Here is a 52,729-nt window from a genome sequence, read left to right as displayed (position 1 = left end):
CACGGCGCGGGCCAGGACCCGGCGCTCGATGTCGCGGCCCTTGCGGATCAGGTCGCGCGGCGTGTCGCGGTGGCTGATGCGCTCCACGTCCTGTTCGATGATCGGCCCCTCGTCGAGGTCGGCGGTGACGTAGTGGGCCGTGGCGCCGATCACCTTGACCCCCCGCTGGTGGGCCTGGTGATAGGGCCGCGCGCCCTTGAAGCCTGGCAGGAAGGAGTGGTGGATGTTGATGCAGCGGCCCTCCAGCTTAGTGGCCAGGCCGTCGGACAGCACCTGCATGTAGCGGGCGAGCACGACCAGCTCGGTGTCGGTGTCCTGGATCAGCCGCCACAGGGCCGCTTCCTGCTCCATCTTGGTGTCGCGCGTCACGGGCAAGTGGTGGAAGGGCACGCCGGACAGATCCAGGTGGGCATAGGTGTCGGCGGCGTGGTTGGAGACCACGGCGGAGAGTGTCATGGGCAGCTCGCCGCGCCGCCAGCGGTACAGCAGGTCGGCCAGGCAGTGATCCTGTTGCGAGGCCAGGATCATCACCCGCTTCTTCACCTTCGAATCGCGCAGGGTCCAGTCCATGCCGAATTCCTCGGCGTGGGGGCCGAAGGCCTCCCGCAGCGGCTCGGCGGCCTCGTCGCTGGCGAACACCACGCGCATGAAGAAGCGGCCGGTCTCCTCGTCGTCGAACTGCTGGGCGTCGAGGATGTTACAGCCGCGCTCGAACAGGAAGGCTGAGACGCGGGCGACGATGCCGGGGCGGTCGGGGCAGGCGAGGGTCAGGATCATGCCCTGCCTAAGGCTTGATCAGAACGCGGACGTCAAGGCGGCCAGATGAAGCCCTGGGACAGAGCCGAGGCTGCCAGAGAGGAGAGCCGCAAACAGGAAGCGCTTTTCAGCCCGCCTGTGGGTATGTGCCGGCAAGCTTAAGTTGGTAGATGAGGACCCAGGCGGACTTGGCCCCAAACGACAAGAGGCAGGGCTCATGCCCGCTATCAGCACGGCGCACCCGACGTTTGGAAGCGCCAATGAGGAGCTAAACCTAGGTATGGATGACCATAAGAAGGAACGCAGCTTGGCCCTTCAACCGCCCGCCGTGCTCTCTAACCGCTTCTTCATCGTGGCCACTGGAGGCCAAGTACGTATCGCTTTCGGCGAAGTTGGCCCCGAGGGGCCCATCTACAAACTGGCCACGGTCGTTTCCCGCGCCAACGCTCAGGAACTTGCAAACCTGCTGAACACCCTGCTGAAGGGTCAGGAAAACCCTCAGTCTGAGGCGGGAGTGGGGGGCGCGAGCTATCACTAAAGCGCCAGGCGCTCCTGGCCCGTCGGGCGCCGGTTTAGCCCAACGCGGTTAGTCGTTCGGCGGAACAAATCCCGCGAAATAGAAGTCGACGTCGACCTCTTGTATTTCGGCCAGTTGGTAAAGCAGCGGCGCCGACACTCGGTTCTGACCAGGCTCGTAATTTTGGATTTGCTGGTAGGACCGGCCCAATTTCGCAGCCAAGACCGACTGCGTCTGTCCCAGGGCCGCCCGACGTGCGCGAATGGCCAAGCCGACGTGAGTGTCGATTGCTGATTCCAGCTCGGTTTTAACGACCTTTACCATCGTCTGATTATCGCACTTCAGGCGCGGGCCCCGAGCAGGGCTGCAGGCGCCCTAGGAAACGACCCGAATTTCGCACGTATAAACCTTCCAGATCGGGTCTCGACCGGGATCGGTTTTCCAGAGCAATTCTGCCGCATGCCTTGCCTCGGCCTCGCTTGAGAATCGAGCTGTCGAGGCGCCGAATTTGTCGTGGGGGCCGTAGGGCCGAGGCGCGCCGGCGACGCGCGCCAGCCACATCATTTGGCCGGTCGGCAGGAGAGCGCCAGCGACATATTCTTCGTATTGATGGCTCAAGACCCACTCTCCAGTCTCTGGGCTAGCCGTGATGGCGACGGCTTTCAAGGATTGTCTGGGCCTTGTTAAGCCTCGAGTTCGGCGGCGGTAAGTTCGCAGCCTTCGAGATTGGCGCCGGCGAGATCAGCTTCCAGAAAACGCGCTCTATTGGCGTTGGCCTTCGACAGGTTCGCGTGGCGCAGATTTGCGCGGCTAAGGTCGGTGCGCAGGACGCGCCCTTCGCCCACGGCGAGGGGGCTAAGATCGGCGCCCCGCAGATCGGCGCTGGTGAGTTGCGCGTCTATGAGTTTTGCGCCTCGCAGATCAGCGCCGCGCAGATTGGCGCCTCGCAGATCGCAGCGAGAAAGGTCGGCGGCCTGAAAATGAGCGCCTTCCATATCGAGGCCGAAGAAGACGCTACCCGGCGCAGCGAGCGCGCTCAGACGCCGGCCCTTTAGGCTTCCCAGGGCACGGAAGTCGACCTTTGCAAGCCGTGCAGGCGTCCCTGAACCGCCTTGGGTTTTACAGAAGGCTTCATGGCCCGCGACGACCTGATCTAGGGGCACGTCGTCAAGATAGACCATCACGGGCGGCGGGATCAGCGCATCGGTTAGGTCGGCGCCTGCAAGGGTGGCGAAGGCCATGTCCGTCCGAGTGAGGTTGGCCCGCTTGAGGGAGGCGCCTGAGAGGTCGGCGCCTGCCAGGTTGGCGCCTGTGAGGTTTGCGCGATCGAGCTTGGCCTTCCGAAGCTTGGCGCCGCCCAGGGTGACCCCGGAGAGGTTGGCGCCGGTGAAGTCTGTCGAGCTGGCTGAAACCCCGCTCATTTGGCTTCCGGTTAGGTTGGCGCCTGTCAGCACCGCAAAGTCGAGCTCGCCGACCTTGGTCTGATGCACCAAGAGTTTGTAACCGGCCTGATCGTCATGAAGAGCCGTCTGCCCTTCGCGAAAGTCACAAGAGACCAGGATGGCGCTGGCCAGGTTGGCGCCCCTTAGACAGGCCCCTCGTAAATCAGCCTTGGTCAGATCGGCCTCGCGCAAATCCGCGCCGCGGAGATCTGCGCCATAGAGGATGGCGCCCTGCAGCTTGGCGCGGGCCAGAAAGGCCGCATTGAGCCGGGCGCCGGTAAGGTCGGCTTCTCGAAGATCAGCATTGTCGAGCTGGAGGCCCGAGAGGTCGACATAGGCAAAGCTTGCGCGCTGGCCGCCTGGCCGGCCGGCCAGGAAGCGCGCATGGAGATCCAGGGCCTTACGGACCTCCGCCGAGCCGATGCGCTTTAACATTGTCACTGCTTGGGACATCTGCGCCGCCTCAAGATGGATGACTGCGGCTCGTGGTCGAGGCACGCGCCGTGTCAAAAGGTCGCAAATCACCGTTAAGAAAGTGGGTCTACTTATGCGTGAGTGGACATGGGGCATGCCGATGCATCTTGAAGATGGAGACGTCGAGATTCTGATGGAGGGGCGTCGCTATCGCGGGCTTTGGCGTGTGGAAGCCGGCGCGATGACGGTGCGATTGGGGGCGTTGTCGAAGAGCGTGACCATTCGAGGGATGGAGAACTATCCCGACACTCTTGCGCGCTGGCTTGTCGTGCAGCTTGTGCCCGACTTGGTCTCTGGGAAAATCTCCGCCTAAGCCTCCGTCCACACGCCCGCATGTGGACGTGTCACCAAGATAGCTTGCCGTTGATCATGCCGCTGACCGTCTCGATATCCAAGCTCTGCAGGAAAGGGTGATGCGTCACCGGGGCTAGGAAGCCCATGAGGTTAGCTTTTCGGCGCCACACCGGGATCAGGACGCCCACAAAGCCCGCGGCGCGCGCCTTGGCCTCAAAAACCTCCGCGACGCTCGCCTTGGCGGCGCTGCTCATGCTTTCAAAATTATCGTCGAGCGGCACGATGAGGAGGTTTTGACCGTCACGATCGATATGGGCGCAAGGGTAGGTGGGCATGCGTTGCTCAGCATCTGTTTGAGCAGGGATATAATCCTGAAGGGTTGATTGCCGATTGCCGATTGCCTGGCTTCGCAAAGCTTGAGCTTGCTTCCAAATCCTTAGGCTTGCGCGCGCAAACTGGCGCCTGTTCGAGCTTGTCGGCGAGTCATTCTGTGGTGCGAGAAAACGCCGCAACTTCAAGACCTAAGCTTGTTTCACACCCCGTCGCGGCTTAGTCGTAGCCGGCGCGGGGGCGTAGAGTGTGGTTGCGATGTATAGGCCGTTCCCTGAAGCGTCTGACCTGTCGTCTGAGCCCAACGCCTTTCAGAACGCCGACGCGCGCGGCGCGACCGTCTCCGGCAAAGAGAGCCTCACCGTATCTGAAGCCGCCTTCCGCCTGGTGGGTGGCGAGCCTGGCTGGTCCCACGCGCTAGGGGTCGGGTTCACGGTGACCTACGGCTTCCGTGCAAATGCGCCTGCCAGCATGCCGGATGACACCGGCGGATTTAGCCGGTTCAACGCCAACCAGATATCTACGACTGAGCTCGCGCTGCTGGGCTGGTCGGATGTCGCAAACATCAGGTTTGAGCGAGTTGGCGCGGGGGCCAGCGGTGAAGGGGCTTTCACCAACGCCGCCAGCATCCTGTTTGGGAACTATTCCACTGGGGCGGAGGGCGCGTCAGCTCTTGCGTTCTACCCCGGATCGACAGCTTTCGGCTCGGTCGCGGGTGACGTTTGGACCAACAGCACGCGAAGCTACAACGTTGCGCCCTCTATTGGAGGCTACGGTGGCTTGGTCTTGGTGCACGAGATCGGTCATGCCATCGGATTGGCCCATCCCAGCGACTACGACGCCAGTGATGTGACATCGCCGACCTATGCCAATAGCGCTGGCTATGCCGAGGACAGTCGGCAGTACACGGTGATGAGCTATTTCAGCGAGACCAACACCGGCGGCGCCTTCGGCGGGACCTATTCCGCCGCCCCCATGCTCGATGACATCGCCGCGGCCCAGCTGGAATACGGCCCCAACACCACCACCCGGCTGACCGACACCACCTATGGGTTCAACGCCAACGCTGGCCGCCCCTGGTTTGAGGCCGCGACCTCGACCGCCAAGCTGGTGTTTGCGGTGTGGGATGCTGGGGGCGTCGATACCTTCGACTTCTCCGGCTTCAGCCAGAACCAGATCATCGATCTGCGCCCAGGCTTCTTCTCCAGCGTGGGCGGCCTAAGTGGCAATGTGGCGGTCGCGATCGGGGCCGTCATCGAGAACGCGATCGGCGGATCCGGCTCGGATCAAATCTACGGCAATAGCGCGACGAACCGCCTCTCAGGGGGACCTGGCGATGATGTCCTGGATGGGGGCGAGGGGGTCGACACTGCGATTTTCTCAGCCGCCCAGGCGAACTATCGCTGGGCGACCGATGCGAGCGGCTGGCGGGTGACCGATCTGAGGACCGGGGTTTCCGAAGGTGTCGACACCCTGCGCAGTATTGAGTTTTTGAAGTTCTCCGACACGACAGTTCGGCTTGTTAGCGCGGCCCTTGTGCTGGAGCCGTCGGTGTTGGTCGCCATCACCTACCTGTTGCGGGTGAGCGTCGGCGACTCGCGGGTCCAAAATCTCACCAATGAGTTGGCGCAGCGGGTGGGAGAGGGAAGCCTCACTGACGCGGCGGCGATTTCGAGCATTGTGAAAGCCGCTGGCGCGACAACGTCGGTCGCGACTATGAGTTATGAGTTCTTCACAGGTAAAATACCCACGCAGTCGGGCATTGATTACTTGGTTTCACCAACCGGGCCTAATATCAATAATCTGAACTCCACCTACTATCAGAACTTCAATCTTGAAAACCGCTACATCAACTTTGCTGTCAATCTGGGAAAATTCGGGGAGGGCAGGGATGCCTTCGCTGCGGCCTATGGCGCTCTGAATCTGTTTGACGCCACCCGCCAAGCCTATGCCACGATTTTTGGCGCAGCCCCGACAGACGCCAAGCTTCATGCGCTGTTGGATCCCAGCTTTGTCCTCAACAACGTGACGATGACACGCGCCGACTATTTCGCCTTCTATGGCCAGGATGGCGCTGACGGCTTGGGCGCAAAGGCCGCGATGGTCGGGTGGCTGCTGGCTGAGGGGCAGAAGGCCGATGTCGGAATCTATGCGCGGGCCAATAGCGCCTTTCTGGAGGATCTGGCCGATGGGGCGGCCTTCGCCGTCGATCTGATCGGCGTCTATGGCAAGCCCGATTACATCTACACCGGCTAAGGTGTCAGGCTAAGCCTCACCCCACCCAGGAGCCCAGATGCCGCTCGCAGAAGATGTCGCCCGCCATCTTGAGTACGCCGCCGAGGCGCGCAGGCTGGCGCAAGAAGCTCAGAGCCAAATTCAGAGCCAGGCATTTCTAGAGTTGGCCGACATGTGGGCCACGAGGGCGCAACAACTGGCGATGCTGGCGCAGCCCGCCGCCTCAGAACCCGATTAAGGATCGTCGCACTATCGCATGCCGGGAATTCCACGGCGTCTTAAGGCGATACTAACCAAGCTCCAAGTACCACAGTTATCTGGGTGTGGGGTGGGGCCATGGGCTGGCATCAGATTGAACTGATGATCGAGAACCAGGCCTATAAGGCGCAGTTCCGGCAAGTCGGGTCGCTGGTTGAGGTCGACTGGAACGGCGCCAAGCGCGCCTATTCCGTGGGAGCGGTCAGGATTGAGGTCGCCGCGGCCAACGGCCTTAGAAGGATGATTGCCAGTAAGCCCAGCCTGTAGGACGACAAGGTCCGGAGCTGCTGCTCTTGCGATTAAAGCGAAAAGACCCGCGCCTGAAATGCGCCGTCGTCCACCGACTGGGTCAGCATAAATCCAGTTTTGGCGGCCAGCTGTTCGGGGGCGTTTCCGAGCGGGAAGAACACGTGAAAACGGGTGAAGGCGTAGGACCATTCGTAGCAAGGCGAGGCATGCACCATGCGTCCGTCGTCTTTGAGCAGATCGCGAAATTCGATGAATTGCGCCTGCGGCGAGAACAGGTGCTCGATAACATTGTTTGAGAAAATGCCATCGAAACGCGCACTGACCTCCTCGCGGCGTTTCACCACAAACGGGCTGTCGATCAAGGCGTTAGGTTCGTAACCCCAGACGTCGTAGCCGCGCTCGCGCAAAATCTCGACCGACCTCGACCAGGCCCCGCTTCCCCAGTTCAGGTAGAGACCGCCAGGCTTTGGATCCAGGAGTTCAAAGGCTCTCAGCTCCTCCTCTGTGGAGTCTCCCTCGCTGTAGAAGGAGTAGAGCAGGCTGTAGTCGGCTGAGACGATTTCAGATGGCGTCTGCAGGTACTTCATTGGGCCAAAGACGCATCCGCAGTCAGGACACTCCAGGCGCTCAAGCCGACCGCCCCCAAACATGCAGTGGTCTACCCGCATGGCGTAGCTGGACGGCGGACCAGAAAGCCCACAGGCCAGACAGGCGACAACGGTTTCATCGGCCGTTCGGGCGTCGAGCCGATCTAAGGCGTTCCAGAACGCGGGGATCACAAACTCGCGGAGCCGTTCATTTTGGCTCTCAAGACGGGCCAACCGGCGCTCAAGGTCTTCAAGGGCCTTTGATTGGGTCTGATCCATCCAGTCCTCTTGGAGCTCTACACCGGTGTGGCCGCTCGGCGCGGCGACGAGGCGATTATGGGACCTGATGGATCAGGGTTGGGCTTAAGCCTTGTTCGGAAAACCAGGTGATTAATTCGGAAACCAAATCGAGCTCGACAATGAAGGCTTCGCCATAGGCTGCAGGGATCTCCAGCGCCACCTTCACCAGCTGTTCCATGCCGGCTGGGGTGTCTGTCGGTGCGATGGGGAAGCGGGCGGCTTCTGACCGCTGCGTTCCATCGGCCTGAACGACGGTCGCTGCGAGATTGACGGCCCCGGCGGCGGCGCCTGAAGCCAGCCACAGGCCATTGCCGGTATTCTTCACGCTCACCTCCGCCGACAGCACGCGGCTGGCCGGGTCGAAGTTGTGGGCCTTTACGGTGACCTTTGCGCCCAGGCGCTCAGGGAAGCGGCTATCGGCATCGGTTTCACCGGCCTTGCGCATGACAAACACGCGCTTTTCGTAGCCCTGAGCCATCAACGCCTTGCCCATCTGGTGATAGAAGCCAAGGCCGCCGCGCCGCTCCACGCCCCGCAGATAGGTTTTCATATCCAGCAGGATCGGCGTGTCAGTGAAGGCCGCGAGCCGCAGATCCTGGAAGCCGATGGCTTGGGCGATCTGCGCAATATCCTCGATGACGATGTCGTTCTCGATCACCGCGAAGTTGGCCATCTCCTCCTGGGAGGCCTTGCTGGCTGAATGCCGCGGCCCGGGCTCATGAAAGACAGCCAAGCCGCCGGGCTTGAGGATGCGATGAAACTCCTTGAGGTAGGTGGCTTGATCGGAGACGTGGTGGAAGCTGTCAAAGCAGATGATCCGGTCGACCGAGGCGTCTTCCAGACCGATCATTGTCTCGCCAATGACGTCAAAGGCGATGTCGAGCGTGCGCAGCAGGGGATGCTCGTCGACCGCTGAGCGCGCGATGTTGAGGGCCTCTTGCGAGACGTCGAGCCCGATGGGGGTGCAGCGCATCAGGGCAAGCGCCATCGAGAGCCAGCCCGTGCCGCAACCAAAGTCTACCACGCGATGGCCGGCGCGCAGTTTGGCCACGTCTAAGACGGCGGCGAACCCCGCCAAGGTCGCGCGACTATCTTGGAACTCATGGAAGGGTTTGCGGAGCTGGTGCACCCAAGGATTTTCGATGCTCTTGAAGTAGTCGTCGGCGCGTTGGACGTGCTCGTCGAACGAATAGGCGGCGATCAGCTTCTTGACGTCGATGAAGCCGGTCTGATCCTGATACTGGTCTGATCGATCAAGCGGTTGCATCCAGAGGCTCCGAAAGCGGCGGCGGGAAGGAACTGGGCGCCCTCAAGGGGCAACCCCAGCACGGCCTAGCCGTGAGGGTGCAGCATGTGCTCGACGGCTTGCGACGGGCTCTCCCAACCGACGATGCGCCCACCTTCGAGGTGGAGGATCTTGTTGCACAGCGAATTGATCAGGCTTGGGTCGTGGCTGGCGATCACCAGGATACTGGCCCGATCGACCAGGGACACCAACCTTTGCTGAGCGGCGTCCCGGAACTCGGCGTCGCCAACCGCGATCCACTCATCCATCAGCAGAATATCGGCCTCGATGGCGGTCGCCGCGGCGAAGGCCAGTCTGGCCTGCATGCCCGCAGAATAGGCTTTTAGGGGCATTCTGAGGAAGTCGCCCAGGCCACTGAAGGCGGCGATTTCATCGACCTTGGCGTCGACCTCCTGACGGCTGAGGCCGTTCAAGAGGCCACGCATATAGATGTTCTCGTAGCCTGTCGCAGAGGCGTCTAGGCCCATCCCGACGTCCAGCAGGGCCGACACCTTGCCGGTAATTTCAACCCGACCCGTATCTGGCACATAGGCGCCGGCCAGGACGCGCAGAAGCGTTGTCTTCCCCGAACCATTGCCGCCCACCAGTCCGAGCCGGTCGCCGGCCTCAAGACGGAAGTTCACGTCTTCCAGCGCCTGGACGACGGTATGGCCCGTCGCGCTCTTGCCCATACGGCCGCCGACCGTACGCGCCAGCTCCTTTTTCAGGGAGCGGAACTCGACCCCGTAGACCGGGAACCGAACCGACAGGTTCTCGACATCAATGCGCGCCATGCAGGGCCCCAGAAGATCTAGAGATAGTGGACGACGCGGCGCCGATGGGCGGCGAAGAGGGGGAACATCACCAACCAGCCGAGCAGGGCCATGAGGACGACAACGGCCCAGGCGTCAGTGTTGGTTGCGCCACCCACGAGCGGCGCCCGGATCACCTCGAGCAGATAGTAGAAGGGATTGAGCCAGAGGATGGCGGGGCGCCCAGTGAGCTGCTCGGTGTGCCAGAAGACCGGGGTTAGGAAGAGCGCGATCTGCAGGATAGAGGCGACGATCTGAGGCACATCGCGAAAGCGCGCTGAGGCCAGGGCGATGAGGGCCACGATCCAGGAGAGATTGGCCAGGACGGCGGCCAGTCCGAGGAGAACCTCGAAGGGCCTAATGTCCTTCCAAAAGCCAAAAATGACCGCGACAACGGCGACAATTACAACGTTGTGCCCAAACACCATGAGATTGCGGGTCAGGGTTCGCAGCACGAACGTGAAGATGGGGGTGGCGCTCTGCCGGATAATTGGGCCGCCGCCGATAAAGGCGTCGCAACCCTCCGTCAGGGTGCTGGTGATCAGTCCCCAGACAACGATGCCGCACGCCAACCAAGGCACGTAAGCCTTGAGTTCCAGGTTCATGAGACTGGCGTATAGAACGCTCATCCCAGCAATCAAGAAGCCCATGGACAGCGTAATCCACCACGGCCCAAGTATTGATCCCCGATAGCGCATGCGGATGTCATGCAGCGCCATAGTTATCCAGATATGATGTTGCGAAAACGCTGCGACAATATCTTTTGCTCCATCTGCGAGGAGCTGAGATTTTCTGGTCGTCGCGCTGTAGACGGCTGTCTTTTCGGGGGTCATGTCGGATTTACTTTTTGCGCGCGCCGCCGCGCAGCTCTATCAGAGGGACGCATGGCGGACAAGCGGTCGAAGGGCGGCGTTTTACAGACGCGTCCACACGTGGACACCTGGGCGTGCGGACTAGGGCGGGGTGAGCAACGCGGCGGCCTTGCGCCCCTCGCGCACGGCGTAGTTGGTGCCGCGATCTTCGGGATAGATTTGCGCCATGCTGAACAGGGTCACCCCCTTGATGGGCGTGACATGTGACGGGATCATCTTCGAATAGTTACGGGTCGTGACGGGCTGGGCGTGATCAGCCTTCCAGACGTGAGCGGCGTGTATCCAGCTCTCGTCAAAGTCAGGGAACATGCGCTTAATATAGGGCAGAGCGTACGCAACATACAGGTCATCGGATATCGTATAGAGCGGATCTGAGTCCGGCATGTACCTAGAGAGGTATACGATATGCTTTCCGCCATATGTCTCTGGCGGCTCAAAATTTGTATGCTCGATAACGCCGACGAAGGGAAAGCCGGGCTCGTTGACATTGATCCAATAGGTTGTCGAGAGGCTGCGATCGAGCTCCAGAACGATACAGCGGTTGGCGAGGTACTGGACCTTTCTCAGGGCCTGTAGCCAATCGCTCGGCGCCGATTGCGCCAGCAGGTCGGCGGCGATCGGGAGGGCTGTGGTCAACAAGATCTGGTCGGCGGGGACCTGCTCGCCAGACGCCAATCGCACCCCGGTCGCTTGGCCCTCGTGAACATCAATCTGGGAAACCGTCTGACCCAATCGCACTTCACCGCCGGCCGCGACAATGGCGTTGCGTAGCTGCTGGGCGAGGGCGGCGAAGCCGCCTTTGTAGTAGGCCAGGATTTCGGAGCCGTTTTTGCCGCGGCTGCCGCCGCGCAGCTGAAGCTTGAGCAGAAACCAGGTGGCCGAGATTTCATCCTTATAGGTGGAGAACTTTGCGTCGAGCAGCGGCGCCCAGACGAGGTCGTAGACGCGCCGGCCACAAAGTCCCACGAGCCATTCTTCAACGCTGAGGTGCTCGATGCTCCGCCAGTCCTTGATCATCCGGACCTGCAGAACAAGAAAGCCCAGCCGAAGGCGATCAAGGAAGGGAAGGGCGGTAAACTTTAGAACATCAACAGGCGAGGAGAGGCGAAATAGTCTGTTGTTATAATACAGTCCGGTCTGGGACTGCCGATGCAGGATGTTGTTCTGCAAGCCGAGGTCGGCGATCAGATCCATGATGTGTCGATCGCTGACAAACCAGTGATGGTAGAATTTTTCCAACAAGGTTGAGCTGCCGATTGGAAACCCGCCAGCCAGGCCGCCTGGCTCGCCATCGCTGTCGAAAACGATGACCTTCCGCCCCGCCTTAGCCAGGTCGTAGGCGGCTGAAAGGCCTGTAAAGCCGGCGCCGACAATCGCGATCGTCAAACTTGCTCTCCCTGAATTCGTCGCGTTTTGGCCGCGCCTATAGCGGATTGCAGGCCGCGAGCGCCCAGCCAGGCCACCCCAGCGCCGGTTACGAGAAGCCAGAGGGCGCCATGGACCACGATGGCGGCGATGGTGGCGTTGCCCAGTGAGACCCCCAGCAGCTGAGCAGCTTGTTGGACGGCCAGATGAAAGGTGCCGATGTAGCCGGGGCTGGAGGGAATGATTGTGGCCAGCGAGGCTGTGCAGGTGACGAAGAGAGCGCCCAAGGGCATGAGGCTCGCGCCGACGGCCTGGAACGCGGCATAAAACACCAGGCCTTCCAGGATCCATGCTGCGATTGTCGACATTCCCAGGCCGAAGAGAATCCCAGGCCGGCGCAACTCGCCCATGGCGTCGAAGAAGGCGACAATGGCCTCCATCACGCGTCCGGGCGTGGGCTTTTGGAAGTAGGCGAGCCTTCGCAAACGCGCCAGCAGGTGAGGGCCCAGTACAATGACCAGTCCGATCGCAAGCAGGGCTCCACCGCCGATCACCCCGGCGGTCAGCGCCACAATACTCGAGCCTTGCCCCTGGTAGGCCAGGAGACCGATGCTGGCGCCGAGCAGCAGGGCCAGGAGGTCGGCGCAGCGCTCCACCACCATAGTTCCGGTCGCAAAGCTGGTGCTGACGCCCAGCGGAGCTGAAAACGCCGTTGCGCGAGCCACATCCCCAAGCCGCAGCGGCAGGAGGTTGTTAAGCGCCATGCTTCCCAAAAGGGGCCCTGCGCATTTCCAGTAGGGGAGATCTGGGTTGCGCACCCGCAGCATTAGGCGCCAGCGCAAGATGCGGACGCCGTAGTCGCAAGCCACGGCGAGACCTGCGACAGCAAGCCAGCCAACCCTGATCTTTTCCAGAACTCCCCAAAGCTCGCTGAGGCGCACGCCTCGAAACAGCAAGATCAGGGCGAGCCCAGAAAGCAGGAGCCCGGCAAGGAACTTCAGGCGGCCGGTTCCCGCGCGTTGTGGGCGACGGGTCATGTCTGCAAGTCGCCCCCTAGCCACCAGGTTCCCCCTGGGGGGCATAGACAATCTGCGCCGCCTCAATGCCAAGGCCTAGGCGTCGCTGATCGGGCCCAAGGCCGAGCTCTGCGGGCGAGATCGCATCTGGCACGCGCACATTCAAGGTGATTTCCCTCGAACCGAGAGGGTGGCCAGGTACGTCCAATTCGAAGAGATGCGCCGGGTGAGCGCTGTCGAAGGTGAAGGCCTGGGCCCGCCCGCCCGCGACAGAGATTTCCGCCTTGAGCGTGGAGGTTGGGGTCGGCAGGAAGCCGAACGCCTGAATCCGCACCTGGACGGGGCGCAGACGCGGTTCGTCGAGCGGTAAGACGACTTGAGCCACCTTGGCGTCTGACCAAGCGCCGCCGAGCTCCGGGGCGCTCCAGCCTGCCTTAAGGTAGGCGCCGCCCGTCTCGCCGGCCTTGAAGAAGACGCGGGTCCCCAGAACCAGCCCCTTTCGGGCATAGGCCTGGGTGGAAAGGCATCGACCGGAGAGGAGCACCAGGTGCTCGCGGTTAGGGCCTTGGCGACACGGGCGCGCGTCGTAGCGCGGGTCCCCATGCTCTGTGAGCACCTCGGGCACATCGAGCAGCGCGGTCGCCGGATGGGTCTGCAGGATGGTCAGGGCCAAGGCGTCACGCGGCGTCTGCAGGACCGCGACCGTGGCCATGTAGTTGACGATTGCGGGGTGTTGATCGGAGACGAAATAGGTCAGCGGAGGCTCCGATAGGCGACCTGCGTCGACGACGGCCTCCACTCGGGCGAGAAGCCCGGCGGTAGCGTCCACGTCGAGCTTGGATGTCGCGCCATAGAGGCCCAGCAGAACCAGGAGATGGGCCGTCACCAGAAGGACGCCATTGACCTGCCACCCCCATGACTGGGCTGTGGATCTAGGCCCCGCGGAGAAGAGCACCGCAGGAATGATGAAGACCAGGAGCGTGATGACGCCAAAGGCGTGCTTCAGGACGGCATATTCTGATCCCGCCCCGAAGCTCCAGGCGAGCGATTGCAGAAGCGCTGCGATCGCTGTGGCCGCGCCAATCATCGCCAGTAGGCCCGCTGAGCCGGCATGCTTGGACGCCTTGCGCCAGTCTGAGACGAAAAGGCTTAGGCTGAGCGCCAGGAGCAGAGCGGCGGCGGTTCCGATCAGCGCCGGGGGGATGGAGACCCCAAACTCGACGCTGCCGTTGTTGCCCGCAATCCTGGCCATCGCCAGAAAGTGGGGGTTGGCCACCACCATAAGCGGGGCTGACACCAGGGTTATGAGGTAGGGCGCTGCGATTTGGCGCGTCTCCTGCCAGGCCCGCCAAGCGTAGGCTGCGGCCACGAGGGCTAGGGCCAGAGCGAGTTTCAACGCTCCCAGCTGATGAACCTCACCGCAGATGAACACCGCGGCCGGCGCAAATAGGGCAAAGGCGACCGGCGCGCGGGTGACAAGTTTGACCCCAATAACGTAAGAAACAACAAAGAGGGCCTCTGCGACAAGTTGTGCGTAGAAGAAATTTCCCACAACTTCCTGGCCAAGAAGCATTTGTCCCCGGTGCATAAGCAGCAACCCCAGCGCCAGACTGGCCAGCATGGCTTTTAAGGAGATGCGGCGGGCGATCTCGATCAGACAGAGCCATATGAGACCGGCGGCGGCGTAGGCTGTCACGCCCAGGGCGTTGAGGCTGTTTGATCCCAACCCGACCCACAAGGCCGCCAGCCGGTGAGCCAGGTTTGGATAGACGTACATCTCGCTGAGATAGGCCGCGCTTGAGGCTGGCAAGGCTCCACCGGCCTTGAGCGCCTCAACGAGCTGCAGATGGTGCGCCAGATCGACAGAGTTGCTGAGCAGCTTGTCGTGGAAGACGATGGCGCTAAGCGCACAGACATAGATCACCGCCACCAGGGGAGGGGCGATCGCCACCATCGCCTTACCAACCGTGCTGCGCTGCATGCGAGGCTCCCAACCGCTGCGGTCTTACAAGAGGCCACAGGGGGCGGCCAGCCGGATACAGGAGCCTGTCGACCGGCGCGCGACGCGCGCGACGCTATGGTAGACGAGACCTATGCTGTCTTCGCCGCCCATCCGTTCCATATCCTCGCGCCGGCGCAGGAAACCCGCCGCTTCGCGTCAGCCTAATCTGTCGCCTCCAAGGCCGCGGCTCAGCGTCCTTGCCCCTTGTTATAATGAAGCGGGTTCCCTGCCAGACTTCGCTGCGCGCATGACCATGGCTTGCCAAGCCGTGGTGGGGAGCGACTACGAACTCGTGCTGGTCAATGACGGCTCGCGGGACGAAACCTGGAGCCTCATCCAATCCCTGGCCGCTCAAACCCCGCAGGTCGTGGGCGTCAATCTGGCTCGGAACCATGGGCATCAGCTGGCCGTCACCGCCGGTCTGAGCCTGACGAGAGGCGAGAGGGTTCTGATTATCGACGCCGACTTGCAGGACCCGCCGGAACTTCTGGCGGCGATGATGGCGCGGATGGATGAGGGGTTTGACGTTGTCTTTGGCCGCCGCAGGACCCGGGCGAATGAGACGCGGTTCAAGCTTTGGTCGGCGGCGCTATTTTACCGCTTCCTGCGCGCGGTCTCTAACGTCGAGATCCCGGCCGACACGGGTGACTTCCGCCTGGTGTCACGCCGCATCGTAGAGCGCCTCAAGGCGATGCCTGAGCATGACCGCTTCCTTCGCGGAATGGTCGCCTGGCTGGGCGGACGCCAGAGCGAGCTGCTTTACGATCGCGACGCCAGGCTGGCAGGGGAAACCGGCTACACACTTCGGAAGATGGTTCGGTTGGCGATGGACGCCCTGGTGGGCTTTTCCAACGCGCCGCTGCGTCTTGCCAGCCTTCTGGCGCTGCTTGGCGTAGGCTTCGCCATAGCCATGATCGCCTATGTCTTCCTGGCGTTCTTCCTCAGTCCCATTCGGGCGCCTGGCTATACGAGCCTAGCCTTGCTGGTGATTCTATTTTCGACAGCTCAGCTGACCTGCCTGGCTATCCTGGGGGAGTATGTCGGGCGGGCCTATATGCAGACCAAGGGCCGGCCGCTATTCCTGATTGAGGAGGTCGTCAGTCTTCAGGTACTGGAGGCGCACAAGGTGCGGTCATTCCCTACAATCACAGCCTTAAGCCAGCGTGAAGCGTGAGGATGTCGAGTGCCCTAGCTTGGTAAGTTGCTCAGTTTTGAGCTGTGATGGAATCGCACCGTTCTTGGACTACTCGTTCGATCCTTGGCGGCCCCTCCCCGCTCTATCATACGACCTGATCGATCCCCTCGATTTTTAGGAATGGACTTAAGTGGCGCGCGCCCAAATCTCTCTCAGCATCAAGAACGCCGTGTCAGCTAGCGCGGAGAGCGGTCCTCCGTCCCATGCGTCTGATCAGCCTCCAACCGAGAGGCTGGAAGCCGCTGTGGCTTCATCGGCCAATCTGCGGCCATTAACTTTGCGCGGCCGCCTTTTTGGCCGCTTGGCTGACTATGCCCGACGTTACCTCACCGCTTCGGTTGAACACCGCCTGACACACGTCCTGACGGTTCAGGGCGCTCTGCAGGATCGCCTTGAGGCCATGAGCGCGCAAAATGAACGGCTTGAGTTCATGGTGCATCGACTCACAAGCCTAGCAGAGGCCACTCAAGGCGCGCTTGGAAACGCCCTCGTCAGCGTGGACGCATCAGTCGCAAGCGTTAGTCGTGAGGTCAGCAACTTGCCTGGCCTGATGGGGCCACGGTTTGACGAGCTGGACATTAAGGTCAGGCCGCTGATCGCTTTCGATGAGACCTCCTATGCCGTCAGATTGCGTGATGGCTACGCAATGATCCCGCGCCAGGAGCCGATATTCGCAGTGATGGTCGCCAACGCCTCGTCGGGAGGCTTGGAGCCGGGGACGCGACGGGTTCTTAACGCGCTCATCCAGCCCGGCATGGGGGTGGCCGATGTGGGCGCCAATGTCGGCCTGCTCACCCTATCCTGCGCGGTCGCCACGGGGCCTTCAGGTAAGGTCTTCGCCTTCGAGCCTGAGGCCGGTCCGAGAGCTCAGCTTGAGAAGACGTTGAAACTCAATGGCCTAAGGTGGGTTGAGGTCTTCGACCAGGCTGCGGGCGCGCTCACCGAGGAGCGGATGTTCCATATCAGTCCGGTGATTGGCCACAGCTCCCTTTATGCCTTGCCACAGGAGGACGGCGATGGCCGCGACGTTACGGTCCAGGTCAGCCGGCTGGACGATATAATCGGACCAGATCAGCGCCTGGACGTGGTCAAGATCGACGTTGAGGGTGCGGAGCTAGACGTCTTATCGGGCATGGACCGGCTCTTGAGTGAAAATCCAGATCTGGCGATCGTGGCCGAGTACGGCCCCTCCCATCTTGCTCGCATTGGGCTGACGCCGAAGTCGTGGTTCGACGCCTTTAAGAAGGCCGGTTTTCAGGCCTACGCGATTGAAGAGCCGACCGGGGTGTGTCGGCGGGTTTCGCCGGCTGATCTCGTCGATGTGGTCTCGATCAATCTGGCCTTCGTTCGGCCAAAGGGCGCGGCCAAGACCCGCCTTCCTCTATGAGGATCGCCTGGGCCTCCCCGATCAGTCAGCGGTCCGCCATCGGGCGCGACGGCGCCGATGTAAGTCGTGCGCTTTTAGCGCGAGGCCACACTGTAAAGATCATCGCTACAGATATTGAGAGTACGGACGACGTACACGATACCGACGCCGAGATCATTCACTGGAAGAACATATCGTCAGAACAGATAGCGCGGGATTTTGATGTCCTCGTTGTTAACGTCGGGGACAATTATATGTTTCACGGCGGCGCTTTTACTCTTTTCGGAGGGGCGCCATCCGTCGGAATCTTCCACGACTTCTATCTCTACAACCTATTCAGCGGATGGCTTTGGCAAGGCGGCGCGCGCCCTGATGACGAGCGCGGTTGGCTGCACGACCAGCAAGTCGCCCAGACCTATGGCTCGCAGGCGAGACCCGACGCCCTAGCGGCCCGGTCAGGGGCCCTATCTCTTGCTGACATCGCTCAGCGCCTGCCCATGACGGAGTGGATAGCGGCGCGTTGCGAGGGGGCTCTAGCCCATTCCGCGTTCTATCTGGACCGCTTGCGCGCCAGTTGCCCTGGCCCGGTCCAGACGGCCGCCATGCCCGTCACAGGCCGCGGCATTCCAGCCTTAGGGCCACGGGGTTCGTCGCGGTTATCTGTGCTCACCGTCGGGGTCATGAACCCAAATAAGTGCGCTGATAAGGTCATTGCAGCCATCGCGGCCTCCCCTGCCCTCGCCGCGGCGCTCGATTACCACCTGGTTGGCCCCATCGAGCCCTCCGAGCGCCAGCGCCTGGAGGAGCTCGCGGCAGATTTGGGCTACCTCCACCTGACGATTCACGGATCGGTGGATGACGAGGTGCTGAACGCGCATCTCACCGCCGCCGATGTCATCTGCTGCTTACGCAACCCGGTGCTTGAAGGCGCCTCGGGTTCGGCCATCGAGGGTCTGCTGGCCGGTCGGCCCCTGATTGTGGCCGACGCGGGCTTCTATTCTGACCTGCCGGGTGACCTCGTGTTCAAGGTCCCTGCGGATATCGACCTGACGAGCCTGACCGCCCAGCTTGAACGCCTGGCCCGCGACGAAGGCTTGCGCATGCAAACTGGCGCCGCGGCAAGGCTATGGGCGGAGAGCCATTTCAATCTGGAGGCCTACGTTCTGGCGCTCGAAGGGCTGATACACGATACGATTTCGGCCAACGCCGTGCTCAGCATAGGCAAGACCTTAGGCGGTGAACTGCGAAGCCTGGGCCTGACCGCCGAAGATCCGGCGGTCGAGCGCATCTCGGCGGTTCTCTGCGAGATCTTCCCGACCTAGCGCTCTCCCATCGGGTGCCGCCCGGCCTGTCGCAAGACCGCGTCTAGCCCCTCCCCTATCAAGGCCTGCACGGTGACGTCGCGTTCCACGGCAAGGATTTTTATTGCGCGTGCCAGTTCGGGGGAAAAGTATCCCGCGATCATGGTCTTTCCGGTACGCGCTTTCGCGGAAGGCCGGGTGGCTTCGGCAGGAAATTCCGGGGCCTGAGGCTGCCCAGCAGCGGCGGCCAGGCGGGCTGAAAGTGAGGGACGGCTCATGCGTGGGCCTTCTTCGACTGCGCAACAGGTGGACGTTCGGACATGTGGAGTTGTCCACACATCCACTTGTACAGGTTTTGGACCTCGGTTGCAGCCTTGCTATCGCTATCGAATTCGCTGGCCGTTTGCCCATTCAAAACCGCATGACGGAAGGCCGCCCGCTCCACCAGGCATAGGGGCACCAAGGAAAGGCCCAGACTGTAGATCACTGTCGCCACCTCTTCGATCAGGGCGGTGGCGCGCGGGGGTACGGCATTCAGGAGGGCGAAGCCGGGCTTGCTTGCGACCTTCACAAGGTCCGCCGTGGTCCTGATCGCATGAAGGTCAAAGGCTGAGGCGCGGGTCGGGATAATGACAAGGTCGGCAGCCTTAGCCGCCGCCACAGCTGCAGAATCGGCCGCTGGGGGGCTGTCGATGATGACCAAGTCCACACCGCTCTCCGCGGCCTCTTTAAGGGTGGGCGTAAGTCGGGCGTGGGGTGCGGCGACGACGGCGGGGTTTTCCCCGCCCCGCCAGTCTGACCACTGCGCGGCCGTCGCCTGCGGATCGAGGTCGACGAGCGCGACGGTGTAGCCAGCTTGAACAGCGGCGACGGCGAGATGAACGGCGATGGTGGTTTTCCCCACTCCGCCCTTTTGACTGATGATCGCAACGACCTTCATCCCGCTCCCCCGCAAAGGATGTCCACACGTAGACGGCTCCACATAGCAAATCCTCCGCAGGACCGCACGTAGATTCGCGGACGCGTGGGCGCGCGGACACCACACGTGGACACGTCGGCATGCGGGCTCGTGGACGCGAGGACCTTTTCGCCGGCGGGCGCCTATTTCTGACTGGGTTCCTCCGCCCAGGCCCTCAAGCGGCCTCGTCAGCGAGCTCATCTAGCGCATGCAGACTCAAGGCGGTGAGCGCCTTAGCGCCAAGAGACACCCAAGTCCACGCGCCGACACTCTGACGTGTCCACGTGCGGACTCGCACGCGGAGCTCTTAGGGATTAGCGTTGGGTCTCGGCATTTTTCCCCATACGAGGCGCAGGTTGGACGACGAAGCCGCAGCGCTGCGGCTGGTTGGTCTTCCGGACCGCCTCGCGGCACCTTTCCAGCGCCTTGCGGTTCGCCGCTGCAAAATCCGAGGCGTCCGCCAAGGCCCCCCAACCTTGGGGGCTCGCGCTCTCCATAAGCCGGCCGCCAGCCTCCCAGCGATCCAGGCCCAAGGTTGCGGCAGCCATCCTTTCCGGCGCTCGCCAACTGGCAGGAAGCGAGCGCGCGACCGGGCCCGAAAAACAAACCCATATGACCACACCCACGACAGCGCCTACGGCCGTCATGATCACAACTTGGCGGACTTGCTCGCGGCCCGTGCGCCATCCCGCGGCCAGATCCTCAAGACCGGCGCCGGCCGTAACAACGCGCTGCACGGCGTTTGAGAGTTCGCGGCGGCCTTGTTGGGCGGAAAGCTCGTTTGCCTCCCGAAGGCGGTACGCGAAGGTCTCTGGGGTGATCTGCAGGGCAGGGTGACCTTCAACCGCGGCAAGGCTCTTGGCGATGGCGCCGAGCGTCGGCGTATAGTCGGGAGACGCCTGCCCTTGGAAGGCCGCAGACAAGCCCTCCACGCCGGCGCGCAGTTGGATCACCTCGGCCCTGAGCGCCTCGAAGGCCTCGGCCGCCGCGTCTTCGGGCTCATCGTGCGCCATGGGCCGTTCCTGTGGCTAAGCCCTCGCCCGACACCAAGCGACCGCGCCAAATCTTGGACAGGTGCGCCGGGGGAGGGGAGGGCACGACAGCGTTCGATATTGGTAGCGGACACCGTCGCGCACGTACGGCGATGTTAGCCTACGTAACGCGCAAGATTGGAGCGTTACGCCCGTCCTCAAGGGAGCGAACCAAGAGGGCGGGCGCCGCGTCAGGCCACGATCTGGAGAGATCTCTGCCCTAGAGGGGCCGTATATCAAACGGCGACCGCTGAGAAGCTCTGCGTGTAGCTAAAGGGCACGGCTCGCCTCGAACCCCGGCGGCGCCTTTCAAGTCACGCCGCGTGACGGGAAGGGGGCATCAAGTCGGGGCTGCTAAACAGGCCAATGCACCTGATCAATAACGGAAGCGGTACCTACAAGACTGATCGTACTCCCATCTTCAAACCTGAACGTTACACTGTCGAAGTTCAGATCAGGCGCAAATGGATTAAGTACATTTCGATCATACAAAACTATCTGCTTAGCCTGGACAATAATATCTACATTTTTCACTTGGGCATGGAAGCGCGCAATCGCTGCGTCTATACTAGAGTCAAATTCCGCAAAGACAGGCAGAATCGGTATAGAAGATTCACTCGTTACTGGAGAGGGCGCGCTCGGATCAATGTATTGACCGCCTTGCACCAATGTCGGACCTAACTGCGGCCTGACTTCTGACCCCTGAATAGGAAAATTTGTAATGCCGACCTGGTCGCCCCGGTTAATGAGCGCAATTATACTTTCTGGAAGCTTATCGACCTGAGGCGGGGTCATAGCGAGCAGTCCTGCTAAAGCCTGACTCGCAGCAATGATCGCAAGAGCTTCGCCCGCTGAGAGCGGCGCCGCCGCAGGCTTCAGGATAAATATGGTCTTGCTCGAACCCTCGTCCAAGGACGAAGCTGCAGGCGGAGACGGTGCGACAAAGGCGATTTCCGTACGCGCGTCGGCGCTACCGACGATCGGCGAATAATCCGGATCGTTCCCTGTTCGCAAAGCCTCGAGCCAGGGCTGAGGGTCGCGTGTCGCTACCCTCCAATCCGCCACTGGTTGAGCTTCAACAGCAGCCTGCGAAACCGACACTTCCGGCGCAGCCGCAGGATTGACCGGCTCGGCAACCGAGACCATCGCCCCGCCCAGGCTGACATGCTGCCAGTCGAGATCGACCGCGAGGGACCCAAAATGGGCCGCCTCGCTCACCAGGAATATCCTCTCTTCACGTAGAATAAGTACAGCGCTCAAAACCACGGCGGAAAACTGGCGAGCATCCATCTCTCCATGCCCCGGGGCGCTGGAGAGCGGCAAGCCCGACGGCTGCGCAATCGTCAGGAGGGCTGAATGGCGGCGCGGTTCGGCCTTACCATCTTGACCGTCATGCGTTTCCGTAGCCTTGGCTTCGCTGGTCTGGAAAAAGGCCGCGCCTACAAGCGCGATCAGCAGCGCCGCTGGGTGAACAAAGACGTTGGAATTCGTCTGTTGCCGAGCCTTCGCCAGAGGATATCGTGCAATAAGGGCGCGAACCAATGCTGCGAATTCAGAGCCTCGCGCCGGCTCCTCGAATGAGGCCCCATCAACGACATAGAGACCGTCGATCCGAGCGAAGTGAATAAAAACGTCGCCTGTATCTGCCCGGCAAAAGATAAACCACGGGTCACCCTCATCGGATACGCCGCGGTCGCTTTCCAACTGAACGCCCGCTTGTACGAGCGCACTTTCGACACGATAGAACTCAGCAATCTCCTGCGGCGCCCAGTCGCGCACCAACGGCGCGGGTCGCTGAAAGAAGGAGAGGATCTGAGCGGCCATGGCGCTATTGGTTCCCGTTAGGCCAGCAGGCCAAATCTACTCCTGAAAGAGAATAGCGTGAGTTATTGGGTCATAGAACCTCAAAATTTCACGCACAAATTCCTTATCGTTAACACCGAGAGCTCGAGCCCAATCGCTATATCTGTCTGGGGGTATGCGACCGCGGCCCGTTTCGAGCTGGGAAATGAAGGTATAGTAATCCGCGCCGACACTCGCTGCCAACTGACGCTGCGACAAGCCAGCAGCATCCCGGAGCTCCTTTAGCCAGCGGCCGCCTTCGCGGCGCAGACCTTGCACCTCAACGGCGCTGCGTTTCTGCGGATTTCCGTACATTTTCTCAATCCATGCGCACTCAGGGGCAGGGCGCTCACGCCTGCCTGACTATCGTAATAGCATATATTTAATTCGCTGTATGCCGCAAAAACGGAGCCGCCTCGGGCCTAGACGTCAGGCGGCCACAGCTGCCTATGGCGGCGAGAGGAGAGCCTCATTGGGCTGCCTTGCCAAAATCTCCAGCACGGAAGTCATCGGCTTCTCAGGCTCAGGCTCGGGCTCCATTGGCGAGCCCTGCAGCTCCACTCCCGCGATGCTCGTCGAGCGCGGCTTGCCCGTCACGGGTCCCCCAATCGCGTCTAGAACGCGCACTGGAAGCTCCAAGGGCGTAGCGCCCACATTTTTTACCCGCAGGAAATTCTTTGTTGGATCGTAAGCGTTAATGTTCGCCGACAAGATCTGTGGCGTTAATGTCCCCGTAACAGCTAACAGCTGGCCGCGACTAACATATTCGGCCGCATACGCTCGAGTAAGATTTTGTTGGGAAATATTAAGCTCGGAGGCTGCATTTAGAATCTCTATATTGCTTCTGAGCGCAAAACGCTCCTCTGCTCTTACGCCTAGAAAAGCCGTTTCATTTGACTTTACTTCTTCCTTCAGGGTTTCCAGCTGCTTTCTGAGCGCAACTACCCTCTCCCATGCGCCCGTAACATTCTGAATAACTTGCAGGCGCGTCTCGTCGATATTTAATCGGTCGCGATTGTTTATTTCTGTGGTTGATCGTATTTCAGACTGTATCTGTCCCGCCGCGAATAACGTTTGATTTAACACCACAGAAACAGCGCGACTACTGTCGTAAGGACTTGATTGATAGGGTTGAAATGGTGCGCGCTGCACATCGAAGCGAGCGGTGATACTCGGCCTACGGGCTGCCTTTGCCGCCGCTATACGTAGTCGAGACGACTGTTCCGTGTACTTTGCATTTAGTAACTGTGGATTTCTGCCTTCAGCAGCATCAAACGCTTGATCTATAGTATCAAATGGCTGCTGTAGCTCGGGGGGCGGCTCCAACTGGCCTGGATTTTGACCCACCACGCCGAGAAATTGAGCTCGGCTGCCGGCCAACTGTTCTTGCGCGCCGATCAATTGCGTCCGCGCCTGGGACAGACGCGCCCTTGATTGGGCAAGGTCGGTGATTGTCACGGTGCGCACATCAAATTTGGCCTGCGTATCGCTCAGTTCTTGCCGCAAGATCGCAACCGTTTCCTGGGCGATTTTCAGAAGTTGCTCATCTCGGCGGACGCCCACGTAGGCAGAGATGACCCGCAACAAGAGGTCCTGCTCAAAGCGTCTCAGTTGCTCGCGACCAGCTCGAATTTGTGCTTCCGCTTCCATTACCCGGGCGTGGACACGTCCACCTGTGTACACAGGCTGGGTGATCGAGAGGCTTACGTTGTTGGTGACGGCATCTGCGTTATTGCCACCGCGATCCAGCTCGTAGGACCGCTCGCCCGCAGAGACGCTCGCGCTTAGACCATATCCAGCTCGGGCCTGGACGTAATTTTCGTCAGCGGCACGAACCGCAGCCCTCTGAGCCTGGAGGCCAGGGTTCGTCTCGTAGGCGTAGGCGACGACGTCTGCGAGGGTCTCAGCTCGAGCAATCGGCGCGCCAAAGCCTAGACAAAAGACGGAACCGGCCGCCAGTAAGCGATGTAGGGTCATCATCAGGATGCCAATCAAGCCCCAGTGGGCGCGAATGAAGTGGAAGAAGGTGGAAGAAGGTTTGGCTGGTTAGGAGAGCAGCCGGCAGATCGTCTTCTCCCACGTCAGCTCTCGTGCGGCCCACCCCGCCTTGGCGGCTTGGCCCATACGCCTAGTTTGCCCAGGCGCCGATATTAGCCGGGCCAGACCTGCGGCGATAGAATCTACGTCTGGCTCAACGACCAAACCGGTCGTTTCGTCGATAAGCTCCAACAAACCGCCTGCGTCGGTTGTCGTCAGCACGGCCTTACCAGCGGCGAAGGCCTCCATTGTGACATAACCAAGAGAATCTTCATCGTAGGGTAAATACGCGCAGGCCAAGGCGCCGTTCACCCATGCGGCGATGTCCTTGCGAGGGTGGAAGCCAAAGCGAAGTTCGACCCGATCTTCTAAACCAAGCTCTTCCACCAGGCGCTGGAGTTGCTGTGCGTAGGCCTCACTGTCGGGGGGGCCCGCCACCAGAAGACGCGGCGAGGAGGATGGCAGCTGCGCCATCGCCTCGACCAGCAGATGCTGGCGCTTGCCGGGGCCAACACGGCCGCCTGCGAAAACGTAGTCACCAGCTTCGCCGCCCGTGAACAGAGCTTCGTCATTGAGGGGGGGATAAAGCACTTGGCTTGCAACGCCGTTGTAGCGTTCCAAGCGGTCTTGGGTGGTGGGGGAATTGACGTAAATCGCGCGGCATTGCGCAAAGCACTGCGCATCGGCGGTGCGGATCGCCTGCTTGATAACGCCTTCCCGCCCTGCGTCGCTCAAACCTTGGCCGGCGTCCCCCAGGTCATAGGCTTGGCGAAACTGGTGCAGGAGCCAGAGCGTCTTGTGCTCGTGGGGAACGAGGTAGGCCGGAAATTTCAGTGCGATGACCCGGTCTGCATTGTAGAGCCGCAGGCTGCGGTGCAGCACGATCTCATCGATCAGGCGCTCAGACGGCGCCCACTGGAAGGGCAACCGCAAGAGCTCGCTCTCCACGCCTGCTGTGGCGTTCAATTGGCGCACGAGGTTGTCTGCAAGCTCTTCGGCGCCTCCTCGAATGAAGGGCTCGGCGTTGTTGACGACGAGGACCTTCATGCGGTGAGCGCGTCCACCACATGATTCCAGTCGATGTTCAGCTCGGCGAGCCGATGGAAATTGGCCTTCCCCATCCGTTCGGCGAGATGACGGTCTTGGTAAAGTCGGTCCATGGCCTCAGCCAAGGCTGCGGGCTCTGGCGGCGTCACCAGCCCGTTTCGGCCATCTTCGACAAGCTCCAGAACCCCTCCGGAATCATGCGTGGTGATCACGCATTTCTGGGCGTGGGCGGCCTCCAGTGAGGGATAGCCATAGGAGTCCTCGTCATGAGGCAGGTAGGCGGCGGCCAAGGCGCCTGCCAGCAGGTCGGCCTTCTCGTCCTCGGAGATCCACCGGTCTTCAAATGTCACCCGATCGGCCACGCCGGACGCGGCGATCTGGTCTTCGATGACCTTGGCGTAGGCAGGGCTGCTGCACCGACCACAGAGCCGCAGGCGCACCGGGGTGCGCACATGCGCCATGGCTTGGATAAGCAGGAGCTGGCGCTTATGCGGCTCAATCCGGCAGACCACGAAAATCTCGTCGCCATAGCCGTCGCAGCGGAAGCGCTCAGGTTGGTAGATCGGCGGGTAAAGCGGTTGGGAGGCCAGGCCATTGAAGGTGCGCAGCCTCTGGCTGACCACCTTGGAATTGGTGAAAACCTGACGGGCTTCGCCGATCGCCTGAGTGTCCAGATGCATCAAGGCTTGGCGGATCGCGGCGTTTTGTGGGGTTGGCAGCGGCGCATGGGGCTGCCCCCAAAGATCATAGTAGGAGCGGATATGGTGGATGAACCAGAGGACCTTGTTGGGGTGGCGCAGCACGTAGGAGGGCGGCCGAAAGGCGATCAATCGATCTCCGGCCTGGCTGAGATCCATCAGTCGGAAGGCCGCGACCTGATCTAGCAGGTCGTGTGGGGTCTCAATGAAGGGCAGATAGAAGCGCTCCACCTCATGGCCGTGCTCCAGCAGCTTTTCCTCAAGCCATTCCACGATGAACCGGGCGCCGCCATTGATGAACGGCACGAAGCTGGAGGCTAGGACAATCTTCATCCGGGGTCAGGCCAGGGTCCGGGCCAGAGCCGCGACAATACGGTCGAGGTCGTCGTCACTCAGGCCGGCGTGGGTCGGCAGGTTGATGCCCCGCTCCGAGCACCAGTCGGCGTTGGGATAGCTCGAGCCTGGCTCTGCGTAGGGCGGCATCACGTGCATGGGGTAGAAGACGGGCCTTGTCTCGATACCCTCCTGTTCCATCGCCGTGATGACCTCGTCGCGGCCCTTCAAATCAGGCCGGTTGAGCAGCACCGTGTACATCCAATAGACGTGGCCGGCCCAGTTCTCGCTGATGGGCAAGATCAGCTTCTCACCCAGCGCCGCCAAGCGCGCATTGTAGCCGGCGGCCACGCGTTGGCGGGCGGCGAGATGGGTTTCGATGCGCTCCATCTGAGCCAGTCCGATCGCCGCAGCGATGTTGGTCATTCGGTAGTTGTAGCCGATCACCGGAAACCAGTAGCGCCGATCAGGGTCCATCCCCTGACTGCGGTAGAGGCGTAGGGTCTTGGCGAGCGCATCATCATTGGTGGTGACCATCCCCCCCTCGCCCGTGGTGATGATCTTGTTGCCAAAGAAGCTAAATGTGGCGCAGTCGCCGAGCCCGCCAACGCGGCGCCCCTTATAGGTGGCGCCGACCGCCTCAGCCGCGTCTTCCAGAACAAAGAGATTATGCCGCTGAGCGATCTCAAGAACCGGATCCATGTCGACGGGATGGCCATAGAGATGGACCGGAATTATCCCCCGCGTCCGCGGTGTGATCTTGGCCCCCAGGGCCTCAGGGTCGAGATTGAAGGTCCGCCGCTCATTGTCGACAAACACAGGCGTCGCGCCGCAGTACCGAACCGCATTGGCGCTCGCGATATAGGTCAGGTCAGGCACCAGGACCTCATCTCCGGGCCCCAGGCCTAAGGCGACCAGCGCCAGGTGTAAGGCCGTGGTGCCGTTGTTCACCGCAACGGCATGCTTAACCCCACAGAAGGCAGCGAAAGCGGCTTCAAATTCCCCGATGAACCGACCGCTGGAGGAGATCCAGCTGGAGGCCATGCACTCCATCACATATTCGGTTTCGCGGCCGTCCAAGACCGGCGCCGCCACAGCGATTGGAGCAAGCGTCATCTGTTCACCTTCGGGGAGCGCCTGGCGATAGCCGGGACACCAACCGCCGTCACGTGTGGATTTATGTCGTCGACCACACAGGCGCCGGCCCCGATGATCGCCCCTTCGCCAACCGAGCGCCCAGGCGCCACGCTCGAGCCGACGCCCAAGAGGGCGCAAGAGCCGATGCGAACACCGCCGGCGACCGCCACGCCAGGCCCTATATGACAGGCCGCCCCCAGGATCGTGTCGTGATCGATCCCGGCGCCGGTGTTGATGATCGCCAGATCCCCGATCTGAGCCTCGGCATTGATGACCGCGCCAGCCATCACTGCGATCCCGCAGCCGAGCCTGGCGGAGGGCGAAATGGTCGCGCGCGGGCTAATGGCGTTGACCAGGTGAAACCCGAGCGCCTGCAAGCCTGCGCCTATATCGAGCCTCAGGCTGTTGTCGCCGAGCGCCACAAAGGCGTTTCGGACGCCCTGGGAGAGCAACATCGGCAGGAACCCGTCGTCCCCCAGCACCGGAACGCCCAGCACATTTCGAGGCGTGCTGTCGGCATCTGTCAGGCCAGCGATCGTAACCCCGGAGCTGCGAAGCAGCTCAATGATCACCTTGGCGTGGCCGCCGGCGCCAATGATGACAACCGCACCTTCAGCCATGCGCCTCGACGCGAGCGCGATCCTTCTGAATTTCAAAGCCGACCCGCACGAGGTCGGCGTCGACCATCTCTCGCATCATGGTTTCGAGATCGGTTGTGGCCTCCCATCCCAGCACCCGCTTGGCTTTGGACGGATCGCCAATCAGGACATCGACCTCGGCGGGCCGGATAAACGCCGGATCCACCTCGACATGATCTTCCATGTTCAGGCCCGCGTGGGAGAACGCGATCTGGCACATTTGGCGCACCGTGGTGGTCCGTCCCGTAGCGATCACGTAGTCGTCGGGGATGTCCTGCTGCAGCATCGCCCACATGGCTTCGACATAGTCGGCCGCGTGGCCCCAGTCGCGCCGCGCATCGAGATTACCAAGCTTGAGCTTGTCGGTCAGGCCCAGCTTGATGCGCGCGACGCCGTCGGTGACCTTGCGGGTTACGAACTCGATGCCGCGCAGTGGGCTCTCGTGGTTGAAAAGGATGCCTGAGGACACGTGCAGATCAAAGCTCTCGCGGTAATTCACCGCGATCCAATGGGCATAGAGCTTGGCCACGGCATAGGGCGACCGCGGATAGAAGGGCGTAGATTCGCTCTGCACCGGCTGCTGCACCAGGCCATACATTTCCGAGGACGAGGCCTGGTAGAAGCGCGCGCCGGGAACCTCCAGGCGCATAGCTTCCAACAGATTTGTGGCGCCAAGCGCGGTCACCTCGCCGGTCAGGAACGGCTGGCTCCAGGACGAGGTTACAAAGCTCTGGGCGGCCAGATTGTAAATCTCGTCCGGTTGGTTTTCGCGACAAATGCGGATCAACGACGACAAGTCGATCATGTCGCCGTCTACTAGGCGTACGTCACCGTGGATGCCGAGCCACTTTAGGCGCTCTTGCATGAACTCGGCCGACGCCGAGCGCCTCACCAAGCCAAGGACTTCGTAGCCCTTGGTTAGCAGGGATCGCGCCAGGTAGGCGCCGTCCTGGCCGGTCAAGCCGGTGATCAGCGCGCGCTTCGTCATTATATTATTCCTCCACAAACCAGCATTCGGCTTGTGCTGTTATGCTCGAGAGCCAGCGATCAGATCGATTGATACGATCACTTTTCCCGCATCGTCTTGTGGAGCGCATTGCTCAAAGGGTTGAACATGTATTCAAGCGCCGTGCGGTCACCCGTCGGAACAACGACCTCTGCGGGTAGCCCCGCCTTTAGTCGTGTTTTCAGCTCCTCCGGCAGATCAGAGTCCTTGATGTGGATGATCACCAGGAAATACGGCGTATGTGTCGCCTCATCGACCAGTCGGTCTTGTGACACCGTGGCGACGATGCCCTCAACCACGGGAATGTCGCGGGCGTGGAAACTTGGGAATCGCAACTCAGCGACCATGCCGGCATGCACACTGTCGATATCGTTTGGAGAGAATTGCGCGTGAATCGTCATTCCTCCTTGATCGGGTGCAATGTCAACAAGCGGCTCAGCCGGACGGACAACCGCGCCTTCCGTAAAGAAGCGTAAATTTTGAACAGTGCCGCTGACAGGGGCGACAATATTAATGCGCCTCGCCGCGTCATTTGCGACGGTATATTTTTCCCTCAAATCCGTTGTTTGAGCTTGTATATCGGCAAGTTCTTTAGCGACATCCTGGTCGAACTGCTGCCTGATTTGTTTGGCTTGCAGAGATGCTTCGCCAATGGCTTTCTGCACCTGCGCCTTTTCCGCTAACGACTTTCCTATACTGCCCCTTATTTGGGCGCGCTCCCGCTCAAGGGCAAGAAGGCGCGGCTTCGGAACCAAGTTTTGCTTATAGAGGATAGTCAGACCCTCGATTTCATCATTGAGGTAGGCGACCTGCTCTTCCATGCTCGCGCGCTGCTGATCAATGCCTGAAATCTGTTCTCGATACTGCCCAATCCGTGACTGCAAAATCTCGACTTGTCCGGTGATCGTCCCCTGCCGTTCTTGAAACTGCCGGCGCTCGTCCACAACAGCTTGGCGGACGATCGGGTCACCCATCTGAGCCACGACCTCGGGGGAGAACCGTACCGCAGCGAGTCGATAGCGCTCGGCGTCAAGACGATTGGCCCGCGCGAGCAGTGTGAAGAGCTGGTTGCGAACGATCTGAAGATTGGCGTTTGTCTGCACCGGGTCGAGCTCGAAAAGTACCTGACCGGCTTTCACACGGTCGCCCTCTCGGACCCGAATTTTACGGAGCATACCGCCTTCCAAATGCTGGATGGTCTTGCGATTGCCCTCGCCCGTGACGGTGCCATTGCCGATCACAGCACTACCCAACGGGGCAAAGGCGGCCCAGCCTCCCAGGACGCCGAACGTCAAGACAATCACGGCGATGCCGATCGCCGCGTACCGCTTATAGTTATCACTGGGTCGTGCAATATCCGCCATGGCGAACGTCTCTTTCCAATTCGTCGCCGGGTCTAGGCCGCGCCGGGGGGCGGCTGAGCATTTGCCACCAGCAAGTTCAGAATTTCGTCCCGATCGCCCATGCGAACTACGGTGCCGTTCTGAAGGATCATGATCTTGTCGGCAAAGGCCAGCAGGTTGGTCTTGTGGGTTACGAAGACAATCGTGCGCCCGAGCGACTTCATGTGAGCGATCGCACGGGATAGGGCCTGCTCACCATCGGTGTCGAGGTTTGCATTAGGTTCGTCCAAGACGATCAAGGCCGGCTTGCGGAAAATAGTCCTTGCCAGCGCAAGGCGCTGGCGTTGGCCACCGGAAAGCGTCGCACCGCCATCGCCGATTTGCGTCCCGTAACCTTGCGGAAGCGCCTGAATAACCTCGTGGACCCCAGCAATCTGGGCGGCCTCTATAACGTCCTCGCTTTGGAAATCGGTGAACCGAGCGATGTTTTGCGCGACCGTGCCGGAAAACAACTCCACATCTTGTGGCAAATAACCAATGTGTTGGCCCAGCTGTTCGGGGTCCCACTGTCGCAATTCAAAGCCGTCAAGGCGAATTGCGCCGCTCACCACGGGCCAAACGCCCACCAAGCCCCGAACCAAACTGGACTTGCCTGCAGCGCTGGGTCCAATGACGCCCAATGTCGTGCCCGCTTCAAGAACAAAACTCGCATTAAACAATGTCGGGCGCTGGCCGCCGGGCGGCATGATGGCGGCAGCCTCGACAAGCAGCCGCCCCTTCGGCGCCGGCAAAGTCATGCGGTTTCCGGTGTCGGGCTCCGACCTGAACATCGACTGCAGACGGTCCCAGCTGCTACGGGCGTTAATGAAGGTCTTCCATTGACCGACGACGGCTTCGATCGGAGCCAAGGCGCGACCGACGAGGATGGACGCGGCGATCATAGCGCCTGGCGAGATCTTGCCGGTAATCGCCAGATAGGCGCCGCCGCCAAGGATCAGAGTCTGAACGGCTTGGCGGACGAATTTGATGGTCGCCATCAACGCCCCGCCTCGGTCGCTAGCTTTCGCCTGCCAGCCGATCAAGTCATCTCGGCGAAGCTGCCAACGCTCCTGCAGGCCGCGCCACATGCCCATGGCACGCATCACTTCGGAGTTTCGCAAGGTCGCCGAGACATCGTTTTGGGCGCCGATGCCTGCCATCGTGGCTTGCTGGATTGGATTGCGAGTGGCGAAATCGTTCGCGACGGCCAAGCCCAAAATGATCAGACCAGCGACAATCGCCAGGAACCCGAAATAGGGGTGGAGTATGAAGGAGATGGTGACGAAGACGGGAATCCAAGGGGCGTCACAGAAAGCGATTAGGGCCGCGCCGGTGATGAAATCACGCACGCCGTCCATATCCCGGAAAGCCTGAGCGTCGCCGCCGCGGCGTAGAAGCGTGCTATCCAGCACGCTTCTAAAGGTCGAGGCGCTGAGATTGGCGTCCAGTTTAATACCAGCGCGCACGAGAACTTGCGTTCGCAACGCTTCCAGCGCCGCATAGACTACAAATAGAAATATTGCGATCAAGGTTATAAACAACAGCGTCAGCTCATTGCGGCTCGTCAGCACGCGATCATAGACCTGAAGCATGTAGATTGGGCTAACCAGGGCCAGAATGTTGATAAACATACTGAAAACCACGGCAATAACTATAGCTGGTCTAACAGAAAGCACCGCCCGATTGAGGGGCGTGGGTTTATCCTTGGAACTAGAGAACATATCCTAGCCTTCTGCTCCGCGAGATATTCCTGTGCCGGCTGCGCACGGATGCACGGAGGTTTCCCACAGCAATTTAGGCGCCAGCCTATGTGGCCGGTTTGACTGGTCGTCTATCCGATGCGGCGGTTTTCGGGAAGCGTTCAGTTGACGGTGTTGGGCGCCGCGGTGGCGAGCGGGCGCTTGAACCAGGCGGGCCACGCCGTCAAAGGCCACCCTGAGGTTTCGTAGAGCCCATGCAGAAGCGACAGCCACTGACGCAACTCTGTGGGGTTAAATGGCAGGGTGAGAGACGCACCCGACGCTAGGCTCAGGACCAGGACGTAGGCCTCATCACCGCGAATAAGTTCCACATTCTGCACTAGGCCTTCCGTCGCCGCCGGGGGGGCGCTCATATCCGCGCCGACGGGTATGGCGGGCATATACTGCATGACCGCAGCCGCCTGCTGCCACACCTGAGCCACGGGTCCGCAAGCAGCCTCCAAGGGGCTCTCTGGCTGGTTTTCTAGCCATCCGGTGAGGGCCAAGACAACGTCAGTGGCGATACGTTGGGTCAGCCAAAGCCGGTAAACATGACCTTGGTCATCCTGAGAGATCAGCAAAAGCCGGTCTTCAACAGGGACGTAAGTCTGCGACAGTTTGGTCGCCATGGGCATGATCTTGACCTCTCCAGACGGCGGAACCTGGAGATAGGACGCTGCATCCATCGGCGCCATCCCAAAGCAACCGTGGAGCATCGTGGGTAGGCTGGCTCATCGCTCTGACCAGGCAGGCGAGGCGTTGAATGTTCGTCCGCAGCTCGTATAACGACCGCAGACGTGGTGACCACAGCGCTTGTCCTTGAGCGGCAGCCATGAATTCGGGACGCCAAGGTTTTGGTGATCCTTGGGAGACCATGATGATGCTCGCCGCGATAGCTCTCACCATGCTGGGTGGATTGTTTCCGTTTGCGGCCGCAGATGTGCGGGTGGATCGCTACACGCCCACCAAGGGCTGGGTGCTTGAAGTCCGGCAAGATGGCTTCACTCAAACCAAGACGTGCATTCTCAAGGCCCGGCGAATGGTCTACCGGACCGGCGTCGTGACCTTTCAACTGCGCAAGTCACTGAATACCGCCAACGCACTCTACCGCCTGGATGCGGGTCCTGCGTTGTCTGTCGGTCTCGTCGGCCCCCGCGCGGCGGGCTTGGGCGCGGAATTCAAGAGCGACAACACCAAAAACCCCAGCGATGGCCGTGTCCATATTCCGGCGTCAGAGCTCAAGGGTTTCAGTACCGTCTTTATCCGAACGCCAAGTCAGCGCCGCGCCACCGCGTTTGATCTCAACGGCCTCGGTCAAGCGCTGGCTGCGGCCAAAGCCCAGGGCTGTGACGTTTCCTAGGCGATTCCCAACCGCTCGAGGACGGGCAAATCCCGGGCGACAAACTGCTCATAGCGTATTTTCAGCTCTGCCTGGTTTTCAGCGGACGTCACTAGGGGTTGACCATCCTTGACTAGGCTTTGTCCCTGGGCTTCGAGTATGGCCCCAACGAACGCTGACGGGTCTCTTTCGCCTTCGCGAAGCGCCAGAAGGAAGAGCTGTTGAAAGCGGTTCAGACTGACGCCCCCGCCGATTACGGGAGAGACCAGGGCCTGCAGTTCGCCATGCGCGCGGGCCTGGTTTAGAACAGCCGCGTTGAACGCCTCGGCGCGACGCACGCGCGTCTCGTCTGGCGGACTTGGCAAACAGGGCTGAACATGGCCCGCGCCGATCAGGATGGCGATGACCTGTCTTAGATGGGCCGCGCCACCGGGGGGCGTCCCCACAGCGTCCATCACCTCGCGACAGGTTTTCAGCCCGGTCTCCAGGGCGTCCAGGATCGGCCCATACACTGCCGGATCCAGCGCCACGTCGCCCTGCGCCACGGTGATCTTCTCTGGAACATCCTCCCGAGCTGAGGTGAGCGCGACCCGCATCTGGTCCCATGCCGCGGCGACGTCACCTGAGGTCTGGAGGAGGGGGCCTCGCACGAAAACGTCGCGACGAAACTGCTGACCTATCATGTAGTCGCGCACGGTCTCGCGGAAGGCGGAGCTTTCGATCCCCGCCAAAAGTCGGCCCTGCTCGGGCGTCACGGTGATGTTGTCGATGCTGTCGAGCACATGGGCTGAGGCCAGGAAGGTCAGCTTGGCTTCGGACATCTCATGGGCGACGTCGGAGTGATAGAACAGCGTCCAGTCGTCGTTCATATATTCGTGGGCCAGATAGTTGCGCGGCTGGCCCTTCAGCTTGGCCAACCGGTCCACCAAGCCGGGCTGGCCGCGGAAATAGCCGGCATTGACGTCGACCAGGGACTGGATGAAGTCGAGGGCCGGCTCGATGCGACCCGCCGTGGGCCCGCCCCGCGCCTGGCCATGCAGCGCCATCAGATGGCGCAGCGGCGCGGCCAGCGACCAGCCCGGCTGGCAATTATAGGACACATAGACCAGGCCGCCGGGCCGCAGCTTACGGCGCAAGAACTCGATGATGACCGCGCGGTTCTCGGCGCTGATCCAGCTGTAGATGCCGTGCAGGGCGATGATGTCGAAGTCTGGAACTTCCGGGGCGTCCAGAAACTCCGCGAAACTGTGGTCGTAGAACTGGATGTTGTCCGAGCCGGCGGCCCGCGCCAGACGGCGGGCCCCGACGATATGGCCGGGATTGAAGTCATTGGCGTGGAAGGCGATGTGCGGATTGGCCGCCGCCAGCAGATTGGCCGAGAACCCGCGGCCGCAGCCCAGCTCGCAATAGGTCAGGGGGCCGCTGACATCGGGCGCCGCCTGGGCGTGAGCCATGGCCACGAAGGCCAGCAAGGCCGGGGTCAGTTCCCTATAGAAGCCCTGGGTATAGTCCAGATCGGCCACATAGCCGGCGGTCCACGAGGCCATGACTGCTCACTCTTTGGGGTTTGGTGATCTTGTAGCTGGTCACGGCGTTATCGCCACCCTGTCGAGCACCGCCCACGAAAAAGGGGCCGGCTCTCGCGAGCCGGCCCCTCCTAGTTTCGCAAAGGGTATCGTTTAGATGATGACGATATCCGAGGCGTCCAGGGTACCCGTGACGCCCGTGATCTTAACGAGCACGTCTTCACCAGCGGCGTAGGTGGCACCAGCAGCGACGCCGTTAACGATCAGATACGTATCGCCGGCGTAGGTGAAGGTACCCACGTTGTTGGCGGCACCGTTCAGAGCGTTGACAGCAGCGTCAGCAGCGAGGGTCAGCGTACCAGCTGCAGTGATGGCTGCTTGCGTAGCGGCCAGTGAAACGATGGTCGCCGCACCAGCCGTGGCCAGGTCGAAGTAAAGACGGTCGATTTGACCGGCAGGAGCGCCCGAACCGAGGTTCAGGTCAGTGACCGTCGCGATATTGGCGACAGCCACCAGACCCAGGCCGAACACGTCATTGCCGAGGCCGCCGGTGAAGGTCACAGCGGCGTTCTGAGCGCCCACAGCCGTGAAGACGCCGCCAGCCACGGTACCAGCTTGAGCCATGACGTCGTTGCCGCCGCCCGTGCTGATGTTGTCGAGACCGCCGCCGGTCAGAACAACGTCGTTGCCCGCGCCGGTGACGATGACATCGGCATTGGCCGAACCCGTGATGGTCGAAGCGCCGTCACCACCGGTGAAGGACACGCCCGAGGCACCGTTAGCCAGGGTTGCGGTAACCGAACCGGTCGAACCCACACCCGTCGTCGACAGGGTGTCAGCGGTCACGGTGCCCAGGGTCCAGGCTTGGTTGCCGGTCACGTTGACAGTTTGGGTCCCAGCAGCAGCGGCCGTGAGGATGTTCGCGACCGAGATCGCGGTACCCGCCGTGGCGGCCGAGCTGAGGTTGACCGTCTCGGTGGAGACCGCCGAGATGCCGCCAGTCGCCAGGTTGCCCGAAGCGTTGGCGCCCAGGTTGACGTTCAGGACGTCGTTCAGAGCGGCGCCTTGCTGAACAACCGTCAGGCCGGTCAGGTTGACAGTCGCTGCCGTCGGAGCGTCGTTGATCGTCAGCGTGCCACCACCGGTGACCGCGCCCAGCGTGATGGTTTGAGCGGCAGCAAAGACTTGGGCGGCAGCAACGTCGGAGAAGTCGATGACGCGCAGGTTTTGCACAACACCACCAGTACCAAGCGCCGTGAAGTCCATAGAGCCAGCGGCAGAGCCGGCAGCAATACGAGCCGTCAGGATGCCCGAATAGGCCGGGGTCGAAGCGTTGATCGCTGCGGCGTCAAAAGCGGCCGCAGAGGCCAGGAGCGTCAGGTTACCAGCGCCGGTCACCGTCGTAGACGTGGCATTAAACACAGCACCGGCGGAGTTAGCGTTCAGGAAGCTGTTGGCTTGAGCATTGACGGTCAGCGCCGTGATCAGACCGGTCGACACAAAGGTCGGGCTGGTGGCGATCGAGGTGCCGGCGTTGCCGAGCAGGTTCAGGGTCAGGGCAGCCAGGGCATCGTTGTTGGTGACAGTGCCGGTGTAACCCGCGCCGAGACCCAGAGCGGTGCCGCTGAGAACATTGGTGATCGCGCCCGTCGAGCCAGTGCCCGTGAAGTTGATCGCCGTCGCGCCCGGCAGAACCGCAGCGGCCGAGAAGCCGTTGTCGGCAACCAGCAGGTTCAGGTTGACCGTTTCGATGCCCGAAACCAGCGTACCCAGATCCCAGCCATTGCTCAGAACAGTAGCGTTCAGAACATCGGCGTCGCCAACGGCGGAGTCGATAACCGTCAGGCCGGTCGTGGCCGTGGCGGCGGCGGTCGGCAGGGTGCCGATGGCGACGTTCACGGTGTCAGCGGCGCCGGTCAGGATTTGACCAGCCGCGTTCGCGGTGTTGGTCACCAGGTTCAGCGTACCCGTCAGATTGATCGTCTGACCCGCCAGCGGACCCACGACTGCCGCGGCAGCAGCGCCGAGGAAGGTCGAGAAGTTTGCCGGACCCAGCGAACCGGCGGCAACGCCGTTCAGGGTAGCAACCAGGCTCAGTTCAGCGACGTCGATGTCGGTGTTGACCGTGGTGTCACCGGCATAGGACCAGACTTGGGCGACGTTGCCGACCGAGTAGGTGACCAGGATGAACTTGCCGGTGGGGGCGGTGGCGACACCGGTCGTGGCGGAAACGCCCAGGGCGTTGATCGCGCCAGCGGCCGTGCCGTCGGTGAACACGCCGGTCAGTTCGACGATCGTCGAGCCCGCAGCAATCGCGCCGCCGGTCGAGATTTCGTTGAACGTGGTGCCTGCAGTGAACGTGGTTGCAGCAGCAGCGCCGCCAACGCCCGACATGGTCGGGGAGGTTGCACCGGTTGCGACCGTGCCGAACTGAGCATTGGCAGCCGCGACGGCGGTTGCGGTAGCAGCCGTGCCGAGGTTGAACGAGATAACCGACGTGGCCGAGAAGCCATTGACGACGTCTGAGTTCAAGCCGCCCGATTCAGCGAAACGCAGCGTGTCCTTGGTGCCGGTCAGATTGACGGTGTCGTTACCCGCGCCGGATGTGATCACGTTGGTGCCGACGCCAGCATTGATGGTGTCGCTACCGCCAGCCGTATCAACGGTGGCATTGCCAGCGCCGAGGGTGACCGTGTCCTTGTTGCCCGCGGTCGTTACGGTGAAGGCGCCAGCGGCGGCAGCCGTGGGAGCCAGAACCGTAACGCCGACAGCGCCAGCACCGCCAGCGCCCGCGCCCGTCGTCAAGGTGACAGCACCGGTCGCCGCGGAAGCGTCAACCGTGGCGATCGTCGCGCCGCCAACGGCGCCCGTGATCGTAAGGTTGGCGCTGCCCGTGACGGCGAGCTTGGTCATGCCCGTGTCGACCAGGGTCGACAGGGTGTTGGCCGAGCCCGTCGAGTTGACGGTCAGGGTTTCGATGCCCGCAGTCGTGAACGAGGCGTTGGACGCGCCGGACAGGTTCAGGGTGCTGGCGTCAGCCGTGCCGGCGACAGCGGCGGCGGCGTAGTTGACGGTCAGAGCCGTGGCGGTGGAGTCGATACCGGCGGTCGCGATGGCGGCGACGTTGTTGACGGTGACGGTGGCACCGTTGGCGCTCGACTTGTTGGTGATCTCGGTCACGCCGGCGACACCGGCCAGATCGAGGGTGGCGCTGTTCGGCGAAGCGGTAATGAAAAGCTTTTCAACGCCGACGATGGTGCCGACGGGAGCGGCCCCGGTCAGGGTGAGGTTCAGGCTGTCAATGCCCAGGCCGCCGTTGACGGTGTCGCCGGTCGTGTAGGTGCCGGCCGGGGCGTTAATGACGTCGTCGCCGCCGGTGCCGGTGACATTGTCAGTGCCGGCGGTAAGGGTGAAGCTCGAGACGCCCGTCGAGGTGCCAGCAGCCGTCGAGTAGCTAGTGGTCAGACTGGCGCCCAGGGTGGCGACATTGTCAACGGCCAGGTCGGCCAGCAGGCGCGAAGCGGCGTTAGAATAGGCGCCGACGTTGGCCTTCACGGCTTCGCCCATGATGTAGCCGATGATTTCGGCCTTCAGCGCCAGATCCTTCTGAGCCGCGGTCGCGGTCGGGAAGTGCTGGTTCACCAGGTTGGTGAAGTAGGTGATGCGGGCGGCGCCGCCGATGTCGGCCTTCGCGGCGGCGACATTGATGCCAGCGGCGGCGGCTTGAGCCGAACCGATGATCGTTTCATAGGCCACGTCGATCGTCTGGGCGACCGTGAAGCCGCCGTAGGTGGTCGCGAAGCTCGCCGACGTGGGGCCCGAAAGGGCCAGGTTGGCGGAGAAGTTAATGTAGCGGTTTTCGATGTTGAAGCCGGCGTAGTAGGCGTCGTTCAGATCGGTCGTGTTCGTGGCCGAATTGACCAGGTAGGCCAGGCCAGCGGCGGTCGGCACGGAGCCGGTGAAATATTGGTAGGTCAGCAGGGCGACGGTGCTTTCGGCATCGGCGCTATCGACAACCAGCTGCAGGGCGGCGGCGTCGGTCAGCACGCCAGCGGCGTTTTGCTGGGCCCAGGCGTTAAGCAGAAGTTGTTCCGCGGCGGTCGGCGCGCGGCCCGCATGCACGTTCGTGAAGAACGTTGTCATTTGTGTTGAGGAATAAGGCATTCGGTTTCGCTCCCAAAGATCTAGCCCTACCAGCTGACGCTTGGGGGCAAGAGCTGGCTATACAGCAGACCACATAGTCGCTCAAGCGGAATGTGGCGCCGTTGAATCCCTATCGTGAAAATTGTGCTTGGGGCCCGCGAGTGGCCCTGGCTTGACGATATTCGAGGCGTGTTTTCAGGGGCGTAGGCCGCAGGGCGACCCGTAGGCGCGCGTACTGGCGTAATCATCCCGATGCTCTTGGCGGCATGAGAAGGATGCTTGGATTTAGATATTGGGTTTCCGAAGGGGCGCCCTCACGTAGTGAGTATTAGCAATTCACCCAAGGCGCGACTCAGAGGACGCGTCGGTGCTGCCAAGTGATACGCAGCGCGATCTTTTGCGGTTCGCCAGCACATGCTCACCCGCGTTCCCATTCCATCCTCGGGGGGTGAGGAGCCATGCTACGGGGTAGCCATTCTCTTTATATATAGGATGTCGCGATCCTCACGCCTGAAGAGCAACCTGCGCAGTTGCGACACCTCAGCCTTGGCTCGTCCACGCCATGGACCTTCCTAGCGGCTAAGCCCTCGCCCGATGCCAAGCGACCGCGCCAAATCCTGGGCGAGGTTACGGCCGGGGGAGGGGGTCGAGAGCCCAAGCTCCTGCCGGCGGTTCGACAGCACCGATTCCACCTGAGGATCGCGGCCAAGGCCCTTGGCCAAGGCTTTCATGCGCTCTTCGACCTGGCGGCGAGCCTCGACGTCCTGCCAGCTGCCCAGTTCGGCGTGACGGGCCTTGAGGCCGGTCCAGTGCTCCACAAACCGCTCGGCGCGCAGACGGGGGTCTAGCCGCACCCGGTGCTCATGGGCCAGCGCCTCGCCGATCGCTTCCATCCCGCCGGGCTGATCGATCCGACCGGCGAGCCCAAGCTCGCGCGACAGCACTGAGCGCAGGTCATGGCTTACCTCAAGGCTGACGGCCGAGAGCGCCGCGTCGGCGCGCTTCAGGGCTATCTCCTGGTGTGGCAACACCGGCAAACCACTCCGCACCATCCGCGCCACATCGGCGAAGGCCCGCGCGTAGCCACGCACGCCTTCGGTCAGTTCTCGACGCTGCAGGTCCGCGATGGGAGCAGGGGAGGGCGCCTGGCCAGCCTTGCGCTCCCCCACGAGACGGTCGGGCGCAGGTTTTGGCCTAAACCCTGCAAACCGTGACGGCGCCCGGTTGGCTGGCTTAGCCATTTTCGATGTGACGCTGATCTCCGACCGGACAATACCCCGCCGCTCGGCGAAGGCTTCCGCCAGGTGTGGCTCCCCATAGTCCAAGGTCGTGTCCTTGGCCCGCTCGCGGCCAAGGGTGCGGGCGAGCTGGGCGCGGTCCTTGAAGTCATCAGCACCGTAATGGACCGCCAACGTCTCTCTGTGGCGGCTCATTCCGACATAGGCGGCGTGACGGTCCAAGCCATCGCTGGCCAGCAAATGGGCGTGGTCCACGGTGACGCCCTGGCTCTTGTGGATCGTGGCGGCATAGCCGTGGTCGATGTGGGCGTAATCCTTCAGATCGAAGCTCACCTCGCGCCGATCATCACCATCCAGACGGACGGCGAGGCCGGCCCCGTCAATCTTCTCGACAGTCCCAAGCGTGCCGTTTTTCACGCCCAAAGAGCGTTCGTTACGCAGGAACATCACCCGATCCCCCGCAGCGAAGAACCGCTCGCCGCGCTCAGTCTGCACCAAGTGGTCAGGGCCAAGCGCCCCCACGTGCTGGTCGCCGGTCTCACGCAAACGGCGCCGCGCCAATTGATTGAGCTCAGCCACGTCGGCCCGGGTGTGGGCGAGCATCAATTGGCTGGCCTCCGGCCTGGCCTGCCGCACGATGTCCCAGCCCTCCACGAGGGCGCCACGGGCGGCTTCGCGCGTCCCATGGCCGCACACCATGCCCGCGGCCTCGTAACGGTCCAGAGCGGCTCCTGTGCGGCCCGTGGCCAGCTCTCGCGTCGCTTCCCGCTGCCAGGCTTCGTGCTGACGGCGGATCTCGTTGATCTCAGCAGCGCCATGTCGCTCTGTGAGCGCCCGGAACGCGGCGCCAGCCTCGATCGCCTGCAGCTGCTCGGCATCCCCAACCAGCACCACCTTGGCGCCGGCCTGCACCGCGTGGGCCAGCACCCGGTCCATCTGCCGAGAACCGATCATGCCCGCTTCGTCGATCACGAGAACATCGCGAGCGGTGAGCAGGTCGCGGCCCTGGGCCCAGCCATGCTCGAGACTGGCGATCGTCCTTGAGGCGATCCCTGAACCGCCCTCCAGGCCCTCGGCCGCGATGCCAGACAAGGCGGCGCCGCGGACCTGGTAGCCCTGGGCCTCCCAGGCCTCACGAGCCACGCCCAGCATCACGCTCTTACCGGCGCCGGCGTAGCCCACAACCAGTGCAAAATCCTGGGGCCCGATGATATGTTCAAAGGCGTCGCGCTGTGCACCCCCCAAGGAGAGCCCGCGACCCTCGGCGGCGGCAACGCCCCCCCGCTTCGCCGCCGCCGAGACCTTACGCCCGCTACGAGCTGCAAGTTGCTCAGCAGATCGTTCCAGCCGCACTTCCGTGGTCAGCATCTCGCGCGTGCTGAAACGCTCGCGGCCGGCGCCATCCCTGCCCAGCGCCACCAACTCCGGCGAGGTTTTCACCGCGCTCATCGCCCGGGCGAACTGATCGGCGTCATCGGTATGCCGGTGAACAAATCGCGCCACGTCATGATCGGTGAACGTGCTCTGTTGGCGGGTGATCGCGTCCAAGGCGACGCTCGGCTCGGCGATAATCTTCTCGCCATTGCGTCGGGCGATCTCTCGGTGATCGAAGGCGCGCTCGGCGTCCTCGGGCCTGTGACCCTCGCTGCGGGCGTCACGCCGCATCCCCGCCGGCCCAATCTTGTGCTGCGGCTCCAGGTCGATGCCTTGAGCCTCAAGGCTGCGATGATCGATCCGCGCATCGATGTCGAGTTCGGCCAATCGGGTGTTCACGTGGTTGGCCCAGGCCGCCCGCCAGTCGCTCAAGAGCTCAGCGCTATTCCACTCGCGAACCTTCTTGCCAAAGCCGCCCGGTCCGGCTGGGTCATGCGTGACCGCGCGCATCGAAAGCATGACGTGGGCGTGCGGCTTGGCCAGACCATCTGGCCCTATGTCCCAATGCACGTTCAGGTCGGCAACCATGCCCCGGTCGACAAACTCTTTGGCCACGAAATCCCGGGCCAGCGCGATGCCCTGAGCCTGATTCAGCTCACGTGGTATCGAGAACTCGACCTCGCGGGCGAGCTGCGCGTCCTTGCGTATTTCGCCAGCCTCAATCTCATTCCACAAAGCCTGGCGATCCCGCCAACGTTCGGGCGAGCCCTCCGGGGCCATGATCTCTGAGTGTTCGACGCCGGCCTTGTTGCTGAAATTGTGCGACCGTCCCAGCCGCTCGTCATGCAATTCGCACCCCGACCGATAGGCTGCCGCGGCCACGGCGCTGGAGCCGTTGGCGCGACTGATAACCTTGGCGCTGAAATGGTAGATCGCCACGCCTAGCCCTTGCCTGAAGCCTTCTGATGGGCAGCCTCAAGGGCGCGCTCCAGGATCGTGGCGTCCGCCATCGCCAGCTTCACGATGGTCCCGCCGCGGGCACCCTGCCCACCAGGGGCGGCCGCAAAGGCGCCCGGCGCCAGCGCCACGAACTGGGCTTGGGAGCGCGGCGTTAGTTTGATCAGCGCTTGGCCGACGACAGGTGAGCCAAGCGAGGCGAACACCTTGGTCCCGACGCGGAATTCGTGATTGCCCAGGTTGGAGCCAAACTCGACGTTTGGCAGGCGCATGGCCAGTAGGCGGAACGCGTCGGGCGTCATGCAGGTCTCCACAAATGCCCGCTGACAATGCCTTCAAAGCCCACGTCGTTCAACGACGTATAAGCGCGCACTCCTCTCATCCTTCAATGAGTGACTGACCGAACCCAGCGAGCCCGCCAAGCTAGACACACCGATGCCGCCTGCTAGTTTCCTAGGAGGGGGCGCAATAGGCTGGGAGAAACAGGTTGCGCAAACCCCGCGATATCGACGCTGAGCTCCGCGCGCTTCAGGACAAGGCTAAGACCCTGAAGGCGCGCAAAGTCGTCCAGCTGGGCGAGATGGTCATCGCGACGGGGGCCGACGCCCTCGATCCCGAAACGTTGGCTGGCATCCTGCTGGAGGCCTTGGACGGCGCGAAACAATCAGAAACAAAGGAGGGGTGGCGCCAACGCGGAGCCGCATTCTTTCAACGGCGCGCGCGGACCGGCAAAAGCCTTCGCCAACCTTCGGGCGACGACACTAGCGCAGCGACGAGCGGTGGCGGCCATGGCTCGCCTTGAGGCTGCCCGCGCACGCACCGACAATCGCGCCTGGGCCGTCGAGCGCCGTGCTCGCACCCGTCAGCTCATCGAGCTGGGCGGCCTCGTCCAAAAGGCGGGACTGGTCGATCTCACCAATGATGATCGAGCCGCTCTGTTTGGAGCATTCCTTGGTCTGGCCGACCTGCTCAAGGGGGAGGGAAGCGCAGCCCTGGTGGAGGTCTGGCGGCGGCGCGGCCGCAGAGTTTTTGAAGCCGAACAGTGAGAGGCCTACCGCCCTTGCGGCGCCCCTGAACGTGAATTGCCCTGTGAGGTGACCGATCGCCGTCACGCGGCGCCTCAGTTACCTGACCTGCACCACCACGGCTGTTTGGGTCTTGTCGATCAAGACCGGCACGCCCGCGAAAGTGTAGCCGGCGATAGCGTTCCCACGAGCCTGGTCTCTGGCCTGTTTGGCGATATCGAGCCAATCTTCCATTGAGACGATGATCGTTTCTGGGGTCGCGCCTGCTGCGTGGAGCGCCTCTAACTGGGCTGATAAATTCACGGGACTCGGTGTTTTCACGTCGCCAGCAGATCGACCTTCGGCGGGCGCGTCAAGATGGGGCGGGGCAGAGCTTGCTGCGCTTCAACCAGGATCAATTCGCGTGGGAGGAGGGGTGCGTTCGCCTCCGGGGAGAGCGCCGGAGGCGAACGCGAGCAAATGCGGTTTGAAGCGCATAACACCCTAGACCAAGGGGGTTTAACAGACCGAATAGGGCGAAACTAGCAACCTAAGCCTTTATCGTAGCTTCGCGGCCCACGGACGCGCCCAACCCTTGGTGAAAAGCGCGCGTCAACGAAGCGACCGGGGCAGGTCGTCACCCTTCCAGGGGCGCGAGGTCATGCTCGCGCAAGATGACGAGAGGCGGCCCCGAGGGGTTCGCTCAGCCACGGCGCAAGGTGTGAAACTTCAAAATATGCCGGGAGCTTCTGACGTACGAGATCGTAGCCTTTTCGCCCAAGAGCCGCAGCTAGAGCAGGATCGGTTGCGAAGGTCACCATGGCGTCAGCCGCGGCGTAGAGATCAGGCTCAGCCCAAACCTGGCCCGGGGCGTCATAGCGACCGCTCGGGTCCTGAGCCGGCACGAGGCTGTAGGGAACCGAGATGATCCCACCCTCGGTGAAATCAACGTTTCCTGACCAACCTGTGGCGATCACGGCCCGCCCTAGGGTCATGGCCTGGGCGATGGAAAGCCCAAAACCCTCTGACCGGTGAAGCGAGACAAAGACATCCGCGGTCGCGATCAGGGTGTCGGAGTCTGCATCCGAGAGGCTTTCCACGATCAAGCGTATGTTGGGCCAATTGCGGATCTGTTGATTGAGCGGATCCAGACATGTGGGATCAGGATCGGTCGAATTGACCTTCACCACCAGGCAAACCCGTTGGTCTTGTGGCGAGAAAGCCATCTGAAAGGCCTTCACCGCGCCCATTGGGTTCTTGCGGGCCGACGTTGAACGGACGTCGTACATGCAGAGGAAAGCGAAGACCTCTTCGGAAATGCCAAACCGTGACCGATCGCGATGCGCCGCCGTCATGTCGGGTAGGGGGTGGGGCACGACCCTGATCAGGACATTGGCATCGCCCCGGGACTTTTCGATGGCGTCGGCGACGAACTGGCTGGGGGCCCAGAGCTCGTGGAAGAGGGAAATGGCAGGAACCCAGTCTTCCGGCAATTCTGGAAGCTCCCAGGCCCAATAGCCGATCCGGTAGCGATCCTTTGGAAGATCAGACTGCAGGAGGAAGCCGACGGCTTCGGGCGGATTGCAGTGGCTCAGCCAGATCCCGCCAACCGAGTCCCTTACCTCCGCCGGAGGTGGTGTTCTCAGATCGTGGGCGATGACCGTCAGCTGACTAGCCCTAAGCGCCTGTAGGGACATTCGCCCCGCCCGGCCGATGCCTGTGGGATCTCCTAGAAAACCCGAGAGAACAAAATCGCCGGCGCTGATTTCGGCGGCAGGCCTCGGGTAGAGCCAGACAGGCGGTTTGGGTGTCCCATGACGAATACGGATCGCGACCGCCGGCAGCCATCGATCAAGATAGGGCGCCACCTTCAGGCGAGCCGCTTCGGAGAGAGGCAATGCCCGCCACGCCCAGCGTAACGCCTGCCAAGGCGCCTTTCGCAAGCCGTTAGGGAACATCTCAGAACTCCATGAGGTGAGGAGGTTAGGAACCGAGTCTAGGGGCTTTGAAAAGCCTCCTCCTCGAAAAGCCCAGAGGCAGATTTTCACGGTCTCGATTCAAGGTCGTTGAATCATCGCTGTCGCTTCATCTGCTCGAGGTTATCCACAGCCCGGGCCGTTAAAGAGAGTCTTGTTAAATAAGGGAAGTTAAACAGTTAAGCCCTTTTTTTGGCTCGTAACCCATTCTATTCACAGGCGTTCTGGAGAATCGGGGTTCCTGATACCACGAGATTCGGTTCCAGAAACCACGTGGGGGGGGTTCCAGAAACCACGTGCCCAATCGTTCCTAATACCACGAGGGTTGGGGAGAACTGGCGGTTCCCAATACCACGAGCCGGGTCAGATCCGCCGGTTCCTGAAACCACGTGCCGCTTAAAGAGGTCGGGTTCCTGATACCACGACACCCAATCGGACCGTCAGTTCCTGTTACCACGATAGCCTCCTGCGCCATCGGCAAGCGGTCTGATTCGTCGATTCGTCAAGATGTGGGGTCGGCGCGCGCTTTTAGGGTCAAAACGGCCCCCAAACCGCAGGGTTGGAACGGGCGAAAGGGGTTCCTGAAACCACGATGGGGGCTGCAGGCTGAGCCCTTAAGAGACAAGGGTTCCCGATACCACGTGCCTGATTCCAAGGGCCTAGAGGCTCGCCATCACGGCGCGCTTGTCCTGGCAGATCCGTGCAAATTCCTCCAGAGAGCCGCCGCCTTGGATCCAATGGGCCCAAGCGCCCTCGAAGCCTTCGGGTGAACGGCCGGCGTCCAGCCAAGCGGCTCGAGCATCTTCCCGCAGCCGCTGCTCGGCTGTGGCGCGCTGTTTGGCGACCGCCTTCTCGTCGAGAAAAGCGCGATCGACAAACAGCACGGCGGGGCTCCCGTCCTGAGTGACGGTCAGGCGCATCGCATAGCGAGGCAGGTCATCCTGCTTGCACATTTCGCGCAGGCGGAAGGCGAACTTCTTCAAAGGAGATTCGCTGCCGGTTTTTTCGTGAAGGGTGGCGATTTTGCAGACCCACCCAGACGGCTGGTTCCCGGCGTGTTTGCGCGCCGCGCGGTAGATGGCCCGCTCAATCCCGCCGGTCAGGCGGAAATACTCCCGATCCAGGGTCAGAACGTTGCCGCTGAGGATGCCATCAAGCAGCCAGTCGGGGACGCGTAGGGTCAGAGTTTTGAGCTGCTCTGGGTCAGATTGATCTTCTCCCTCGCCCTCGATGTCCCCCAGATAGTGGAACGCGGTGTAGCGTCGCCGACCGGCTCGGATATTGGTCTCCACCTCGGTTGTCCGCAGGCGCTTAATGGCGCGGAGGAGCTCAGCATAGTCTTGCCCGCTGGTGCCTCGAGCGATGCCCTTCAGCAGGGCGTAAGGCGTGGTGTTGATGATTGGGCGCAGATCGTTCTTGCCCGCGTCACGATCTGCAACAATGCGTGAGATGCACCAGATGAGGATGTCGGCGTCCCAGATGGTCGCCATCCCGTGAACCGGGTTGGCGTTGACCTTGATCCAGAGTTTCCCGTCCGGTGTGGCGTAGTGAATCGGCTTGTTGCGCTTGCGCTTGGAGATGGAGAAGAAAGGCCTCTCCATCATTTCACTGCTGTCTTTTGGCGCGTAGTCGATCAGGCCTTCGATAAAGAAGTCGCGTACCGGGTGGGGGTCAGGGCGAATGCTCATGGTTCCTCGGAAGGGACGGACGCTTCCAGGCGAAGGCCTAACTAAAAATACTCGCCTAACGGTAGCCTCCAGCAAGGCCCAGTGTCACCCGTTCGGGAGATGGGATAGCTTGGCCGTCGTCTATTCTCGAATTGAGAGCCGAGCGTAGGCTGGTCTTGCCCGTGCTCCAACCACAGCAAGGCCTGCGCCCGCTCTGGCCGCTTTAAGAGCTGCGGGAGCGGGCGCCACTGGCGTCGCTGTGGCTGTCAGCTTCGAAGGCCCGCGCGTTAAGAAACAGCAGATTTAAGGGCTCAAGCTTTTGAGGTTGCACGGGCCGCGCAACCAATCAAACTGGGCCGCGTTTTGGTCGTTCTACCCAAAGAACTCCCCTCCAGGAACACCCCAGCCTTAGGCTGGGGTGTTTTTGCTCGCCTTGCGCTGAAGATGCCGAATGGACCCGAAAGACCGTCTCATCGCGGGCGCTGAGAAAGCGATCATGACCTTATCGACCCACCTTGCGCCGGAGGTTGTCCAAGCAAGCCGGCAAACCCTATTGGCCGAACTCGCCCAGGACCTGAGCGATGACGAGCGAGCGACGACTTTGCAGGCTCTGAAATTGCTCGATGACGGCTCTGACGCCTGAGGTCAGGTTCCGCTTGCAACCCAGGACGTGAGGAAAGCGTGGGTTCTGCGGGCCAGGCCTACAGGGCCAGAGAAGTAGAATTCGCTCCCGTGGCGCAGCTTCTTTTCTCGCCAGGTGATGGCTCCGGTGTCCTCAGACTCCAGTGTAGCTCGAAGCTGCTGTCGCATGGATTTGGGGACGTAGGTGACGTAGGTGGCTTCCGACATTTGCATTCCGCGAATCAGGTGGCCCTAGTCTCTAGACGCCTTGAGTCTACAGGCTTTTGCCCTTTCAACCTGGGTTGAAGACTGCGCCCTCCTGCCGCGGGGCCTTGGCGCTCACGTCCTTACCGACTACACGACCTTCGCACCCAATTGTGCGCCGCCTTAGCTCAGCTGGTAGAGCATCGCATTCGTAATGCGGGGGTCGCGTGTTCGAGTCACGCAGGCGGCACCATTCTGCGCCGCACCCCCTATGTCACGCGTGGCCGGCGGCGCGGCGAGCCTACCAAGCCTTGAGGGAAAAGCTGACGGCCAGGACGATCGCGCCCGCGCCGATGGCCACGATCACTGTGGAAACCAGGATAAACCTGATGACCACGTTTTCCAGGGAGCTCTGGTTCCAAGGGCGACGATCGCGCTGAGTGATCTGGTCTGGATGAACCACGACCAACCTTGCGGGCGATGTGGTCTGGGCCTTGTGCCGCTTGGCCGGCTGGCGAGGAAGAGGGGTCGGTAGGGTCATGTAAGCTCCGCGGCCTCCTCCTTGCCGATCGCTTCGGCCTCCAATAGTGCGCGGCGGCCGCCTGGCAGATGCCTGTACAAGGTCGATGTGGCGATCTGGAGCCGTTGGGCGGCTTCTTCTACGGTAAGTTCCGGATCACGCAGTAAGGCCCGGGCGACGGTAAGGTCCCGAACTGAGAGCGCTGGTGGGCGGCCCCCCCTGCGCCCGCGGGCTCGGGCGGCGTCCAGGCCTGCACGGGTCCGTTCCCGAATGATGGACCGTTCAAATTCCGCCATTGCGCCGAAGATGTGAAAGACAAGCCGACCGCCTGGAGACGTTGTGTCGATCGCCTCGGTAAGGGAGCAAAATCCGATCCCTCGACGTTCAAGCGCGTCCACTGTCTCGATGAGTTGCCGCAAAGATCGCGCCAGCCGATCAAGTCGCCAAACAACCAGCATGTCGCTGGCGCCATCGCGCATGAAATCGAGGGCGGCCTTGAGTTCAGGACGGTCGCGTTGCGCCCCTGATGCGGTCTCGACAAACACTCGACTGCAGCCAGCCGCTTTCAGGGCGTCAATCTGAAGGGCGGTCGATTGATCCTGCGTTGAGACCCGAGCGTAGCCAATCAGCATTGAGCCATCCAATAGCATCCAAGAGTCGACGTTCGTCGAACCGCGATCGTCATTCGACGGGGCGAGAGGCGGAATTTTCCCAAAACTCATCTTGAGGGTCCCTAATTCGGGAAGAGGTTTCAAGAGATAGTTTTGGGAAGGAAAGCCAGGCCAAATGGCAGGCGAGGGCTTTGTGGCTTCTCGCCTCCGATAAACGAAGGTTTTTCAGAGGAAAGGCGATCGCCCATTCTCGACGCCTATGTCGGCGCCTGCGTGCTTCGCTACGACAACGAAGCTGGCAAAGGAGACCATCGGCATATCGGCGGAGTTGAAACGGCTTACGCCTTCACGACGCCAGCAAAGCTGATGGTGGATTTTTGGAATGACGTGGACCAATGGAGGCCCGAATGAACACCGTGACGCTCTCCGTCGCTTCCCGTGAGGATGTGACGCGCCGGGCGCTTGCCGCCTTTGAAGGCCAAAAGCAGGGAGCGCATATCTCCTTCGCCTCGGCCGAGCTGCTGTGGAAGACGCTCACCCGGAAGCGATGGGAACTGCTCCATGCCATGACGGGACAGGGGGCCATGTCGATCCGTGAAGCTGCGCGCCGGGTCGGTCGGGACGTAAAGGCTGTGCATGGCGACATTCAGGCCCTCATTAATGTCGGCGTCCTCGACCGCACAGCGGAGGGCGTCAAATTTCCTTATGATGCGGTCCACGTCGACTTCACGCTGACTAAAACCGCCATGGTGTAAAAGCGCGACCACATCAGCTGATCGGCCCGATCGGTGACAGCAGAAGCGTCGCGGCGGGTTGAAGGTGCTGACCGGCGACGTCGACACCACAACAGCTACCGGCTGGCCGGCACGCCAAGCGTGAGCGCGACCTCATCCCCAACAGACCAGGGCGGGGGCTCGGCAAGCGCGCATTCGCCCTCTACACCCACGGCGCGGGAACACCCCTCGCGTGTATTTTGACCAAATGGCTACTAAGGCGGGCAAGTCATTGCTGTATGGGCTCAGCTTGTTAGGTGGGTTGCACAAGTTTTGGCGGTCTCGACGACGACATAAGTAAGGTTCAAAAAATGCGTACTGATGAGCCCGAGGCGGTCGACATTCATGTCGGGCAGATGATCCGCGCCCAGAGAAAGCTCGTCGGCCTGAGCCAGAGCAACCTTGCCGACGCGATCGGGGTCAGCTTTCAACAGGTGCAAAAATACGAAAAGGCCTCCAACCGCGTTTCTGCGTCGGTTTTGGTGGCCATCGCCAAGACGCTCGGTTGCCCTCCGTCCGCCCTTCTTCCTTCTGAGGTCCCCTCGGATGAGGCGCCGACCAACATGGTTATGCAGATGACCGGGATCCGGAACGGGTTGGAGGTGGCCGAAATCTTCCTCTCTCTCAACGAACGCGACCGGCGCGTCCTGGTCACCCTGGCGCGGTCACTCGCCGGCTACCCGCCCGTCCGCGGCCAGACTCCGGCGGAGACGTAAGGGCTAGGTCGGCGGGTGAAGATGCGCCCTTCAAAGCCCCCACTTCGTTTGAATGCGGTTCAAAAGTGAGCGTTTTCATTCCAGAGCCCTAAGGAGCACTGGGGAAGGCTCAAGTCGGATGATCCAACCCGGGAGGCGATTGGCGGAACCGGACGCCAGGGCCTCCGTGAGCGTCGGCGGCGAAGAAGATCACGCCCCCAGCTTCCAGCGCAATTTTCAGGCGTTCGAGGTTGGCGGCGAGGATGCCGCCTTTCCCAGCTTCAAAACGTAGGATGGTGGAGTCGCCTACTCCCGTTCGACTTGAGAGTTCGCGCACACTGATTCCGAGAGCAGCCCTGGCCATTCGGATCTGCGAGGCAATCAACAAGTGATAGAAATTCCTTCTATAATGACGGAATTTCGTTGACTCAGTCGCGGAAATTCATTTTAGTTTAGTGGAATTTTATTCAACCGTCACCGGCCCTCATAGGGTTGGACTGAACGTCTGCGCCTGGAGCGCGCCTTATGCCGTCTCGAAAGAGAAAGCCCACTTCCGCCTTACGCGGGTTAAATGCGGGATCCGGCTCAGACCATTTGCTGGGCCTTTGCGCTGAGTGGCACTCGCTAGACGGCGAAATAGGACGGCTGAGTTGTCACTGGGCTGAACTTGAGGCGCGGTTGGTGCGAGAGCATGGGTGGGTTGCTCTCTCCGTGGCCGAGCGGAGCCAAGTGTCCGATGCACGCGAGATGCTTGAGGTCGAATTGCAGATGAAGGAACTCGTTGGGCGGCAGGATCGCAGTCTGGAGCACTTGGCGCAGCTGGAAGCCACCAGCATCGCTGGAGTGGCTGGAAAGCTAACTGTCGCAGAGCGACTGCTGCAGGATGAGGCTGGGGCGGCCTACCGGCTGATAGCCGACTGCGTGAGGGAGATAAATCCTCTCACGAGGTTTGGTCCCGGGCTTTGACATGATCACCGGGGCCTAACGAAGTTGGCGCCAACTGCGCGCCCGAGCGCATCAAACACGCGGCTCATCTGGAGCCATCGAACTCAAAGACGACCATTTCGGGCGCGTGCTTGAGGCAGATATCGTCATGCTCGGCCTGGCGCATGGTCTTTGTCACGTTGCGTCTAATGTAGAAGCGGGTCTCAGGGGCGGGTGCCGGGACGCCGTTCCAGAACCGAGCGGCCAAGCCCAGATCAGCAGTCGTGCCTGAGCAAACAATTGATGACGGAATTTCTTTCGTCAGAAAGACAAAGTTGCCAGCGTCGCTGGATGTGGAAACCAAACTACCTCGTATAAACCGGTAGAAGCGGCCAGAAGCGCCTTCGATTTCTATAACTTCTTCCATGACGTCAGGGCCTTATCTTTAGCTTCAATACACGGGCGAAAAATGCCTTGGGCCGCGTATGAGCGGCTAGTCGGTAAACACCACGGTCTTGCTCCCATTGAGCAGCACCCGGTCCTCCAGTCGCCACCGCACGGCGCGGGCCAGGACCCGGCGCTCGATGTCGCGGCCCTTGCGGATCAGGTCGCGCGGCGTGTCGCGGTGGCTGATGCGCTCCACGTCCTGTTCG

At 61.7% G+C, this 52,729-nt stretch carries 51 protein-coding genes, 1 tRNA gene and 1 pseudogene; 17 read left to right on the top strand and 36 right to left on the bottom strand.

The window, feature by feature from the left end:
• Window positions 1-777, bottom strand: a 777-nt coding sequence (purU, locus tag Q8M85_RS15545; protein ID WP_305546234.1) for a formyltetrahydrofolate deformylase, incomplete at its 3' end; no start/stop codon positions are given.
• 196 nt (window positions 778-973) lie between these two features.
• Here purU (Q8M85_RS15545) and Q8M85_RS15540 point away from each other — a divergent pair.
• Window positions 974-1,294 carry a hypothetical protein gene (locus tag Q8M85_RS15540; protein ID WP_305546232.1) on the top strand — a complete coding sequence of 107 codons (321 nt, stop codon included), beginning with the start codon at window positions 974-976 and terminating at the stop codon, window positions 1,292-1,294.
• 48 nt (window positions 1,295-1,342) lie between these two features.
• On the opposite strand, the gene Q8M85_RS15535 is transcribed toward Q8M85_RS15540, so the two are convergent.
• Both Q8M85_RS15535 and Q8M85_RS15530 read right to left on the bottom strand, forming a co-directional pair.
• Complete coding sequence (locus Q8M85_RS15535) at window positions 1,343-1,597, bottom strand: helix-turn-helix domain-containing protein (RefSeq protein ID WP_305546230.1); 255 nt, start codon at window positions 1,595-1,597, stop codon at window positions 1,343-1,345.
• A gap of 359 nt (window positions 1,598-1,956) precedes the next feature.
• Window positions 1,957-3,150 carry a pentapeptide repeat-containing protein gene (locus Q8M85_RS15530; RefSeq protein WP_305546228.1) on the bottom strand — a complete coding sequence of 398 codons (1,194 nt, stop codon included), beginning with the start codon at window positions 3,148-3,150 and terminating at the stop codon, window positions 1,957-1,959.
• Between the two features lie 133 nt (window positions 3,151-3,283).
• On the opposite strand from Q8M85_RS15530, the gene Q8M85_RS15525 reads away from it, so the two are divergent.
• A complete protein-coding gene (locus Q8M85_RS15525) occupies window positions 3,284-3,502 on the top strand; it encodes a hypothetical protein (protein ID WP_305546226.1) in 219 nt (72 codons plus the stop codon).
• A gap of 31 nt (window positions 3,503-3,533) precedes the next feature.
• On the opposite strand, the gene Q8M85_RS15520 is transcribed toward Q8M85_RS15525, so the two are convergent.
• Window positions 3,534-3,818 (bottom strand): hypothetical protein, encoded by a 285-nt coding sequence (locus Q8M85_RS15520; RefSeq protein ID WP_305546225.1) that lies wholly within the window; start codon window positions 3,816-3,818, stop codon window positions 3,534-3,536.
• Window positions 3,819-4,071: 253 nt separating this feature from the next.
• Here Q8M85_RS15520 and Q8M85_RS15515 point away from each other — a divergent pair, with 253 nt between their 5' ends.
• From Q8M85_RS15515 to Q8M85_RS15505, 3 genes are all read left to right on the top strand, one after another.
• Window positions 4,072-6,069, top strand: coding sequence for a M10 family metallopeptidase (locus tag Q8M85_RS15515; protein ID WP_305546223.1), 1,998 nt, complete (start codon window positions 4,072-4,074; stop codon window positions 6,067-6,069).
• 37 nt (window positions 6,070-6,106) lie between these two features.
• Window positions 6,107-6,286 carry a hypothetical protein gene (locus Q8M85_RS15510; protein ID WP_305546221.1) on the top strand — a complete coding sequence of 60 codons (180 nt, stop codon included), beginning with the start codon at window positions 6,107-6,109 and terminating at the stop codon, window positions 6,284-6,286.
• A 98-nt stretch (window positions 6,287-6,384) separates the two neighbouring features.
• The gene (locus tag Q8M85_RS15505; protein ID WP_305546219.1) at window positions 6,385-6,573 is read left to right on the top strand and encodes a hypothetical protein; all 189 of its coding nucleotides are present in this window, start codon (window positions 6,385-6,387) and stop codon (window positions 6,571-6,573) included.
• Window positions 6,574-6,605: 32 nt separating this feature from the next.
• On the opposite strand, the gene Q8M85_RS15500 is transcribed toward Q8M85_RS15505, so the two are convergent.
• The 7 genes from Q8M85_RS15500 to Q8M85_RS15470 all read right to left on the bottom strand — a co-directional run bounded on the left by Q8M85_RS15500 (window position 6,606) and on the right by Q8M85_RS15470 (window position 14,773).
• Window positions 6,606-7,421, bottom strand: a complete 816-nt coding sequence (locus Q8M85_RS15500; protein ID WP_305546217.1) for a bifunctional 2-polyprenyl-6-hydroxyphenol methylase/3-demethylubiquinol 3-O-methyltransferase UbiG — start codon at window positions 7,419-7,421, stop codon at window positions 6,606-6,608.
• A gap of 55 nt (window positions 7,422-7,476) precedes the next feature.
• A complete protein-coding gene (locus Q8M85_RS15495; protein WP_305546215.1) occupies window positions 7,477-8,709 on the bottom strand; it encodes a class I SAM-dependent methyltransferase in 1,233 nt (410 codons plus the stop codon).
• 65 nt (window positions 8,710-8,774) lie between these two features.
• A complete protein-coding gene (locus tag Q8M85_RS15490; RefSeq protein WP_305546213.1) occupies window positions 8,775-9,521 on the bottom strand; it encodes an ABC transporter ATP-binding protein in 747 nt (248 codons plus the stop codon).
• Window positions 9,522-9,538: 17 nt separating this feature from the next.
• Window positions 9,539-10,372 carry an ABC transporter permease gene (locus Q8M85_RS15485; RefSeq protein ID WP_305546211.1) on the bottom strand — a complete coding sequence of 278 codons (834 nt, stop codon included), beginning with the start codon at window positions 10,370-10,372 and terminating at the stop codon, window positions 9,539-9,541.
• A 120-nt stretch (window positions 10,373-10,492) separates the two neighbouring features.
• On the bottom strand, window positions 10,493-11,797 hold the full coding sequence (locus Q8M85_RS15480) for an NAD(P)/FAD-dependent oxidoreductase (protein ID WP_305546209.1): 1,305 nt from the start codon (window positions 11,795-11,797) through the stop codon (window positions 10,493-10,495).
• Entirely contained in the window at window positions 11,794-12,813 is a 1,020-nt protein-coding gene (locus Q8M85_RS15475; protein ID WP_305546207.1) for a lysylphosphatidylglycerol synthase transmembrane domain-containing protein, read from the bottom strand. Before Q8M85_RS15475 ends, Q8M85_RS15480 begins: the two co-directional genes overlap by 4 nt.
• 16 nt (window positions 12,814-12,829) lie before the next feature.
• Window positions 12,830-14,773: a hypothetical protein gene (locus Q8M85_RS15470; RefSeq protein WP_305546205.1), complete on the bottom strand. Its 1,944-nt coding sequence runs from the start codon at window positions 14,771-14,773 to the stop codon at window positions 12,830-12,832.
• Window positions 14,774-14,885: 112 nt separating this feature from the next.
• On the opposite strand from Q8M85_RS15470, the gene Q8M85_RS15465 reads away from it, so the two are divergent.
• The 3 genes from Q8M85_RS15465 (at window position 14,886) to Q8M85_RS15455 (ending at window position 18,677) form a co-directional block, all read left to right on the top strand.
• Window positions 14,886-15,968 carry a glycosyltransferase family 2 protein gene (locus tag Q8M85_RS15465; protein WP_371135274.1) on the top strand — a complete coding sequence of 361 codons (1,083 nt, stop codon included), beginning with the start codon at window positions 14,886-14,888 and terminating at the stop codon, window positions 15,966-15,968.
• 265 nt (window positions 15,969-16,233) lie between these two features.
• A complete protein-coding gene (locus tag Q8M85_RS15460) occupies window positions 16,234-17,376 on the top strand; it encodes an FkbM family methyltransferase (protein ID WP_305546203.1) in 1,143 nt (380 codons plus the stop codon).
• On the top strand, window positions 17,373-18,677 hold the full coding sequence (locus Q8M85_RS15455; protein ID WP_305546201.1) for a glycosyltransferase family 4 protein: 1,305 nt from the start codon (window positions 17,373-17,375) through the stop codon (window positions 18,675-18,677). Before Q8M85_RS15460 ends, Q8M85_RS15455 begins: the two co-directional genes overlap by 4 nt.
• Here Q8M85_RS15455 and Q8M85_RS23415 read toward each other — a convergent pair.
• The 14 genes from Q8M85_RS23415 to Q8M85_RS15390 form a co-directional block, all read right to left on the bottom strand.
• Window positions 18,674-18,934, bottom strand: a complete 261-nt coding sequence (locus Q8M85_RS23415; RefSeq protein WP_371135273.1) for a ribbon-helix-helix domain-containing protein — start codon at window positions 18,932-18,934, stop codon at window positions 18,674-18,676. The genes Q8M85_RS15455 and Q8M85_RS23415 overlap by 4 nt on opposite strands.
• Window positions 18,931-19,596: a ParA family partition ATPase gene (gene parA / locus Q8M85_RS15450; RefSeq protein ID WP_305546200.1), complete on the bottom strand. Its 666-nt coding sequence runs from the start codon at window positions 19,594-19,596 to the stop codon at window positions 18,931-18,933. Before parA ends, Q8M85_RS23415 begins: the two co-directional genes overlap by 4 nt.
• 332 nt (window positions 19,597-19,928) lie before the next feature.
• Window positions 19,929-20,627 (bottom strand): DUF6118 family protein, encoded by a 699-nt coding sequence (locus Q8M85_RS15445; RefSeq protein ID WP_305546198.1) that lies wholly within the window; start codon window positions 20,625-20,627, stop codon window positions 19,929-19,931.
• A 372-nt stretch (window positions 20,628-20,999) separates the two neighbouring features.
• Window positions 21,000-22,469: a hypothetical protein gene (locus Q8M85_RS15440; RefSeq protein ID WP_305546196.1), complete on the bottom strand. Its 1,470-nt coding sequence runs from the start codon at window positions 22,467-22,469 to the stop codon at window positions 21,000-21,002.
• 36 nt (window positions 22,470-22,505) lie between these two features.
• Window positions 22,506-22,802, bottom strand: coding sequence for a helix-turn-helix domain-containing protein (locus Q8M85_RS15435; protein ID WP_305546194.1), 297 nt, complete (start codon window positions 22,800-22,802; stop codon window positions 22,506-22,508).
• 132 nt (window positions 22,803-22,934) lie between these two features.
• Complete coding sequence (locus tag Q8M85_RS15430; protein WP_305546192.1) at window positions 22,935-24,464, bottom strand: TolC family outer membrane protein; 1,530 nt, start codon at window positions 24,462-24,464, stop codon at window positions 22,935-22,937.
• Window positions 24,465-24,533: 69 nt separating this feature from the next.
• Window positions 24,534-25,571: a glycosyltransferase family 4 protein gene (locus Q8M85_RS15425; protein WP_305546190.1), complete on the bottom strand. Its 1,038-nt coding sequence runs from the start codon at window positions 25,569-25,571 to the stop codon at window positions 24,534-24,536.
• Window positions 25,568-26,602, bottom strand: coding sequence for a glycosyltransferase family 4 protein (locus Q8M85_RS15420; protein WP_305546188.1), 1,035 nt, complete (start codon window positions 26,600-26,602; stop codon window positions 25,568-25,570). Before Q8M85_RS15420 ends, Q8M85_RS15425 begins: the two co-directional genes overlap by 4 nt.
• A gap of 6 nt (window positions 26,603-26,608) precedes the next feature.
• On the bottom strand, window positions 26,609-27,718 hold the full coding sequence (locus Q8M85_RS15415) for a DegT/DnrJ/EryC1/StrS aminotransferase family protein (RefSeq protein ID WP_305546186.1): 1,110 nt from the start codon (window positions 27,716-27,718) through the stop codon (window positions 26,609-26,611).
• Window positions 27,715-28,359 carry an acetyltransferase gene (locus tag Q8M85_RS15410; RefSeq protein WP_305546184.1) on the bottom strand — a complete coding sequence of 215 codons (645 nt, stop codon included), beginning with the start codon at window positions 28,357-28,359 and terminating at the stop codon, window positions 27,715-27,717. The genes Q8M85_RS15415 and Q8M85_RS15410 overlap by 4 nt, the downstream gene beginning before the upstream one ends.
• Window positions 28,352-29,365: a GDP-mannose 4,6-dehydratase gene (locus Q8M85_RS15405; RefSeq protein ID WP_305546182.1), complete on the bottom strand. Its 1,014-nt coding sequence runs from the start codon at window positions 29,363-29,365 to the stop codon at window positions 28,352-28,354. The genes Q8M85_RS15410 and Q8M85_RS15405 overlap by 8 nt, the downstream gene beginning before the upstream one ends.
• Window positions 29,366-29,442: 77 nt before the next feature.
• Window positions 29,443-30,747, bottom strand: coding sequence for an HlyD family type I secretion periplasmic adaptor subunit (locus tag Q8M85_RS15400; RefSeq protein WP_305546180.1), 1,305 nt, complete (start codon window positions 30,745-30,747; stop codon window positions 29,443-29,445).
• Window positions 30,748-30,779: 32 nt separating this feature from the next.
• Window positions 30,780-32,486, bottom strand: a complete 1,707-nt coding sequence (locus Q8M85_RS15395) for a type I secretion system permease/ATPase (RefSeq protein WP_305546178.1) — start codon at window positions 32,484-32,486, stop codon at window positions 30,780-30,782.
• Window positions 32,487-32,626: 140 nt separating this feature from the next.
• Complete coding sequence (locus Q8M85_RS15390) at window positions 32,627-33,190, bottom strand: hypothetical protein (protein ID WP_305546176.1); 564 nt, start codon at window positions 33,188-33,190, stop codon at window positions 32,627-32,629.
• A 191-nt stretch (window positions 33,191-33,381) separates the two neighbouring features.
• Here Q8M85_RS15390 and Q8M85_RS15385 point away from each other — a divergent pair, with 191 nt between their 5' ends.
• On the top strand, window positions 33,382-33,864 hold the full coding sequence (locus tag Q8M85_RS15385) for a hypothetical protein (RefSeq protein WP_305546174.1): 483 nt from the start codon (window positions 33,382-33,384) through the stop codon (window positions 33,862-33,864).
• Here the strand turns inward: Q8M85_RS15385 and Q8M85_RS15380 are convergent.
• The 4 genes from Q8M85_RS15380 to Q8M85_RS15365 all read right to left on the bottom strand — a co-directional run bounded on the left by Q8M85_RS15380 (window position 33,861) and on the right by Q8M85_RS15365 (window position 43,383).
• Complete coding sequence (locus Q8M85_RS15380; RefSeq protein ID WP_305546172.1) at window positions 33,861-35,366, bottom strand: class I SAM-dependent methyltransferase; 1,506 nt, start codon at window positions 35,364-35,366, stop codon at window positions 33,861-33,863. The genes Q8M85_RS15385 and Q8M85_RS15380 overlap by 4 nt on opposite strands.
• A gap of 156 nt (window positions 35,367-35,522) precedes the next feature.
• Window positions 35,523-39,533: a hypothetical protein gene (locus Q8M85_RS15375; protein WP_305546170.1), complete on the bottom strand. Its 4,011-nt coding sequence runs from the start codon at window positions 39,531-39,533 to the stop codon at window positions 35,523-35,525.
• Window positions 39,534-40,084: 551 nt separating this feature from the next.
• Window positions 40,085-43,063 (bottom strand): Ti-type conjugative transfer relaxase TraA, encoded by a 2,979-nt coding sequence (gene traA, locus Q8M85_RS15370; protein WP_305546168.1) that lies wholly within the window; start codon window positions 43,061-43,063, stop codon window positions 40,085-40,087.
• Between the two features lie 2 nt (window positions 43,064-43,065).
• Window positions 43,066-43,383 carry a hypothetical protein gene (locus tag Q8M85_RS15365; protein WP_305546166.1) on the bottom strand — a complete coding sequence of 106 codons (318 nt, stop codon included), beginning with the start codon at window positions 43,381-43,383 and terminating at the stop codon, window positions 43,066-43,068.
• Between the two features lie 185 nt (window positions 43,384-43,568).
• Between Q8M85_RS15365 and Q8M85_RS15360 the strand changes: the two genes are divergently transcribed.
• Window positions 43,569-43,883, top strand: coding sequence for a conjugal transfer protein TraD (locus Q8M85_RS15360; protein WP_305546164.1), 315 nt, complete (start codon window positions 43,569-43,571; stop codon window positions 43,881-43,883).
• The gene (locus Q8M85_RS15355) at window positions 43,870-44,127 is read left to right on the top strand and encodes a conjugal transfer protein TraD (protein WP_305546162.1); all 258 of its coding nucleotides are present in this window, start codon (window positions 43,870-43,872) and stop codon (window positions 44,125-44,127) included. The genes Q8M85_RS15360 and Q8M85_RS15355 overlap by 14 nt, the downstream gene beginning before the upstream one ends.
• A 617-nt stretch (window positions 44,128-44,744) precedes the next feature.
• On the opposite strand, the gene Q8M85_RS15350 is transcribed toward Q8M85_RS15355, so the two are convergent.
• Entirely contained in the window at window positions 44,745-46,043 is a 1,299-nt protein-coding gene (locus Q8M85_RS15350; protein ID WP_305546160.1) for a glycosyltransferase family 4 protein, read from the bottom strand.
• Window positions 46,044-46,720: 677 nt separating this feature from the next.
• Complete coding sequence (locus Q8M85_RS15345) at window positions 46,721-47,749, bottom strand: replication initiator protein A (RefSeq protein ID WP_305546158.1); 1,029 nt, start codon at window positions 47,747-47,749, stop codon at window positions 46,721-46,723.
• A 430-nt stretch (window positions 47,750-48,179) separates the two neighbouring features.
• On the opposite strand from Q8M85_RS15345, the gene Q8M85_RS15340 reads away from it, so the two are divergent.
• Both Q8M85_RS15340 and Q8M85_RS15335 read left to right on the top strand, forming a co-directional pair.
• Window positions 48,180-48,371 (top strand): hypothetical protein, encoded by a 192-nt coding sequence (locus tag Q8M85_RS15340; RefSeq protein ID WP_305546156.1) that lies wholly within the window; start codon window positions 48,180-48,182, stop codon window positions 48,369-48,371.
• A 359-nt stretch (window positions 48,372-48,730) separates the two neighbouring features.
• A tRNA-Thr gene (locus Q8M85_RS15335) sits at window positions 48,731-48,806 on the top strand.
• A gap of 48 nt (window positions 48,807-48,854) precedes the next feature.
• Here Q8M85_RS15335 and Q8M85_RS15330 read toward each other — a convergent pair.
• Together Q8M85_RS15330 and Q8M85_RS15325 are read right to left on the bottom strand one after the other, a co-directional pair.
• On the bottom strand, window positions 48,855-49,094 hold the full coding sequence (locus Q8M85_RS15330; RefSeq protein ID WP_305546154.1) for a hypothetical protein: 240 nt from the start codon (window positions 49,092-49,094) through the stop codon (window positions 48,855-48,857).
• Window positions 49,091-49,705, bottom strand: a complete 615-nt coding sequence (locus Q8M85_RS15325; RefSeq protein ID WP_305546152.1) for a recombinase family protein — start codon at window positions 49,703-49,705, stop codon at window positions 49,091-49,093. Before Q8M85_RS15325 ends, Q8M85_RS15330 begins: the two co-directional genes overlap by 4 nt.
• Window positions 49,706-49,957: 252 nt before the next feature.
• On the opposite strand from Q8M85_RS15325, the gene Q8M85_RS23410 reads away from it, so the two are divergent.
• The 3 genes from Q8M85_RS23410 (at window position 49,958) to Q8M85_RS15315 (ending at window position 51,173) form a co-directional block, all read left to right on the top strand.
• Window positions 49,958-50,095, top strand: a complete 138-nt coding sequence (locus Q8M85_RS23410) for a DUF6516 family protein (RefSeq protein WP_371135272.1) — start codon at window positions 49,958-49,960, stop codon at window positions 50,093-50,095.
• Window positions 50,092-50,439 carry a hypothetical protein gene (locus Q8M85_RS15320; RefSeq protein WP_305546150.1) on the top strand — a complete coding sequence of 116 codons (348 nt, stop codon included), beginning with the start codon at window positions 50,092-50,094 and terminating at the stop codon, window positions 50,437-50,439. The genes Q8M85_RS23410 and Q8M85_RS15320 overlap by 4 nt, the downstream gene beginning before the upstream one ends.
• A gap of 329 nt (window positions 50,440-50,768) precedes the next feature.
• A complete protein-coding gene (locus tag Q8M85_RS15315) occupies window positions 50,769-51,173 on the top strand; it encodes a helix-turn-helix domain-containing protein (protein ID WP_305546148.1) in 405 nt (134 codons plus the stop codon).
• A 109-nt stretch (window positions 51,174-51,282) separates the two neighbouring features.
• Here Q8M85_RS15315 and Q8M85_RS23405 read toward each other — a convergent pair whose 3' ends face one another.
• Window positions 51,283-51,516, bottom strand: a complete 234-nt coding sequence (locus Q8M85_RS23405; RefSeq protein WP_371135271.1) for a helix-turn-helix domain-containing protein — start codon at window positions 51,514-51,516, stop codon at window positions 51,283-51,285.
• Window positions 51,517-51,881: 365 nt separating this feature from the next.
• On the opposite strand from Q8M85_RS23405, the gene Q8M85_RS15310 reads away from it, so the two are divergent.
• Entirely contained in the window at window positions 51,882-52,118 is a 237-nt protein-coding gene (locus tag Q8M85_RS15310) for a hypothetical protein (protein WP_305546146.1), read from the top strand.
• A 64-nt stretch (window positions 52,119-52,182) separates the two neighbouring features.
• Here Q8M85_RS15310 and Q8M85_RS15305 read toward each other — a convergent pair whose 3' ends face one another.
• Window positions 52,183-52,503 carry a hypothetical protein gene (locus Q8M85_RS15305; RefSeq protein ID WP_305546145.1) on the bottom strand — a complete coding sequence of 107 codons (321 nt, stop codon included), beginning with the start codon at window positions 52,501-52,503 and terminating at the stop codon, window positions 52,183-52,185.
• Between the two features lie 66 nt (window positions 52,504-52,569).
• Window positions 52,570-52,729: pseudogene (gene purU, locus Q8M85_RS23400) on the bottom strand (formyltetrahydrofolate deformylase); the annotation flags it as partial.

The sequence above is a fragment of the Tabrizicola sp. genome (assembly GCF_030694085.1).
Taxonomy (GTDB): Bacteria; Pseudomonadota; Alphaproteobacteria; order Rhodobacterales; family Rhodobacteraceae; genus Tabrizicola.
Note: the sequence above shows the minus strand (reverse complement) of the source record. Positions and strands in the feature narration are given on the sequence as shown.

Excerpts from the sequence above, each read along its gene's own strand:
- Q8M85_RS15540 (WP_305546232.1), top strand. The coding sequence starts at position 974 with ATGCCCGCTATCAGCACGGCGCACCCGACGTTTGGAAGCGCCAATGAG.
- Q8M85_RS15535 (WP_305546230.1), bottom strand. The coding sequence starts at position 1,597 with ATGGTAAAGGTCGTTAAAACCGAGCTGGAATCAGCAATCGACACTCAC.
- Q8M85_RS15530 (WP_305546228.1), bottom strand. The coding sequence starts at position 3,150 with ATGTTAAAGCGCATCGGCTCGGCGGAGGTCCGTAAGGCCCTGGATCTC.
- Q8M85_RS15525 (WP_305546226.1), top strand. The coding sequence starts at position 3,284 with ATGCCGATGCATCTTGAAGATGGAGACGTCGAGATTCTGATGGAGGGG.
- Q8M85_RS15520 (WP_305546225.1), bottom strand. The coding sequence starts at position 3,818 with ATGCCCACCTACCCTTGCGCCCATATCGATCGTGACGGTCAAAACCTC.
- Q8M85_RS15515 (WP_305546223.1), top strand. The coding sequence starts at position 4,072 with ATGTATAGGCCGTTCCCTGAAGCGTCTGACCTGTCGTCTGAGCCCAAC.
- Q8M85_RS15510 (WP_305546221.1), top strand. The coding sequence starts at position 6,107 with ATGCCGCTCGCAGAAGATGTCGCCCGCCATCTTGAGTACGCCGCCGAG.
- Q8M85_RS15505 (WP_305546219.1), top strand. The coding sequence starts at position 6,385 with ATGGGCTGGCATCAGATTGAACTGATGATCGAGAACCAGGCCTATAAG.
- Q8M85_RS15500 (WP_305546217.1), bottom strand. The coding sequence starts at position 7,421 with ATGGATCAGACCCAATCAAAGGCCCTTGAAGACCTTGAGCGCCGGTTG.
- Q8M85_RS15495 (WP_305546215.1), bottom strand. The coding sequence starts at position 8,709 with ATGCAACCGCTTGATCGATCAGACCAGTATCAGGATCAGACCGGCTTC.
- Q8M85_RS15490 (WP_305546213.1), bottom strand. The coding sequence starts at position 9,521 with ATGGCGCGCATTGATGTCGAGAACCTGTCGGTTCGGTTCCCGGTCTAC.
- Q8M85_RS15485 (WP_305546211.1), bottom strand. The coding sequence starts at position 10,372 with ATGACCCCCGAAAAGACAGCCGTCTACAGCGCGACGACCAGAAAATCT.
- Q8M85_RS15475 (WP_305546207.1), bottom strand. The coding sequence starts at position 12,813 with ATGACCCGTCGCCCACAACGCGCGGGAACCGGCCGCCTGAAGTTCCTT.
- Q8M85_RS15470 (WP_305546205.1), bottom strand. The coding sequence starts at position 14,773 with ATGCAGCGCAGCACGGTTGGTAAGGCGATGGTGGCGATCGCCCCTCCC.
- Q8M85_RS15465 (WP_371135274.1), top strand. The coding sequence starts at position 14,886 with ATGCTGTCTTCGCCGCCCATCCGTTCCATATCCTCGCGCCGGCGCAGG.
- Q8M85_RS15455 (WP_305546201.1), top strand. The coding sequence starts at position 17,373 with ATGAGGATCGCCTGGGCCTCCCCGATCAGTCAGCGGTCCGCCATCGGG.
- Q8M85_RS23415 (WP_371135273.1), bottom strand. The coding sequence starts at position 18,934 with ATGAGCCGTCCCTCACTTTCAGCCCGCCTGGCCGCCGCTGCTGGGCAG.
- parA (WP_305546200.1), bottom strand. The coding sequence starts at position 19,596 with ATGAAGGTCGTTGCGATCATCAGTCAAAAGGGCGGAGTGGGGAAAACC.
- Q8M85_RS15445 (WP_305546198.1), bottom strand. The coding sequence starts at position 20,627 with ATGGCGCACGATGAGCCCGAAGACGCGGCGGCCGAGGCCTTCGAGGCG.
- Q8M85_RS15440 (WP_305546196.1), bottom strand. The coding sequence starts at position 22,469 with ATGGCCGCTCAGATCCTCTCCTTCTTTCAGCGACCCGCGCCGTTGGTG.
- Q8M85_RS15435 (WP_305546194.1), bottom strand. The coding sequence starts at position 22,802 with ATGTACGGAAATCCGCAGAAACGCAGCGCCGTTGAGGTGCAAGGTCTG.
- Q8M85_RS15430 (WP_305546192.1), bottom strand. The coding sequence starts at position 24,464 with ATGACCCTACATCGCTTACTGGCGGCCGGTTCCGTCTTTTGTCTAGGC.
- Q8M85_RS15425 (WP_305546190.1), bottom strand. The coding sequence starts at position 25,571 with ATGAAGGTCCTCGTCGTCAACAACGCCGAGCCCTTCATTCGAGGAGGC.
- Q8M85_RS15420 (WP_305546188.1), bottom strand. The coding sequence starts at position 26,602 with ATGAAGATTGTCCTAGCCTCCAGCTTCGTGCCGTTCATCAATGGCGGC.
- Q8M85_RS15415 (WP_305546186.1), bottom strand. The coding sequence starts at position 27,718 with ATGACGCTTGCTCCAATCGCTGTGGCGGCGCCGGTCTTGGACGGCCGC.
- Q8M85_RS15410 (WP_305546184.1), bottom strand. The coding sequence starts at position 28,359 with ATGGCTGAAGGTGCGGTTGTCATCATTGGCGCCGGCGGCCACGCCAAG.
- Q8M85_RS15405 (WP_305546182.1), bottom strand. The coding sequence starts at position 29,365 with ATGACGAAGCGCGCGCTGATCACCGGCTTGACCGGCCAGGACGGCGCC.
- Q8M85_RS15400 (WP_305546180.1), bottom strand. The coding sequence starts at position 30,747 with ATGGCGGATATTGCACGACCCAGTGATAACTATAAGCGGTACGCGGCG.
- Q8M85_RS15395 (WP_305546178.1), bottom strand. The coding sequence starts at position 32,486 with ATGTTCTCTAGTTCCAAGGATAAACCCACGCCCCTCAATCGGGCGGTG.
- Q8M85_RS15390 (WP_305546176.1), bottom strand. The coding sequence starts at position 33,190 with ATGGATGCAGCGTCCTATCTCCAGGTTCCGCCGTCTGGAGAGGTCAAG.
- Q8M85_RS15385 (WP_305546174.1), top strand. The coding sequence starts at position 33,382 with ATGATGCTCGCCGCGATAGCTCTCACCATGCTGGGTGGATTGTTTCCG.
- Q8M85_RS15375 (WP_305546170.1), bottom strand. The coding sequence starts at position 39,533 with ATGCCTTATTCCTCAACACAAATGACAACGTTCTTCACGAACGTGCAT.
- Q8M85_RS15365 (WP_305546166.1), bottom strand. The coding sequence starts at position 43,383 with ATGACGCCCGACGCGTTCCGCCTACTGGCCATGCGCCTGCCAAACGTC.
- Q8M85_RS15355 (WP_305546162.1), top strand. The coding sequence starts at position 43,870 with ATGGCTCGCCTTGAGGCTGCCCGCGCACGCACCGACAATCGCGCCTGG.
- Q8M85_RS15350 (WP_305546160.1), bottom strand. The coding sequence starts at position 46,043 with ATGTTCCCTAACGGCTTGCGAAAGGCGCCTTGGCAGGCGTTACGCTGG.
- Q8M85_RS15345 (WP_305546158.1), bottom strand. The coding sequence starts at position 47,749 with ATGAGCATTCGCCCTGACCCCCACCCGGTACGCGACTTCTTTATCGAA.
- Q8M85_RS15340 (WP_305546156.1), top strand. The coding sequence starts at position 48,180 with ATGGACCCGAAAGACCGTCTCATCGCGGGCGCTGAGAAAGCGATCATG.
- Q8M85_RS15330 (WP_305546154.1), bottom strand. The coding sequence starts at position 49,094 with ATGACCCTACCGACCCCTCTTCCTCGCCAGCCGGCCAAGCGGCACAAG.
- Q8M85_RS15325 (WP_305546152.1), bottom strand. The coding sequence starts at position 49,705 with ATGCTGATTGGCTACGCTCGGGTCTCAACGCAGGATCAATCGACCGCC.
- Q8M85_RS15320 (WP_305546150.1), top strand. The coding sequence starts at position 50,092 with ATGAACACCGTGACGCTCTCCGTCGCTTCCCGTGAGGATGTGACGCGC.
- Q8M85_RS15315 (WP_305546148.1), top strand. The coding sequence starts at position 50,769 with ATGCGTACTGATGAGCCCGAGGCGGTCGACATTCATGTCGGGCAGATG.
- Q8M85_RS23405 (WP_371135271.1), bottom strand. The coding sequence starts at position 51,516 with ATGGCCAGGGCTGCTCTCGGAATCAGTGTGCGCGAACTCTCAAGTCGA.
- Q8M85_RS15305 (WP_305546145.1), bottom strand. The coding sequence starts at position 52,503 with ATGGAAGAAGTTATAGAAATCGAAGGCGCTTCTGGCCGCTTCTACCGG.